Below are 57,671 nucleotides of genomic sequence, written 5' to 3'. Positions count from 1 at the left end.
TGAGGCTGAAGTCTTTATTGAAGGCTTTGAAACTCAAGCCTACGCCAAAGAAAAAAAAATATCTATTCAAATGGCGGCGCGCGATTTGCGCTATAACTGGTTTAGGGAGCTGCAGGAAACCTTGCAGTTCGATTATATTTTTACAGCGCATCATGCCAATGATAACCTGGAAACCGTTCTAATCAATTTTATACGGGGTACGGGACTGGAAGGCTTAACCGGAATTCCAGATGTCAATGAATTCACCATTAGGCCGCTGCTTCCTTTTACCCGCAAGCATATCGAAGATTATGCGCACCTTCAAAAGCTTAAGTGGCGAGAGGACAGCAGCAATGATTCTGTAAAATATTTCAGGAATAAAGTACGGCTGGAGGTAATTCCGAAGTTGCTGGAATTGAATCCGCAGCTGTTGGAAAGCTTCAGTAAAACAAGGAATTATCTTCAGCAAAGTTCAGAGCTTATAGAAGATTATATTTCGGCACTTTTTCCGAAGATCGCGAAGCAGGAAGAATACGGCTATTCGTTTGAGATTTCTAAGCTACAGTCCATTCCTAATACTAAAGCGGTAATGTACTCCCTCTTTAGATCTTTTGAATTTACCGAATGGGAGGACGTTTATGACCTGCTCGAGTCGCAACCGGGAAAAATTGTCTATTCGAAAACTCACCGCCTCATTAGAGATCGGGATAAATTACTGCTTACGCTGCTGTTACCAACAGAGGATAAGGTGTATGAGATCAAAGAAAATGAAGAAGTGGTAATGTTGCCCATGGGAACCTTCCATTTTGAAGCTGTGGAGGATTTTGAAAACAGTGATCCGAGAACAATTTTTCTGGACCGTGATAAGATCAAATACCCTCTTGTTGTAAGGAAATGGCAGGAAGGCGACTATTTTCACCCCTTTGGCATGAAAGGGAAAAAGAAACTGAGCAAGTTTTTTAAAGATGAGAAATTATCTTTGCCGCAAAAAGAGAATTGCTGGCTTTTGTGCTCCAATGACAAAATTGTTTGGGTTATAGGCCACCGTCCCGATGCACGATTTGCGGTTAAAGATGAAACAAAACAAATTTTGCGCTTAAGTTACACACCATGAGATTACCGGTAGTTTTATTATTGTTCTTTTTTGCCATTTTTGGCAGCCACGCCCAAATTTTTGATCCTAATAACCTGGGGCAGGGAATGGAAGATCCCATTGAATGGGATGCAGCAGTTGAGCAGGAAAACGATTCCATCTATAATTTAGTTTTTACTGCCTCTTTGGAAGCGGGCTGGCATCTTTACTCCCAGGAGGAAGTGGATATTGAGATCGCTCCCATTGCTACCGAATTTACCTTTGTAGAAGCACCGGGAAAATATGAGCTTATTGGCACTACCGTTGAGCCAGATGTACCTGCGATGTTTGATGCGGTTTTTGAAGCCGAAATCACCTATTTTGAAGAAGAAGCTGTCTTTAAACAGAAGATAAAAGTATTGGATTCAACAGATCTTCTAATTACTGCGGAAGTTTATTTTTCGGTTTGTGACGATGAGAAATGCCTGCCGCCGGAAACTGAACGTTTCACCTTTAACATTGGAGATAATAAAGTAGAAGAAGGGTTTACCAACCTTGAAGTATCAGATAAAGATCAAAACCTAACCGAAGCTCTTAATATAGACGTAAAAGGAGTAGGAGGGGTCGATATAGAAGAGGAAGGAGGTGATGGCTTTATGACCATTTTCTTCCTCGGTTTTATTGGCGGGTTGATTGCTTTACTTACCCCCTGTGTTTTCCCAATGATCCCGCTTACCGTTTCTTTCTTCACAAAAGGTGCGAGGACTCGTAAGAGAGGATTGGTCAATGCGATCATGTACGGGGTATTTATCTTTTTAATTTACCTTTTGCTTAGTCTGCCATTCCACCTCCTCGATTCACTGGATCCGGAAATCCTGAACAACATCTCCACAAATACCACACTGAATATTATATTCTTTGTGATCTTTATCTTTTTCGCATTCTCATTTTTTGGTTATTACGAAATCACGCTGCCTACCTCCTGGAGTAATAAAATGGATGACAAGGCTTCAAGTTTTGGAGGATTAATAGGAGTTTTCTTTATGGCGCTTACCCTGGCAATTGTCTCCTTCTCCTGTACAGGGCCAATATTAGGATCTCTGTTGGGAAGTTCCCTCACTACAGATGGTGGTGCGACCCAGCTTTCCTTTGGAATGGGTGGATTTGGATTGGCGTTGGCGTTACCCTTCGGGTTGTTTGCCCTTTTCCCTAACTGGCTTAATTCTTTGCCCAAAAGCGGTGGATGGCTTAATTCCATTAAGGTGGTCTTAGGATTTATAGAATTGGCACTGGCATTTAAATTCCTTTCCAATGCCGACCTGGTACAGCATTGGGGGCTTCTAAAGAGAGAAATTTTTATTGGGATCTGGATCATAGTTGGAATAGGTTTATTACTTTATTTATTAGGAGTTATAAGGTTTCCACATGACGGGCCCAAAACCAAACTTGGAAAAGGTAAGTTATTTTTAGGAATCATAACCCTGGCTTTTATTGTATACCTTATTCCGGGGTTGACCAATACGCCTCACGCCAATTTAAAACTACTTAGTGGTTTCCCGCCGCCTTTGTTCTATAGTATCTATGAAAAAGAGACTGAAGGACCTTTAGGGTTAAAAGCTTATAAAGATTTTGATGAAGGGGTGGCCGCGGCAAAAGCTGAAAATAAGCCCATTCTCCTCGATTTTACGGGCTGGGCCTGTGTGAATTGTCGAAAAATGGAAGAGCAGGTATGGAGCGAGCCAGAGGTCTTTGATGTTATGAAGGATGAATTCGTGCTTATCTCCCTGTACGTGGATGACCGAAAAGAGCTGCCCGAAGATCAAAAATTCAATTATCAGAAACCAACAGGTGGGATCAAGCAGATAGAGACCATTGGTGACAAATGGGCTACATTCCAAACCCTTAACTTCAAAAATAACTCTCAGCCTTTTTACGTGTTGCTTGATCATGAAATGAACATGCTCAACCAGCCTGTGGGCTATACGCCAGATTCAGAGGAATTTAAAGAATGGCTGGAAGAGGGCGTAGAGGCATTTAATAAGGAGTAACACGGGAGTGCAGTAGGTTTTTGGCAGGAATTCCTATCTTTAGGGACTTCAAAACAAAGCTTACTCATGAAATTTACCAAATCTTTTTTCCTGCCGGTGCTGTTTTTGCTGGTTAGCAGCCTGGGTTTTGCACAAACCGAAATCGACTTCAAAGTCGAAGACCATTATAATAAAAGGGAAGTGGTCATTCCTATGCGTGATGGCATTAACCTGCACACCACCATTTTTTCCCCTAAAGATACTTCCAGGGAATATCCTATACTAATGACCCGTACTCCTTATAGTTCCAGACCGTATGGGAAAGATCAATTTCGTTCCATTCTGGGGCCGAATGAATATCTAATGAAGCAGGGAAATATTTTTGTCTACCAGGACGTACGCGGCAGGTGGATGAGCGAAGGAGTATATGACAATATGCGGCCCTTCATCCCTAACAAAAAAGGAAAACAGATCGACGAAGCCAGTGATACCTTTGACACGGTAGAGTGGCTTCTGGAAAATGTAGAGAATACCAACGGCCGGGTGGGACTCTGGGGAATCTCTTACCCCGGCTTTTATGCCACTTACTCCTTGCTGGCAAATCATCCTGCAATCAAAGCAGTTTCGCCACAGGCTTCAATTGGGGACTTCTTTTTCGATGATTTTCACCACAACGGCGCATATTTTTTAAGCTACTGGCGAGCTACTGCCTTGTTTGGTTACGAAAAGGCCACACCATCTGATACTGCCTGGTATTCATTTCCGGATCTAAAAACAAAAGATCAATATCAATTCTTCCTCGATGCCGGACCTTTAAAAAATCTCGACAAGTATTACGGAGAGGACAACGTCTTCTGGCAACAATTAAAAGAACATCCTAATTATGATGAATTCTGGCAAAAAAGAGGAATAGTTCAGCATTTAAAAGACATAAAACCTGCGGTGATGGTCGTGGGCGGACTCTTTGATGCTGAAGATCTTTACGGCCCGTTCAACATTTACGAGACTATTGAAGAGACCGGCGATAACTTCAACATGTTGGTGATGGGACCCTGGAGTCACGGCGACTGGGCCCGTAAAAGAGAACGGCAGGCCATTGGGAATGTCTACTTTGGAGACAATATTTCTGAAAACTATCAAAAGGAGGTAGAAACATTATTCTTTAACCACTTTTTGAAGGGGGAAGCCGATGCTTCTGTACCACTTCCCGAAGCTTATATGTTCGATACCGGCTTGCGCGAATGGAAGAGCTATGCAGCCTGGCCTCCAAAAGAGGCAGAGAAGAAAACATACTACCTGGGAGACAAACAGGAACTTAATGAGCAGGTTGCTGACCTATCCACGATGGCGCAAGGAGCCGAAGAATTTATTAGCGATCCAAATAAGCCGGTACCTTATTCTGAAGATATCAAAATGGTTTTTACGCCGCGGAAATATATGACCGACGATCAACGCTTTGCTGCCCGAAGACCTGATGTTCTGGTTTACGAAACCGAAGTGCTGGAGGAGGATCTAACCCTTGCGGGAGAGGTTTTGGCAAAGCTACAGGTAGCTACGACAGGAACAGCTGCAGATTGGGTGGTGAAAGTCATAGATGTATATCCTCCCGATGCAGAGGATTACGAAGAAACCCAGGATTATCTTTCCATGAGCAACTACCACATGATGGTGCGCAGTGAGGTAATAAGAGGAAGGTTTAGAAATAGTTTTTCAGATCCCGAACCCTTTGAACCCAACAAGAAAACAGAAGTAAACCTGCAATTGCAGGATATTCATCACACCTTTAAGAAAGGTCACAAGCTACAGATCCAGGTACAAAGTACATGGTTCCCGTTGATCGACCGGAATCCTCAAACTTATGTCGACAACATCTTCGAAGCCGAAGAAGAGGACTTTAAAGCTGAAAAACATAAGGTTTTTCATGACTCTAAAATCATTTTTACCGTGCTCGAATAAAATCTGAGGTGCCAAAAAAGCTATTTTTGGCACCTCTTTTTTTAAGCAGAAGCTGCTGGAGGATTTCGGCAATTTTCTTACTTTAAATCCCGTTAATTCAGAAATAACTTTTCACTATGAAATTAAAAGTTTTATATACTTCAACTTTCCTGTTCTTCATCTTCAGCCTTGTCGGTTGTAAGGATTCTTCGGAAGAAGGAAAGATAACTTCAGAAGAAATTCAGCAGGAAAGTGCACAGTTAAATGCTTTTTTTGAAGAGGAATTCGAGAAGGACCTTGAAGAATCTCCAATGTTGCAGGCGCGGCTGGGAATTAAAACCAATTATGATTCCTGGGATGACTTTTCACATTTGCGTTATGCAGAGGATCTAAAAAAGGCAAAGAGAAGACTTGAGTTTCTCAAAAATGAAATAAATGCTGATGCATTACAGGGCCAGGATGAACTTAGTTATAAGTTGTGCCGGCAGGACCTTGAAAATGAAATAGAAGACTACGACTTCCGGCTGTACAACTATCCTGTAAACCAAATGTTTGGAGTACACGCAGAGTTGCCTGCCTTTTTGATAAACATGCACAAGATCGATTCGGTTAGTGATGCCAAAGCATATATTGCGCGGTTAAATAAGGTTCCGAAGGTGATGGAAGATGTGATCAAAGGACTTGAACTTAGGGAGATGAATCAAATCATGCCTCCTGCTTTTGTTTTTGCGCATACTGTTGAAGCTTCCCAAAATCTTTTGCAGGGCCGTCCTTTTGAAAAATCGGCCGAGGCAAGTGCCCTTTTAGAAGACTTCAGTACAAAAGTCGAAAAACTGGAAATTCCGAAAGACCAGAAAGATAAATTAATTCTGGAGGCTCAGGAAGCGCTGCTAAACTCTGTGAAGCCCGCTTATGAAAACCTTATTGTAAAACTTAAAGACCAGCAGCAAAGAGCCACAGCCGATCATGGTGCATGGAAATTCCCTAAAGGAAAAGCTTTCTATAATACCGCTTTAAAAAGAACCACCACCACAAACCTCACTGCCGAAGAGATTCACGAAATAGGCCTTAGTGAGGTGGCACGTATTCATAAGGAAATGGAGGAAATCATGAAGGAAGTGGAATTCGAGGGTAGCCTTAAAGACTTTTTCCAGTTTATGCGGGAAGATGAGCAGTTCTACTATGAAAACACTGAGGAGGGACGGGCGCTATATCTTGCTGAAGCGACTTCTCTCATCAACGCGATGAAAGGACGCCTGGATGAATTATTCCTTACAACACCCAAGGCAGATATTGTGGTGAAGGCAGTCGAGCCTTTTAGAGAAAAAAGTGCGGGAAAGGCATTTTATCAACAACCTGCCATGGACGGTTCCCGCCCTGGTACTTACTATGCAAATCTTTACGACATGGAGGCCATGCCCACCTATCAAATGGAGGCATTGGCATATCATGAAGGAATACCTGGGCACCACATGCAGCTGGCTATTGCCCAGGAACTGGATGGCTTACCAATGTTCAGGAAAATTGGAGGTTATGGTGCTTATATAGAAGGTTGGGGCTTGTACAGCGAGCTTGTACCAAAGGAAATTGGCTTGTATGAAGATCCATATTCAGATTTTGGAAGGTTGGCTATGGAATTGTGGAGGTCAATAAGACTGGTTGTAGATACCGGAATTCACTCTAAGAAATGGACCCGCGATGAGGCTATTGATTATTACGTTGAGAATTCTCCCAACGCCGAAAGTGATGCCGTTAAAATGGTGGAACGTCACATCGTTATGCCCGGCCAGGCGACAGCTTATAAAATTGGAATGAACAAGATCCTGGAATTGCGCGAATTTGCTAAAAAAGAGTTGGGGGAAGAGTTTGATCTTAGAGAGTTCCATGATGTGGTTTTGACAAATGGATCTGTACCACTTAATATACTGGAAGAACTGGTTGTTGAATGGGTGGAAATGCAGAAAGCTTGAAAAGTAGAGATAAGGTTGAAGAGTTACAGTTAATCAAACTCAAAAACCGAAAAGGAACCGAACTGGAAATTCTCAATTTTGGCGCTACCATCTTCAGCCTTAAAATAGACGGGATTAATGTTATTGTTGGTCCTTCGAAGCCGAAAGATTATCTCACAGATATCTACCACCGGCGAGGTAAATTTTTTGGTGCTAGCGTGGGACGACATGCAGGTCGAATTTCAAAAAATGAATTTGAATTAAAGGACAAAAAATATTCCCTTTTTGGAAAGGAGGGAGTGCATCTTCATGGGGGGGAATACGGGTTCACCTATAAACTCTGGGAGATTTTAGAGAAAGAAGAAAAAGAAGATCCTTTTGTAGTTCTGCAATATTCCTCACCTGACGGGGAGGAAGGATATCCGGGTAATCTCAAAGTTCAGGTGAAATATATCCTTTCCGAAGAAAATGAGGTCTTGATCGAATACTCAGCAGTAACAGATAAGGATACCATTGTTAATCTTACTAATCATACTTACTTCAATCTTAATGGAGAGGGCGATGTTGACGATCACAAGCTAAAGATCTTTGCTGAAGAATATCTTGAAACCAATGCTCAAAAAATTCCCACAGGAAAGTTCCTGAAAACTGCCGGCACAGAGTTCGACTTTCGGCAACTTGTTGCGGTAGGGGAGGTGCCGTTGGATACGACCTTTAAATTAGATAAGGACAATCCCCGAATTGTTTTAAAAGGAGATAAAACTAAAATCTCTTTGGAGGTAGAGACGAATCAACCCGCTGTTGTGGTTTATGTGCCGGAGGATCTTCCTACCGACTGGGAGTATTCTACAGAAATAGGTTCTGAACGAGCGGCTATTTGTCTGGAGACCCAAAAATTTCCAGATGCTCCACACCAGCGCCATTTCCCGTCTGTTGTTCTAACACCGGGAGAAACCTATTCCAACAGAACCACATGGAAGTTCAAAACCGGTTCATAACTTTAAAGAGGAACCGTAGTTTTATTTTTGACCAAACTATTATATTTAACATAATTTTTAGAAGACCAGCTTCTGGTCCTGGGGGGGAAAGGATAATGATTTTAAACTTCATTTAATTAACACTTTATGGAATTTGCTTTACTCGATAAGATAATTTTTGCTTCCTATGCATTGATGATCATTAGTATTGGTTTATGGGTGTCCCGGGGCAAGGGAAAAACTTCAGAGGATTATTTCCTGGCCAGTAAATCCCTTCCCTGGTGGGCGATAGGAACTTCTCTTATTGCCGCTAACATTTCCGCAGAACAATTTATAGGGATGTCGGGTTCTGGTTTTGCTATTGGGCTGGCAATTGCATCATACGAGTGGATGGCCGCCATCACACTTATCATTGTGGGGAAATATTTCCTTCCGATTTTTATTGAAAAAGGATTATACACCATTCCTGAATTCATTGAGGTAAGGTATGGTACCAATTTGAAAACCATTCTTGCCGTCTTCTGGATCGCACTTTTTATATTCGTGAACCTAACCTCTGTTCTTTACCTGGGGGCCACAGCTCTGGACACCATTGTGGGCTCGGGCGATGGTTCTATCTTCATGTATTCCATAATTGGCCTTGCACTTTTTGCGGCTGCATATTCACTGTACGGCGGGCTTGCAGCCGTAGCCTGGACAGATGTTGTGCAGGTGGTGCTTTTGATCGTGGGTGGTTTGATCACCACTTACATTGGGCTTTCTCATGTAGCCGAAGATGGAGGTATTATTTCGGGAATTGTATCTGTATATGAACAGGTGCCGGAGAAATTTTCGATGATCCTGGAGAAAGGGGAAATTATTACACCCGGTGGAAAAGATGCCTGGTGGGATCTTCCGGGTCTTGCTGTTTTGCTCGGCGGAATGTGGGTGGCAAACCTTTATTACTGGGGCTTTAACCAATATATTATTCAAAGGACACTTGCAGCAAAGAGTCTGCGGGAGTCCCAAAAAGGGATAATCCTTGCAGGATTTTTAAAGCTGCTAATCCCGTTGATCGTGGTTGTTCCCGGTATTATTGCTTATGTAATGAACACAGGTCCCGGGGGGGCTTTTTCTGAAGAGTTCACAGACCCTTCTTTTATTGCCGAAGGTGGCCGTATTATTAACGATAACGCTTTTCCATGGTTGATCAAGGAATTTGTACCAACAGGTTTAAAAGGACTGGTTCTGGCTGCACTTGCAGCAGCGATAGTATCTTCTATTGCCTCTATGCTAAATTCTACTGCTACGATCTTTACCATGGATATCTATAAACCTTACATTCAAAAAGGAGCTTCTGAGAAACGCCTTGTAACCGTTGGAAGAGTTTCTGCTACCCTTGCGCTTATAATTGCAGTGTTCCTCGCTCCACAATTACGAAGCCTGGGACAGGTTTTTCAATACATCCAGGAATATACAGGGGTGGTGAGCCCAGGGATACTCGCGGTATTCATGTTGGGCTTATTCTGGAGAAAGACTACAAACAATGCAGCGATCCTGGGAGTTTTGGCATCTATTCCCATCGCGCTTTACTTTAAAGTGGGACCTAATGGCTGGATAGACAGTCCTTTCTTTGTAGAATTACCATTTATGCACCAAATGTTTATTACCTGGATACTTACCATGGCAATAATGATGGTGATAAGTCTTATTGAAAATAAGGGAGCAAATCATCCAAAGTCGATTATTATATCAAAGAATTTCTTCAAAACCGGCCCTGCGTTTAATATTGGTGCATTTGTGATCATGTTGATCGTAACGGTGCTTTATGCGATCTTCTGGTAGAGGCTGTTCTGCTTCAAAAGGTGCAAAAATCAATAATAATTTTTTTAAAAGACCCTGGATTTTCCCGGGTCTTTTTTATGAATTTTTAAAATAAAAATGCCCGGACTTTAGTAGTTCCGGGCGTTAAATACCTTTCAAATAAGCCGTTTAAAACACCATTTTGAGAGACTAATGTTTGGTGTAATGTACTTCGGGTAAATTCCGTAGAGTTTCTGCAGCCTGTTCGGCTGTGATATCCCGCTGTGGGCCTGCAAATAATTCATAACCCACCATAAACTTCTTTACAGTCTTAGACCTTAGCAGTGGTGGATAGAAAGACATGTGAAAGTGCCATTCCGGGTACTCTTTTCCGTTAGTTGGTTGTTGATGAATTCCTGAAGAATATGGAAAGGAGGTCTGGAAGAGATTGTCATATCGAATGGTAAGTTGCTTCAGGATACCGGCATATGCTTTTTCTTCTTCTGAAGTAAGCTGCCCAATATGCTGCATTTGCCGCCGCGGGATGATCATGGTTTCATAAGGCCAAATGGCCCAGTAGGGCACCAGTGCCACGAAATGTTCATTCTGCAGCACTATCCTTTCCTTAAGCTGAAGTTCCTGTTCAAGATAATCTCCTAACAGGCTTTTTTTGTTCCGGTTCCAGTATGTTTTTTGATGCTCTGTCTTTTTCTGCACCTCTACCGGAATTGAAAGCTGAGACCAGATTTGTCCATGGGGATGTGGATTACTACAACCCATCATGTCTCCCTTGTTCTCAAAGATCATCACGTAATTAATGTCTTTTCTACTGCCCAGATCTGTATATTCCTCTTTCCATTTCTGGATCACCTTTACGATATCACTTGTTTCCATTACAGGTAATGTGAGGGAATGATCTGGTGAAAAACATACCACCCGGCAAATTCCGGTTTCTGAACTTGCCTTAAGCAGTCCTTCTTCCACTTCCTCCTGCGGGCCGTTGGGCAACAAAGCCGAAAAATCGTTTTGAAAAGTGAACGGGTCTTTATAATCCGGATTTTTATCTCCGCTGGCCCTGGTATTGCCGGGACATAAAAAACAATCGGGATCATAGGTAGGCCGCTCTTCTCCGACCACCTTTTCAAGTTTTCCCTGCCATGGTCGCTTTGTGCGGTGGGGAGAAACCAGGATCCATTCTCCCGTTAAAATATTATATCTTCTATGTGGGTGAGTGTTGAAAGCTTCGGTCATAATTCTAGTGTTTTCTAAAGTATGTACCTTGTTCAGGGGAAACAACTATAGCTTCGGGTTTGATATTATATTGTTTTTGATATGCTTCCGAAGCAATTTCAATAAACTCTTCAACGGCGTCCTCTTCAATAAGATTGATGGTACAGCCGCCAAATCCACCGCCCATCATCCTGGCTCCCTTGACCGGCTTGTATTCTGTAGTGAGGTCTACAAGGAAATCAAGTTCTTCACAACTCACTTCATATTTATCTCTAAGTCCTTTATGAGAATTGTACATAAGTAAACCAAATTGATCCAGATCTTCCCGGCTTATTGCTTCTACTGCTTTGAGAACCCTTTCATTTTCTGAAACCACATAATGAGCCCGTTTGTAAAGGATCTCAGGGAGAGAGTTCCTGAATTCTGCCAATCGGGTCAGATTGACATCTCTTAAAGATCTTACTTCGGGATATAATTGGTTAATATGATATACGGCTTCTTCACATTCCTTTCTTCGGGTGTTGTACTCGCTTGAGGCAAGGCTGTGTGATACCATCGTATTCAAGAGCAGGAGCTTGTGATCTTTAAACTTTGCAGGAATATATGTGGCTTCGAGGCTGCGGCAGTCCAGTAAAATAAGGTGGTCTTTCTTACTTAGTACAGAGGCGTACTGGTCCATGATCCCACATTTGGTGCCCACGTAGTTATGCTCAGCGTCCCTGGATAATTCAGCTATAGTTTTCCGGGAAAGATCGAAGCCAAAAAGTTCATTGAGGCCAAAGGCCATCCCGCTTTCCAGTGCAGCCGAAGAACTTATTCCGGAACCAACAGGAAGATCACTTTCAATAATACAGTCGAAACCTTCAGGATATTTTCCGCGCTTCTGAATTTCGTTTATCACTCCCAGGATGTAGTTCTCCCACTGTTCTTCGCTCCTGGCTATCTTCCGCAGGTCAAAGCTAAAGCTTTTTCCATATGTTTTACTGTAAATACTGCAGGAGTAGGGAGTAGAATTAGCGGCAAAATGGAGCTTAATGGTCTTGTCTATTGCTGTGGGCAGGACAAAACCATCATTATAATCTGTATGTTCTCCAATGAGGTTGATCCTACCGGGTGCAGATACAGTGAAGTGTACTTTAAAATTTCTGAAACTTTCGGGTAAGGTATCTTCAGTTCTATTTTTCACGACGGGAAGTTTAGTAACTCAAAGATAATAAATGTAAATTATACATTAATTTTCAAATTCGGAAAAAAATAGTTTTTTTGTAGTAAGTAACACCATCATCAATGTACAAAGAAAAAGAGGATTTGCATGCTGTCCAAAAGGATTACTATAAGGACAACCGCAAAATGTATGTCGCGACAGACTGTATTATTTTCGGATTTGATTCGGGAAATCTTAAGCTGCTGCTTTTCCAGAGAAGGGTAGCTCCCTTGAGTGGTGAATGGTCGCTCATTGGAAGTTTTGTAAATCTTGACGAGGATGTTTCGGCTGCTGCCGAAAGGGTGCTGGAAGAGACCACCGGACTCAAAAATGTATTTATGGAAGAGCTTAAGGTTTATGGAGCTGCCAATCGTGATCCTGGTTACCGGTGCATTTCTGTTGGACAGTATGCATTGATAAGGCTTAATGAATACGATAAAGAACTGGTAAAAGAGCATGGGGCAGCATGGTACGATGTCAATGATTTGCCGCCACTTGTGCTTGATCACGGACAAATGGTGAAAGATGCGCTTGCAAAATTAAAGCAGAAGGCACGGTTTCAACCTTTGGGATTTGAATTACTTCCCGAAAAATTCACCATTCCCCAACTGCAAAGTGTTTACGAAGCTATTTTTCAAAAAGAACTGGACACCCGAAACTTTCGGAAAAAGGTCTTTTCCCATAATGTGCTTGTGAAGTTGGATGAGAAGGATAAAACTTCTTCAAAAAGAGGAGCATTTTTGTATAAGTTTGATCATAAGCGGTACAAAAGGCTTATAGAAAAGGGGAATGATTTCGAAGTTTTCTAAAATTAAAATTTTCTAAAATCTTTTCTTTAATTCAAAAATAAAGGTAATATTTACAGTTATTAAACTGCTGTATGCAACAACAGTTGAAATGGATTATTTTAACTTGTTTTGTCCTTACCTTTTTTGGTTGTGAGTCCCTACCTCGCACGAATGAGGTAAGGATTCAGCAGCTTTCTTACAAACAAATCTTCCATATTTATTACTTTTCTCAAAGTAAGATTTCCGGAAACTTTTTTGATCCTATAGTTTACAATCTCAGCCACTTTCAACTGGGTGGAATGACATTTTTGAAGAACTTCAGCGACACTTATATAGAAACAGGTTTAAATTTAAAAGAACTTTCTTAGAAAAATAGAAGCCGAAAAAAAGCTCCCGTATGATATTTTCCAAAACTTTGAAGTACCTGTTCCTCTGGGGAATTCTTTCGATGTCTTTAAATTCTGTTTTTGCACAGGTTGTAAAAAATGATAAAAAGGGGGATGTTTATGTAGATCAAGGCGGGGTGATGCGCTGGGGCCATAACAAGGAAGAGGTGAAAGGCTTTGGAGTAAATTATTCGGTGCCCTTTGCACATGCTTTTCGCACAGGACAAAAACTTGGTGTTGACCTTAAAGCCGAAATCCGAAAAGATATTTATCATTTTTCACGGCTTGGTTTCGACCTTTACCGTATTCATATTTGGGATACCGAGATAAGCGATGAGGAGGGAAACCTCCTGGAAAATGAACATCTTGATCACTTTGACTACCTTATCAATGAGTTAAAGAGCCGCGGAATCAATTTTGTACTTACGCCTATAGCTTACTGGGGTAACGGCTGGCCTGAACCCGATGAAGACACCCCCGGTTTTTCCAGCAAATATGGGAAAGAGGGAAGCCTCACTAATCCGCTGGCTATCGAGGCGCAGGAAAATTACCTGGCGCAATTCCTGGAGCATGTGAATCCTTACACCGGCATTGCTTATAAAGATGACCCCAATGTAATAGCCTTTGAGGTTAGCAACGAGCCGCACCACCGTGAGAGTCCCGAAAAGGTACAGGAGTTCATTGAACGTATGTTGGCATCTATGAGATCTACCGGGACCAGGAAGCCAATCTTTTACAATGTTACTCACAGCACCCAACTGGCAGAAGTTTATGCCGCTTCGGGTATCGACGGCGGAACTTTTCAATGGTATCCCACGGGACTCGGATTTGGAAAAGAGCTGGAGGGAAATCTGCTTCCTAATGTCAATAACTACCACATTCCTTTTGACCAGGTTTGGACGGAAAATGGCCTGGCAAAGCTGGTGTATGAGTTTGATGCGGCAGATGTGATGAAGTCTTACATGTACCCGGCCATGGCACGAAGTTTTAGGCAGGCGGGAATGCAGATTGGGACTCATTTTGCTTATGATCCAACATACATGGCTTCCGGCAACACAGAGTATGATACCCATTATATGAACCTGGCCTACACTCCGCAAAAAGCTTTGGCTCTAATGATAAGCGGGGAGATCTTTCATAAGCTGCCCATGAATGAAGATTTTGGAGGATATCCCGACAACCTTAACTTCGGAAATTTCAGCATTAGCTATGAAAAAGATCTTGCTGAAATGAATTCAGCTGAAAAATTCCTTTACACGAATTCTACTGAAAGTCAGCCGAAAAATTGGAAAAAGCTGAAGCAGATCGCCGGCTTTGGGGATTCTCCGGTGGTGAAATATGGTGGTAAGGGAGCTTACTTCCTGGATAAACTGGAAGACGGAATCTGGAGACTGGAAGTAATGCCAGATGCTATTTTAGTAGATAATCCTTTTGGAAACAACAGTCTTGAAAAGACCTTGGCCGTGATTAAGCATGGGAAGTGGGAAATGGAAGTAAACCTCCCCGGCCTTGGAAAGGAATTTGAAGTTCGGGGGATCAATGAAAGAAATGATTTTGATGAAACCTCTTTTGGTAGTAGCTTTCAAATCGAACCCGGCACTTACATACTCGCCAAAAAGGGCAAAAACAGAAAGACTTTTTATAAAAATTGGACGGCAGAAAATTTAACTGCTTTTATAGCTCCAGATAATACAGTGGATCAAACTTATCTCGTACATGAACCATTGGCGACACTTTCAGAGGGTAGGAAACATGAAATATCGGCTACTGTAGTGTCCAATGAACCAATAGAGCAGGTGCAGGCATGGTTCAAAAATGGGAATAACTATGAAAGTGTAGATCTTCAGCAGAGAGAGGCTTATACCTATACAGCCACGGTACCGGAAAAGCTGCTTAAAAATGGCTTTTTAGAGTACCGGATAATTGTCACCAATACCAATGGAACCAGAACATTTCCGGGAGGGCAGGAAGGTAATCCCGGTGAGTGGAGTTTTGATCCCGATGAGCCTTATACAATAAGGGTGGTTGATCCTGAAGCGCCGGTATATCTGTTTAATGCCTTAGAAGATTCAGAAAATGTTGTAGCAAAATGGCTGCCAACCCTCAACAGAGTTCCAACAGATCATCCCGGAGAAGCTGAGTATAGAGTGAATGTTGAAAAATTATTTGAAATAGATCCAGAGAACACCAATGCTAAACCCGTTTACGATTACTCTTTTAGATATAACTTCAACAGAAATACTGAGGGTAGGAGCGGGGATCTTGGAAATAAAGAAAAACTGGTTCTAAAAGGACGGGCGCTCAATGAAAAGCCGGTAAAACTACAGGTGGCGCTGGTTATGAATAATGGAAGGTCTTTTGGAAAAGTAATTGAACTTCAACCGGGAATAAAGGAATACGAGATCGATCTTTCTGCTCTTGAACCGGTACATACGGTGACCTTACCAAGACCTTATCCTACCTTCCTTCCCTTATACTTCGAACATAATGTACAGGAATCATTTGATATTGAAGATGCCGAAAGTCTTCAGTTTTCTATAGGGCCAGATCTTTTAGAACAGGAAAGGGAAGAGCAGCACGGGGTGGGGATTATTTCAGTGAGACTGGAGTGAATTTAGTGATCGGTGCTCAATGAGCAGTCATCAGAAATTTGTGCCACGAATTCACGAATGATTTTTCGGAATTTTCTCGATGGTGTCTCCTCCTTCGGAAGGGTTGCCGCAGGACGGGGTAGCGAGTAAGTGAGTGATCAGTGTTTTATTTTCAGTGATCAGAAATTTGTGCTACGAATTCACGAATGATTTTTCGGGATTTTTTCGAAGGTGTCTCCTCCTTCAGAGGGGTGGCTAAAGGTCGGGGTGGGGCAGATGATAATATGTCGCTCCTCCGGGATTATTTATTTCTGTGTAAATTTTCTCAAATATTTAAGGCCGGTCAAATGACCGGCCTTAAATATTTACTACAATTTTTTTACTGCATGATTGAATAAACAGCATATCCTTTGGCTGAGGACTCCAAAGTTGCTATACCATCACTGTTAGTGTTCACGGTATAGTCGGTATTATAGGTATAATCCATTAATTGAGCAGAATTCCAATCTGTATCAACGGTTCTGGTTTTTGTTCCGTTTCTGGACAGATATAGAATAAGTCCGGGATTATCTCCTTCCCCCTTTCTTTTCATTACATATTCATCTTTGTCAGCGTATAGCACTTCATAATCTCCTGTAGCGAGGGTGTTATTAATAAGAATTAATTGTTGAATTTCCTTTTTAAAATTCTCATTCTCATAATCTGAATAAAATATTGTGGGGTACCCGGGATGTGTAAGAATAAAAGCATAAGCCTGTATTTTATTTTCCATGGCTATGAAATTATTCTCGTTTGAATCCTTTTCTGTATCGTGATTTGCTGTAAAAGTAACTGCTTTATCTGGATAGGTTTGCCACACCATTTTTTTGGTTAAATAAGTGAGGTCTTCGTTGCGATCAAATGCTTCTTCCAGCTTATAGAAAGTAGCAAAATCGAAAACTCCGCTGCCGGTTTCCTCAATATAATTTATAAGAGTAGAGGCATTTCCATCCCATAGTTCTGCGACAGCAAATCCTCCCACTTCATCAAGCCATGCTTTTACTACCCAGGGCTCAAATCCCAGAACATAATCAAACCTCCAGCCATCAAAACCTACTTCATTCTTGTAGTAGTTAGCTACAGAATAATCTGCATCCCACAACCAGTTTTGAACGTATTCCTGATTATGATCAAGATTCGTCTCTTCATAAAACAGGCTTCCAGGGTCATAAGGACTTGTACTGTTGGGATAAAAGTTTTCGTAATCACGGTTGAAAAGTCCTGAAGCATTTCCATGCTCTTCGTTAAAAAGAGTGTAGGTATCGTATTCGCGATATGGGTTGTACTCTAAACCTCCACCTGAGTTGTGGTTGAGAACAATATCGGCAATCACTTCTAAACCATTGGAGTGTGCAGCTGCAATAAGCGCATCAAGTTCTGCCCTTGAACCAAAACGGGTTTCCACAGTCCCATGTTGGTCATATTCTCCAAGATCAAAATAATCGGATGGATCGTAGCCCATTGAATAACCACCTGACTGACCTTTGGAAGCCGGTGGTAGCCAGATCCTATTGACTCCTGCTTCTGCCCAATCGTCTACTTTTTCTGAAATAAGATCCCACCAGGCGTGCCTTGGCTCCACATCCCAATAGAAGGCCTGCATCATGACGCCTGTACCATTGTCATAATCTTCGAGGTTCATTGGCTGTGCCCCGACAGGTGACGGATCTACCGTTCCATTGCCCGGATCTGTTTCCACATTATCATCATCTGTGGAACATGCCCCCAGCATAAAAATGGAAAATAGGAAAGGATATAAAAATTTAGATTTTTTCATAGTTAAAATTTTAAGAAGGATATAAAAAAGGCTGCCGTTAAGCAGCCTTTTTGAAAAATTAAATAGGATTTATTCCTCAACCTGCGGATTAAAAATATAGCGCCCTGTAAGGTCGTTAAACCATACATTATAAATCCCGGCTTTAGTAACAATAATATCGTCACCAGTAGCCTGTCCACTAGGGAAGTTTTCACCTCCACCCCAGTTGACACCCCAGTCCTGGTTGGCTCTGAATTTTATTCCATCTTCTAAAAGTTCAACGTCTTTGGCATACCATAAGTGAGGGTCAAAGTCAGATTTTGTCAAGAGGACATCTGGTGCTGGATTATCATCATTTGGCCAGCCTACAGTAGTTCCTGCTCCCACAAGCCCAATCATATTGTAAGTAGCCTGGGTACTTGCATCATAAGTCTCGAATGAATAGGTCATCTCATCAATGTTAATGGTCAGGCTGTAATAAGCATCTGCATCAACAGGGAATGCCGATGGGTCTCCTCCTAGAATTTCACTGCTGCTTAATTCGCCATTGTCAAGCCCCCATTGTGGCTGCCATTGTCCTAAAGTTTCTAAAAGTTTAAAACCTTCTACACCGTCGCCACCGGCAAATCTTCCTGTGAAGTAGAAAATATTTTCATTCTCTGCATCTCTGAATAAGGGCGTATTATTATTGTCAGGATTCCAACCAGCAGCAGTAGCATCACCAACTAAATAAAAATTAGTCAAAGCAGCTTCAGAAGGAAGTAAAGCAGAAAAGGAAACTACATCTGAGGTATGGGCCATATCTTGAGCTGTACCAGGAGATGCCACTACCTTAAAATAAAAAGTAATAGGTTCATCTTTATTAATTTCTATTTCTTTTTCTTCCTCTTCATCATTTACAATTTTAATTAATTGCTGAGCCGTTACGTCCAGATTATTCTTAGGAGTCCTTCCCAAAACTGCCATAGATTCAAAGTCCTCACTTAGGGACGCTTGTAGTTCGTAAGTGAGATTTGTTGGAACATCTACATCTATTTCATTCCAAACAAAACGTTCTATAACATCTTCGGGCTCTATCACGGTAAGGTCATAGGTAGAGGAAAAAGTATTTGTAAATTGAATACCTTCTGCATCAGGATTAGCGATGAATACTACATCATCATCACTTGTACAGGCATTAAAGCCAATTAAAGCAACAAAGGCTAATAGTAATATTGATAATTTTTTCATTGTTTTCATTTTATAATAAGATTAGTATCCTGGATTTTGTGTTAAGTTGGTATTTACTCCTAAGTCTGAAGCTGGAATAGGATAGATGTTTCTAAAAGCAGCAGTGGTTGTTCCCTGGGGAACATCACCTTTCCATGCCCATACTCCATTTTCTGTGAACCTGTTAAAACGTATTAGGTCTGTTCTTCGGTGTGCTTCCCAATATAATTCCCTTCCTCTTTCATTAATAAGGAAATTATTGGTTATTTCACTTGCAGTAACAAGCCCGTTACCTTCTCCATAAGCTCTTTCTCTTAGCTCATTAACGTAAGCCAATGCCTGTGTCATGTTAGTATTGGTTCTAAAAGCAGCTTCGGCATACATTAGGTAGACATCTCCTAATCTAAAGAGAGGGAAATCTGTATCTACGTGTTCCCCTGTGGCATCACTTCCCTGGTTCCCATCGACATCTACATTCTTGAATTTACCTACAGCGTAACCATCTGTAAAGGCACTAATAGTGGTGACTTCAAGATTTTGTCCCTCGGTGTAGAACATTTCCCTTTCATCTGGAGAATCTGCTCCATCAGGGAAAAGACCTACAAATTCGGGAGTTGTTCTTAATCCTGCCCATCCCGAATTCACTCCAAATTCAGCTGGATCCATATCACCACCAATTGAGGCATGGATAACAAAGGTTAAACCTCCATAAGAGTTGGTGTTGATCCCGTCAAACCTAATAGGGAAAATGATCTCATTTTGAGCCCCGTTTACATCGTTGTCTGCAAGGAAAAGTTTCTGGTAGTCATCAACCAGCACATAACCTGCGTCAATTACCTTTTGAGTATAAGTTAGAACATCTGAATATCTTGCAGTACCGGTGTACACTTCAGCATTTAAATAAAGCTTTGCTAACAGGGTCCAAACAGCAGCTTGATCTGCACGTCCATATTCGTTTTGTCCTGCAGCTACAATCTTATCTTCAATATCCAAAAGTTCGCTCTCAATGTAATTGAAAAGTTCTGCTCTTTGAATCTGCTCAGGAAGGAAAGCTCCAACAGGACTTTCTTCGGTAATGAAAGGAGGATTTCCATAAAGGTCCATGGCGTGATAGTAGCTTAAAGCTCTTAAGAACCTTGCCTCTGCGCGGAATTTCTGAATTTCAGAAATTTGATCTTCGGGAATTCCATTTGCACTTAAACTCTCATCACTGGACTGGCGTATGTATTCGTTGGCCTGTGCGATTTGATACAAAAGCCTGGAATACATTGTACGAATAAATTCGTTTCCTGAAGTCCAGTTTTGTCCGTGAAGGTCGGCGATGGTTCCATCGTTCCAGCCTATTATGGCTTCATCTGTAGGTAATTCCTGTAACATCCAGTAAAGGCGCAGGTACTGCGAGAAACCTTCATCTAAACCTAAAAGGTCTGGTTTCCCGGCAGGGCCTTCCTGGCCACTCACTGCAAGTCCTGCATACAATTTAGCTAAGAACTGCTTGTAAGCAGCCGGATCCTGAAGCAATTGGCCGGGCACCTGCCGGTTATCTTCTGGTTGTAGATCTAATTCGCTCTCACATGACCCAAGAATTGTAAGGCCGAGGAAAATGAGAAAGAATGATTTTATTTTGTTATTCATGTTCATAGTTTTTTATTCTCTAAAATGTTAGATTAAGACCTACAGTATAAGTTCGGGGTCTTGGGTAGAAATTGTTATCAATTCCTCCCGAAATCTCAGGGTCAAGACCGTCGTAGTCTGTAATGGTCAAAACATTGCTGGCGGTTAATGAAGCCCTAAAATCGACTTTTTCTCCGGCAATTAAATATCCAATAGAAACATTATCCAGTTTTACGAAATCTGCGCTCTGCACGTAATAATCTGAGAAGAACTGACTTTCATCAAAATCTGTTGCAAGAACGTTTGCGTTGAAGTTTGAATAATAGGGCTGCGGAGTAACAGTTCCTGCTCCTCTAAATCCTGTCGCAGACTGCATGTTGTTGTACATGTATCCTCCAAAGCTTCCTCTCCAGGTAAAGCTGAAGTCGAAATCCTTATAGTTGAAGTTACTGCTTAAGCCCATAAAGAAGTCTGGTGAACCTTTTTTGTATGGTTGACGGTCAATTTCTGTAATGGTATTATCTCCGTTAACATCCACATACGCCCCTTCAATTGGATTGCCGTTTGGATCATATACCTGGCGGTAAACAAAGAAAGTGGTTGGATCAATATCTTTTTTCCAGATCTGGATCATATTACCAACTCCTCCACTAATTTCTCCCTGAGGAATAAAGAAGTTTGGATCTTCTCCCAATGATAATTTGGTGATTTCAAGATCCTGGAAGGTGATATTATAATTAAGGCTCCAGGTCATCTTATCTGTGCGAAGCACATCACTGTTCAATCCAATTTCAAGACCTTTACTTACTGTTTCTCCCACGTTTGTTATCAACCTGTCCGAAAGGTTAGCTCCGGCAGGAACCGGTACTTCAGCAAGAAGGTTCTCGGTTGTTCTGTGATAGGCATCTACGCTACCTGTTAAGCGATCACTAAAAAATCCGAAATCAATACCTACGTTGTAAGTCTGTAATTCTTCCCATTGAAGATCCTTGTCATATTCTTCAGGACGAAGAGTTTGATAAAAGCGGTTTCCAAACTGGTAGCTGGCTCCTCTTTCACTGGGAGTATAGATCCCAATGTATCCATAGTTGCTTCCAATCTCCTGGTTACCTGTTACTCCATATCCAGCTCTTAACTTAAGTTCAGTCAAAAACCCGGAGTCCTTAAGGAAATCTTCATTATTGATCTTCCAACCTACAGAAACAGCAGGGAAGGAGCTCCAGCGGTTGTCTTCACTAAACCTGGAAGAACCATCTATCCTGTAACTACCTGAAACAAGGAATTTGTCGTCGATATCAAAACTTGCTCTTGCAAAATAAGATTCAAGAGCGTTTCTATCTATAGTGATTGGATTCAAAACCCAACCTCCTTCTACTGCAGCATCGGTATACCTCTGCTGACTTGAGATGAAAAACTCCTGATAAGAATGTCCTGCAGTAAGATCAACAGCAGTGCTTATCGATTCGATATAGGGTTTATAGTTGAAATAGAAATCCAATAGCTGGTTACGGTTCATTCCCCAGTAAATTTCTTCATCTGCTATGCTTTGAAGAACAACTGCAGATGAGGTAGGGCGAAGGTTAAATCCGTCATTTTCTGAATAATCAATTCCTGCGTTTAAGTTAAAACGAAGATCCTCTACAAATGGAATTCTGTAATCTATGTTGAAATTGGTGATTAAACGTTTAGTTTCTCCTTCGTCGTTATATTGCTCTAAAAGAGCGAGTGGATTACGGGTTGCTTGTTGCAGTGCAACACCATTAGCATTGGTCCATTCGTAATAACCACCATAGCGGCTGTTTTCATCATATACCGGCTTAGTAGGATCGAAATTTACAGCGGCACCAATTGCTCCTTCGTCTGCAAAGTCATTGCGGTCAATACTTCCTTTAGCAGTTAAAGTAAGTTTTAGGTCATTGTCCAGAAGATCATAGTTAAAGGCTGTGTTTAAAGCATTCCTTTGATAAAGATCTGTCTTTAAAACCCCGGTTTGAGAGGTGTGGTTATAATTAAGTCTGTAATAGAAATTATCCAGACCCTGGGACACAGTAAAGTTGTGGATAGCCCCTACTGAAGTCTGATAGATCTCATCCTGCCAATCTGTATTCGCATCTCCCAGAAGGCTTACATCGGTACCAGGAGTGGTTTCAATAAGATTTCTAAACTGGTCGGCGTCAAGGACATCAACCGTCTCTATGATCTCTCCTACAGAAGCTTTGATATCGTACTCAAATTTTAGATCTGAATTCTTTTTACCTTTTTTAGTAGTAATAAGGATCACCCCGTTAGAAGCCCTTGAACCGTAGATCGCAGTTGCCGAAGCATCTTTAAGTACAACGAAATCCTGGATCTCATTAGGGTTAATGGCATTCAACTGATTTCTCACTCCCTGTACACCCCTTTGATCTAAGGGAATTCCGTCAACAACAATAAGTGGAGAGTTGTTGGCAGAAAGAGAGGAACCACCACGAATCCTTATCTCAGTTCCACCACCCGGTGCTCCACTACTGGATGTAATGCGCACCCCGGCAGATTTTCCCTGGATCAATTGTTCAGGTGAAACAATAGAACCCTGGTTAAAATCTTCGGTGGAAATTTGTTGAACGGCACCGGTAGCATCCTGCCTTCTGGTGGAGCCATATCCAATTAGAACTACTTCTTCAAGAATGGCTGTATCGGGGGCTAGTTGTACATTAATAGTTTCCTGGCCCGTATAGGGAATTTCCTGGGGAGCAAATCCAACATATGATATGACAATCACATCATCAAGATTAACTCCTTCCAGGGTGTATTCCCCATCGAAATTTGTAGTGGTACCTGTCGTAGTACCTCTAATTACTATGTTAGCACCTGGAATAGGCATCCCGGTATCCCTTTCGGTAATTATACCGCTAACAGTAGATTGAGCAAAAAAGCTCATTGGCATCAATAACATGAGCAATGTGCTTTTAATAAATGTTCTCATAAAATTTGCTTTGTTAGGTTTTACTTATTTTAACCTTATATTTCTACTTTCCCGGAATAAAAGTAGGCATTCTAAAAAGATAAAGGAGTATTAAATAAAGCAGGGAGGGCCCCGAAAACGTTTTCGTGTTGAAAACTTTATCATAATCTTTATTTAACAGTAATTTATAATAGATTTACCATTTTTAATCCGTCTTGAATTTTGATCCTTTAATAATGAAACCAAAACTAACTTTAAAACAAATTGCAAGGGAATTAGATGTGTCTGTCTCCACAGTTTCAAAAGCCTTACGCGACAGTCCTGAAATAAGTGATGAAACCAGGCAAAAAATTCAGGCCTTTGCCAAGCTGTATAATTACAAACCCAATAATATTGCTTTAAGTCTTAAGAACAGGAGAACAAGAACAATAGGTTTGGTACTTCCCGAGATCGTTCATGACTTTTTTGCTACTGTTATTACAGGGGTGGAGGAAGTAGCAAATAAACGGGGATATAACGTTCTCATTTGTTTATCAAACAATTCCTTTGACAGGGAGGTAATGAACTTGGAAATGCTGGCTAATGGAAGCACCGATGGATTCATCCTTTCTATAGCCAAGGAAACTCAGCAAAAAGGGGATTACCATCACCTGCAGGAGGTGATAAGTCAGGGGATGCCTGTAGTTATGGTGGACAGGGTGGTTAATGAAATCATATGTGACAAGGTTATTATCGATGATAGCGACGGTGCCCGGGATGCAGTACAACATCTTATTGATAATGGCTGCCGCAGGATAGCAATTATTACCACTGTAGACTATATTAGTGTAGGAAAATTGAGAACAGAAGGATATTTAAGAGCCTTAAGAGGTAATGATATTGAATTAGATGAAGATCTTATCCTAAAAATAGAAGATGTAGACAACAGCCATGAAGCTATCTCTCAATTCCTTGGAGCAAGGAAGATCGACGGGGTTTTTGCAGTGAATGAACAGTTTGCTACAAGTGCAGTAAAAGCTTTGTTGAACAAAAGTTTATCTGTACCCGAAGATGTGCTTGTTTTTAGTTTTTCTGACGGGGAACTTTCCCGAAGGTTCATTCCCAGCTTAAGTACCGTGAACCAGCACGGGGCCGATATGGGAGCTAAGGCTGCCGAATTACTCATAGACCGAATCGAAAAGACAGTTACAGATGAGGAGTACCAGACAGCTATCGTGAAAACAAGTTTGGTGGAGCGGGAATCTACGCAGAAGAGAAAAAAAGCTACAGTGTAAATTTATTTCCTATCTTTGACAGGATTTTTATCAAAACTTATATTTCTACTTTCCCTTTAAAAGTTTTGATAAGTCTTAAAAGCTTATCGTAATCAAAAAATACGATAATGCAAAAACGCACTTTGAGTTTTTGGGAGATCTGGAATATGAGTTTCGGATTTCTAGGCATACAGTTTGGTTTTGCTCTGCAAAACGCCAATACTTCCCGAATTTTTGAAACCCTTGGAGCAGATGTGGATCAAATTCCTATTCTGTGGATCGCTGCGCCTGTTACCGGGCTGGTGGTACAGCCAATTATAGGATATTTTAGTGACCGTACCTGGACAAGACTGGGACGTCGTAGGCCATATTTCCTGGCGGGAGCCATTCTTTCTTCAATTGCTTTATTCATAATGCCCGATTCGCCCACTCTGTGGATCGCAGCCGGTACCTTATGGATAATGGATGCTTCCATAAATATTTCTATGGAACCCTTCCGCGCATTTGTTGGCGATAATTTACCTGCTAAACAAAGAACCCTTGGCTTTGCTATGCAGAGCTTCTTTATTGGAATTGGAGCTGTAGTAGGATCTCTTTTGCCTTACGTTTTCTCCAGCTGGATGGGAATAAGTAATACTGCTCCCGAAGGCGTAATTCCAGATTCCGTTAAGTGGTCGTTCTATGTAGGGGGTATTGTTTTCCTTTTTGCTGTTATATGGACAGTAGTGAAATCAAAGGAATATTCCCCAGAAGAATTGGCAGCCTTTGAAATGGCCGATAAAAAAATTGCCCCTGTAGAGGAAACTGCCGAACAACGACAATCAAATATTAAAAAGCAGTTGTATTATGGACTGGGAATGTTTGTTCTCGGGGTTGCAGTAAGTTGGTACATATTCATGAATGACCTCACCAAGGAGTTGTATATCCTGTTTGTGGGGTTAATTGTGATAGGTGCTCTCTTTATGATCACATCAATGCTTAGAAAGCAAAAAATAAGGAATGGATTTACTGTGATCGTTACCGACATGCTCAACATGCCCGACACAATGAAGCAGCTGGCATGGGTGCAGTTCTTTTCCTGGTTCGCACTTTTTTCCCTCTGGATATATACAACTGCTGCCGTAACAGGACATGTCTTTGGAGCATCAGACCCTACTTCGGAAATATATAACGATGCAGCCGATTGGGTGCCGGTCATGTTTACAGTTTACAACGGTGTTGCTGCTGCAGTGGCTTTTCTTTTGCCTGTATTGGCCAAACGTACCAGCAATAAATTTACTCACCTTCTTGCCCTCACTATTGGGGGAATTAGTCTTATTTCCATCTTCTTTCTATCAAGTAAAGCAGGACTTCTGTTATCCATGGTGGGAGTGGGAGTCGCATGGGCAAGTATTCTTTCACTGCCTTATGCAATGTTGTCAGGTTCTTTGCCATCGGCAAAAATGGGATATTACATGGGAGTCTTCAATTTCTTCATCGTGATCCCGCAAATAGTAGCCGCAACAATTTTAGGTTATATAGTAAAGGAATTTTTTTCAAATCAACCGGTATATGCACTTATAGTAGGAGGCTTTTCCATGATTCTGGCAGGGCTATTGACGTTGAGAGTGCGCACAAATAAGAGATTAGATATACATGAATAATACAAAAGGAATAATATTCGACCTGGATGGAGTAATAGTCGACACAGCCAAATTTCATTATCTGGCGTGGAGAAAAATGGCCAACGACCTTGGATTTGATATTACACTGGAACAAAATGAACAATTAAAAGGGGTGAGCCGGGTGCATTCCCTGCAGCAAATACTGGGCTGGGGGAATAAAACAGTGACCGAAGAAGAATTTGAGCAGCTCATGAGCTCCAAAAATGAAGATTATCTGGCAAAAATTGCCCATATGGATGAGGGAGACCTTCTCCCCGGAGTGAAAAAAGTACTCGATTATTTAACAGAAAAAAATATTCCTTTTGCCCTGGGTTCTGCCAGCAAAAATGCAAGACCTATTTTAAAAGGGCTCAAAATTGAGCACAGGTTCGAGGGTATAGTCGATGGTAATGATGTGACCAAGGCTAAACCCAATCCTGAGGTCTTTTTAATTGCTGCTGAAACGCTTGGAATGGCTCCGGAAGACTGCATAGTTATGGAAGATTCTGTAGCTGGGGTTGAAGCTGCAAATTTGGCGGGAATGATAAGCATAGGAATAGGAGATAAAGAGATCTTGAAAGAAGCAGATCATAACTTCTCAGATTTCACAGAAGTAGACATAGAATTTATAGAGAAAATCGTTAGAAAATAAACAAATGAATCAGGATTATATAAAACCGAATAACTGGTCAATTCTGGAAGAAGGATTTGATGCAGAGAGAGTAGAAGCTTCCGAAAGCCTTTTTAGCCTCGGAAATGGAGCGATGGGACAACGGGCAAATTTTGAAGAGTATTATTCCGGTGATACTTTCCAGGGAAGCTATATAGCGGGAGTTTACTACCCCGATAAAACAAAAGTGGGCTGGTGGAAGAATGGTTATCCGGAATATTTTGCAAAAGTCCTTAATGCCCCAAACTGGATTGGGATCAATGTATTCATTAATGGAGAAGCTCTGGACCTGGCTACCTGTAAGGAAATCAAGGATTTTAGAAGAGAACTCAATATGAAAGAAGGCTGGTATGAACGCAGTTTTACTGCTGTTATGCCAAATGAACTGGTGGTTGCAGTGAAGGTAACAAGGTTTCTTTCCTTAAAAAGAAATGAGCTGGGTGTGATCAACTATGAAGTTGAAGTGAAAAATGGAGATGCAACTGTCATTTTTGAGCCTTATCTGGATAGTGGAATTACTAATGAAGATGCCAACTGGGAAGAGAAATTCTGGGAAACCCTGGAAGTGAAGACAGATGGGGAACGAGGCTTCATTACAGCTAAAACCCTTAAAACAGAGTTTCATGCAACCTCTTTTATGCAGTCAAGACTGTTTAAAAATGGAAGAGGTCAAAGTGTTGAGCCTACAGAAGTTAATTTTGATGAGAAAATTATCTTCAGGTACTCCACAGATGTCAAAAAAGGAGAAAAAGTGGCTCTTCATAAGTTTGGGGGTTATGTTACAGACATGAATCACAAGCGCCCGGATCTTTTAAATGCGGCCAGTACTGTTCTTGACACCTCAGTTTCAGCCGGATTTGAAAAACTTCTTCAGGAGCAAAAAGAAGCCTGGGCATCTGTGTGGGAAATGGCCGATATTTCCATTGAAGGTGATGTTAAAGCACAGCAGGGGATCAGGTTTAATATTTTTCAGCTAAACCAGACTTACCTTGGGGAAGATGCTCGTTTAAATATAGGTCCAAAAGGCTTTACAGGAGAAAAATATGGCGGTAGTACCTATTGGGATACTGAAGCCTACTGTATTCCTTTTTATATGGCTACCAAAGATCAACATGTGGCAAGGAACCTTCTTACCTATAGATATAACCACCTGGATAAGGCGATTGAAAATGCCAAAAAACTTGGTTTTTCCAATGGAGCAGCCCTGTACCCAATGGTAACTATGAATGGCGAGGAGAGCCATAATGAATGGGAGATCACTTTTGAAGAAATCCACCGCAACGGGGCAATGGTTGTTGCTATTAAAAGATACGTTGACTATACCGGCGACTTTAGTTATATCCCTGAAAAAGGGCTGGAAGTAATGATCGCTATTGCACGTTTTTGGCAACAGCGAGCTAACTACAGCACAAAGAAGGATAAGTTCGTTATCCTGGGAGTAACCGGCCCAAATGAGTATGAGAACAATGTGAACAATAACTGGTATACCAATTATATTGCTAAATGGTGTATAGATTATTGTATGGCCTCTTTGGAAAAAGTGGAAAAAGAATATACTTCAGATCATAAGCGGATACTGGATAAGACAGGACTGAGTGATACTGAAATTGGAGGGTGGAAAGAAATTTCTGAAAAGATGTATTTTCCTTATTCCGAAGAATATAAGGTGTTCATGCAGCAGGATAGTTTCCTGGATAAGGAGATCATTCCGGTTTCCGAATTATCTGCTTCCCAACGTCCCATCAATCAGAAGTGGAGCTGGGACCGTATTTTGCGTTCGTGTTATATCAAACAGGCAGATGTGTTGCAGGGATTCTATTTCTTTGAAGATCATTTCTCGAAAGAAGACCTGGAAAAACATTTCGATTTCTATGAACCATTGACTGTGCATGAATCTTCGCTTTCTCCATGCGTTCACAGCATACAGGCAGCGGCTTTGGGCCGAATGGAGCAGGCTTACAAATTTTACCTGAGAACATCAAGACTGGATCTCGATGATTACAATAACGAGGTGAAAGAAGGATGTCATATTACCAGTATGGCAGGAACCTGGATGAGCATTGTAGAAGGATTTGGCGGGATGCGCGTGGTAGATGGAAAGCTATCTTTCAATCCAAGAATACCCGATGGATGGGAAAGCTACTCCTTCAAGCTCAATTTCAGGAACCAGATTCTAAAAATAAATGTGGCGCCGCAAAAAACCAGTTTCACCCTGGAAGGCAATGAAACCCTGGAAATCCTTGTAAAAGGAAATCCTGTTAAGGTAGAGCCAAGTGTGCCGGTAACTGTTTAAAATATTAAATATGAAGAAGCTTATTTTTCCATTTTTGTTCCTCATAAGTCTTTCCTTAACCGCACAAATAGAAAAGGTTGAGCCTCCTTTTTGGTGGAGCGACATGAACCTTTCTGAAGTGCAGTTAATGTTCTACGGAAAAAATATTGCTGAATATACTGTTTCAGCACCTAAGGAAATGGTGATTAGCAATGTGAATAAGACCGAAAATCCAAATTACGTGTTTGTTACCGTGCAAACTGAAGATCTTCCTGCCGGAAGCTATGACATACGATTCTCCAAAAAAGGGAAAAAAGGTTTCTCTTACAGTTATGAACTCAAAGAGCGTGATCCGGGATCGGCGCTTCGGGAAGGGTTTGATGCTTCAGATGCCATTTACCTTATAATGCCCGACAGGTTTGCAAATGCAGATCCCTCAAATGATTCGCATCCCGAACTTCAGGAAAAAGCAGACCGCAGTAAACCGGGAGGCCGTCACGGTGGGGATATTGAAGGGATAATTGAAAACCTCGATTATCTTGAAGATCTTGGAGTAACTGCCATTTGGACCACCCCATTACTTGAGGATGACGATCCTGCCTATTCCTATCATACTTACGCCCAAAGCGATGTGTATAAAGTTGATCCCCGTTATGGGACCAATGAAGATTACCGTCGCCTGGCTTCAGAAATGGAGAAGCGGGACATGGATCTTATCATGGATTACGTGACCAATCACTGGGGCGCAGAGCACTGGATGATCAAAGATCTGCCAACTTATGATTGGGTTCACCAGTTTCCCGGCTATAAGAATTCCAACTATCGTATGACAACTCAATTCGACCCTCACAGGTCTGGAATTGATACAGAATTAAATGAAGACGGTTGGTTTACTTCGACCATGCCCGATCTTAATCAAAGCAATCCATTGGTGTTGAACTATTTGACTCAGAATGCTATTTGGTGGATCGAATATGCAGGTTTGGATGGCTTTAGAGTAGACACCTACTCCTATAATGATAAGGACGGGATCTCGAAGTGGACAAAAGCAGTGATGGATGAGTATCCTAATTTCAATATTGTAGGTGAGGTATGGATGCATGACCAGGCACAGATTTCTTACTGGCAAAAAGATTCTCCCGTAGGAGCTATCCAGAGTTTTAATTCGCACTTACCTTCGGTAATGGATTTTACGCTGCACGATGTCATTATGAGCATGTTCAATGAAGACGATATGGGTTGGGACCGCGGGATGGTTAGGGCATACGATAATTTTGCCAATGATTTTCTTTATAAGGACATCTACAACCTGCTGGTCTTTGCAGGAAATCATGATACCAATCGTATCAATGAACAATATGATGGAGACGTTGATAAATATAAACTCGCTATGACGCTGGTTTTAACCACCCGTGGAATTCCGCAGTTGTATTATGGAGATGAAATTGGAATGCGTGGAGACAAACCTGCAAAAGGTGATGGCGACATTCGCAGAGACTTCCCGGGCGGATGGGAAGGAGATGCTCAAAATGCCTTTAACGAAGCCGGAAGGACTCAGCAGCAGAATGAATACCATTCTTTCACTAAAAAACTATTGAATTACCGCAAAAACAACGAAGTATTGCATACCGGTAAGTTGTTGCAATACATTCCCGAGAACAATGTCTATGTCTATTTTAGATATGATACAGACGACAGGGTAATGGTGGTTATCAACAACAATCCTGAAGATCAAACCCTCAATCTTGAACGTTTTGCTGAAGGTCTGGAAGAAGCGACCTCAGGGAAAGATGTTATTTCAGGTGAGCAGGTTTCTTTAGGTGATAGGCTGGAAGTTTCAGGAAAATCATCTATGGTACTTGAATTAAACTAATGGCTATGAACCCGCTTCGGAAAGACTTGCCAAAAATGGCATTTTTGACAGGTTGTCTTTTGTTGTCTTTCTCTTTGTATTCTCAAAATACAAATCGAAACTATTTAGGGCATGAAAAGACAGCCGCGGGTGTAGAGATCACCACCAGTGATGGGAAGTACCTTTTCAGGTATTTTACTCCGGAAATTATTGAGACCGCTTTTGTTCCCTCGGGGCAGGATTATATAGAGGAATCTCACGCAGTGGTGTTGAAACCGCAAACCGTTAATTTTACTGTTTCTGAAGGAGAAGAAAAAGTCTTTATCGATTCTGAAGGGTTGGATATAGAGGTCTCAAAAATGCCATTTCAGGTCACTTATTTTTTTGATGGAGAAAAGGTGATTTCAGAAAATACAGGTTATTCAAAGGGAGAGGAGCATGAGAAATTGAACTTCAATCTCACCGAATCTGAAGTTCTTATGGGCGGTGGTGCACGAGCTCTGGGGATGAACAGGAGGGGAAACAGGCTTCAGCTTTATAATAAAGCCCATTACGGCTATGAAACCAAAAGCGAACTTCTCAATTTTACGTTACCCATAGTCCTGTCTTCAGAAAAATATTTACTCCATTTCGATAATGCGCCTATTGGATATCTTGACCTGGATAGCAATTTTAGCAATATTCTTACCTATGAAACTATAGGTGGGCGAAAAACCTATCAACTTGTGGTAGGAGACACCTGGGAAAATATCGTTGGGAATTATACACTTTTGACAGGACGACAGCCGTTACCACCGCGCTGGGCTTTTGGAAATTTCTCCAGCCGTTTTGGTTATCACTCCCGGAAAGAGGTAGAGGAAACCATAGAAAAGTTTAGAGAAGAAGAAATTCCCGTAGACGCTGTAATTATTGACCTTTTTTGGTTTGGCCATGAGATAAAAGGTACAATGGGAAATCTCGCGTTTGTCACAGACTCTTTTCCGCAGCCAAAGGAAATGATGCAGGATCTTGCAGAGGACGGGGTAAAAACTATCCTGGTCACAGAACCTTTTGTTCTTACCACCTCCAACAGGTGGGAAGAAGCCGTGCGGGAAGATGTGCTGGCGAAAGATTCTCTTGGTAATCCTTTTACCTACGACTTTTACTTTGGAAATACTAGTTTAATCGACATTTTTGACCCGCAGGCGCAGGATTGGTTCTGGAATATTTATGAGGAGCTGACAGAAATGGGGGTTGGCGGCTGGTGGGGTGATTTGGGAGAACCCGAGGTGCATCCTGAAAGCCTTATCCACAGGACCGGAACAGCCAATGAGGTTCATAACATTTATGGCCATTACTGGGCGAAGTTGATCCATGAAGGTTACCAACAATCATTTTCTGATCAAAGACCATTTATCCTTATGCGTGCCGGGGCTGCTGGTTCTCAAAGGTTCGGATTGATGCCATGGTCCGGGGATGTGAATAGGAGCTGGGGCGGATTAAAACCACAACCGGAGATTTCTCTGCAAATGGGACTTCAGGGGTTGGCTTATATGCACTCAGATCTGGGTGGCTTTGCCGGTGATAATCTTAATGATGAGTTATACGTAAGATGGCTGCAGTACGGAGTATTCCAACCAATTTTTCGCCCGCATGCCCAGGAAGCAGTACCGTCTGAACCTGTTTTTAGGGAGCCAAAAACAAAAGCCCTTTCAAAAAAGGCAATCGAGCTACGCTATCAACTCGTGCCATATAACTACACTTTAGCTTTTAGAAACACTACCGAAGGTTTACCTCTAATGCGACCTCTTTTCTTTGAGGAGCCTGAAAATTTCAGACTTTATTCGGTCGCAGGGACTTATTTATGGGGTGAAAACTTTCTTATTTCGCCGGTGCTTCAGGAAAATATAGATCAACAGGAGGTATATTTTCCGAAGGAATCGAACTGGTTTGATTTTTATACCGGAGAGAAATTTTCAGGAGGTACAACAGCGACAATTCAGTTGAAAGAAGAATATATACCAACCTTTGTGCGGGGCGGAGCTTTTATACCTATGGCAAAGCCAATGCAAACCACGCAAAGTTTTTCTGCAGAAGATGTGGAGTTACATTACTTTTTTGACACGGATGCCGGGGAGACTGAAGATATTCTGTATCACGATGATGGAAAAACATCCGGGTCTTATGAAAATGGAGAATATGAGATTCTTTATTTCAAGAGCCGCACCACAGAGAAGAAACTCTCGATCGATATTCTGAAAAAACTGGGAAGTGCGCGGGAAGCTTCAGAATTTAAAGAAGTAGACCTGGTGATCCACAACCTGGACAAGAGACCCGGGGAAATTCAGATAAACAGTAAAAAGATCAAATTCGAATATGATCAAAAAGAGCACAAACTTTTAATCCCTGTTAGTTTAAACAACGACAAAACAAGTCTTACCATTATTAACTAAATTTATTTCATATGAAGAAAATATCGATTTTATTACTCGGTTTACTAACACTGGCCTCATGTAAAAATGAGCCCGAGGAAACTGTAGCCGTAGTTGAGGAAGAGCAAACAATTGAGCCGGTAACCAACGAAGCCATGGAATCGGCGGTTATTTATGAAGCCAATATAAGGCAGTATTCTCCCGAAGGAACGTTTGATGCCTTCACCAAAGATATTCCGCAGTTAAAAGACCTGGGAGTAAAAGTGATATGGCTAATGCCAATATATCCAATTTCTGAAGTTCGTAGAAAGGCTACTAATGATCTAAGTATTGAGGATATCGAAGATCCTGAAGAAAGGAAGAAATACCTTGGCAGTTATTATGCTATTGCAGATTATACTGCGGTAAATCCTGAATTTGGCACCAAGGAAGATCTTGATGAACTGGTTGAAACTGCTCATGAAAACGGCATGTATGTGATCCTTGACTGGGTTGCCAACCACACCGGCTGGGACCACCCATGGCTGGAAGAAAACCCCGATTTTTATACTCAGAATGAACAAGGGGAGCCTGTAGATCCACTAAACCCGGCTACCGGAGAATCATGGGGATGGACAGATGTTGCCGACCTTAATTATGACAATAAAGAGCTGTGGGAAGCAATGACCGCCGAAATGAAGTACTGGATCGAAGAGCACGATATCGACGGCTTTAGAGCTGATGTTGCCGGAGAAGTGCCTACAGAATTCTGGGACCAGGCAGTGCCACAACTTCAGGAAACCAAACCTGTGTTTATGCTGGCAGAGTCTGAAGATAAAGATCTTTTCCACAACGCCTTTGACATGGGATATAACTGGGAAGGCCATCATTTAAAGAACCAGATCGCGCAGGGAAAAGCCACTGTGGAGGCCTGGGATGAGTACATGAAAAAGATCGATACCACTTACCAGGAGGATGATTATCTTATGAACTTTGTAACAAATCACGATGAGAATTCATGGAATGGAACAGTTCGCGAGAGAATGGGAGATGCCGCCGAAGCTATGGTAGCTCTTACATACAGCATTCCCGGGATGCCATTAATCTATAGCGGGCAGGAGTATGACATGGATAAAAGACTCAGGTTCTTTGAAAAAGACACCATTTCTAAAACTAAAGGCGTGATGTGGCCACTTTTGGAAAAACTGGGTCAGCTTAAAAACCAGAATAAAGCATTGCATGGAGGCAAGGAAGCAGCAGCTTATAACAGGCTGCAAACTTCAATGGATAAGCAAATCCTTGCTTTTGAAAGATCAAAGGGAGGGGAAAAGTTGATCTACATCGCCAATCTTTCAGAAAAACCAGCCGATTTTACCCTTGAGTTGGAAAATGAAATGCAACCTTATCTTGGAAAAAAAGATTTTAAAAAGCAGAAAAATGACCAATATCATTTCGGCCCTTGGGAATATGTAATATTAGCAGATAATTAATAAATTGCCCAAAAAAATATAAAAAAGCCTCAAAAATGGGGCTTTTTTCTTTTTTATTAACCGAAAACGTTTGAGAAATTTAATTGATTAGGTTATCTTATGGAATTGAAATAGCTTTACACTGATGTTAGAGAAAATAAAAAAAATCGGGGTATTAACTTCTGGAGGAGACGCTCCCGGAATGAATGCAGCAATTCGAGCTGTGACCCGAAGTTGTGCTTTTTACAATATAGAATGTATAGGAATTTACAGAGGATATCAAGGTCTTATTGAAGGGGATTTTGAGTTACTTACTGCCCGCTCTGTAAGAAATATAATTAACAAAGGTGGGACATTTCTTAAATCTGCCCGCTCCCAGGAATTCCGAACAGTAGAAGGTCGTGCAAAGGCCTATAAAAATCTAAAGGATGCCGAGATTGATGCTCTTGTGGTAATAGGTGGTGACGGTACTTTTACCGGAGCTATTCACCTGGAGAAGGAACACGGTATGCCGGTAGTTGGGATTCCCGGCACCATTGATAATGATATCAACGGGACCGATTATACTATAGGATATGATACCGCTTTGAATACAGTGGTTGATGCCATTGATAAAATAAGGGACACTGCCAGTTCTCATGACCGTCTTTTCCTTGTGGAAGTAATGGGTCGGGATGCCGGTGATATTGCTTTAAATGCCGGAATTGGAGCCGGAGCCGAGGAGATTCTCATTCCCGAAGAGGATATGGGGATAGAAAGGATGCTGGATTCTCTTACCAAAAGCCGAAAATCGGGTAAAACCTCCAGTATCATTGTAGTAGCCGAAGGTGAAAAAAGTGGTAAGAACATTTTCGAACTTGCCGACTTTATTGGAGAGAACCTTACAGATTATGATATTAGAGTGTCGGTACTGGGGCACATCCAACGGGGTGGAGCACCAAGCTGCTATGACAGGGTTCTTGCCAGTAAACTTGGAGTAGGGGCTGTAGAGGCTTTACTGCGGGGAGAAACCGGGGTTATGGTAGGGATTACACACAAATTAGTGACATCGGTGGATTTTGAAGTTGCTATAAAAGGCTCTAAGCCATTAGATAAAGAATTGAGACGGGTGTTGAACATCACCACCATATAATTTAAATTAAATTTCAAATATTATGAGTACTAAAATAGGAATAAACGGATTTGGTCGAATTGGAAGGATCGCCTTCAGAATTGCCAGTGAAAGAAATGATGTTGAGGTTGTAGCAATTAACGACTTGCTTGACGTTGACCATTTAGCATATCTTTTAAAATATGACTCGGTTCACGGAAGGTTCAACGGAACTGTTGAGATCGAAGGAGGAAACCTTGTTGTGAATGGAAAAACTGTTCGTATTACTGCCGAAAGGAATCCTGAAGATCTTAAGTGGGATGAGGTAGGAGCCGAGATCGTGATGGATTGTACCGGTATTTTCACAACAAAAGATACTGCGGCAAAACACCTTACTGCAGGTGCCAAAAAAGTGGTTATCTCTGCGCCATCTAAAGATGCGCCAATGTTCGTGATGGGAGTGAACCATCAGGATATTACGGCAGATGATAAAGTGGTTTCTAATGCTTCATGTACCACTAACTGTCTTGCGCCACTAGCTAAGATCGTTGATGATGAATTTGGACTTGTAGAAGGTCTTATGACTACTATTCATGCAACTACTGCTACTCAAATGACAGTAGATGGTCCTTCTAAGAAAGACTGGAGAGGTGGTAGAAGTGCACTTCTAAATATTATCCCTTCTTCTACAGGAGCAGCCAAAGCGGTTGGAAAAGTAATTCCAAAACTGGATGGAAAACTTACAGGTATGGCATTTAGAGTTCCTACTGCCGATGTTTCTGTAGTTGACCTTACAGTAAGAACAGAGAAAGCTGCTTCTTACGAAGAGATCAAAGCAGCCTTCAAAAAAGCTTCAGAAGGAGCCTATAAAGGAATCCTTTCCTATACCGAAGAGCAGGTAGTATCTCAGGATTTTGTATCCAATGCCTACGTTTGTAACTTCGATGCAGGAGCAGGTATCGCTCTTAATGATAACTTCTTTAAGTTAGTGGCATGGTACGATAATGAGTATGGATATTCAGCTAAATTAGTAGACTTGTCTGCTCACGTAGCTTCACTTAAATAATTAATAAAAAAGCCCTGCCTTTGGTCAGGGCTTTTTGATACTTCCTATTATGATTTTAATAGCAGACGGAGGCTCCACTAAATGTGACTGGATCTTACTTGATTCGGAAGGTGAGCAAATAATGAAAACACGCACCAAAGGACTTAATCCTGCAGTGTTCAAGACAGAAGTACTTCAGGAAAGACTGGAGGAAAACCTTGACCTTAAACAGGTAAAAGAAAAGGTAGAAAGAGTCCATTTTTATGGTGCAGGATGCGGAACGGCAAAACCCACGGCCTTATTAAAGGCCATTCTAAGCACTTATTTTTCGGGTGCCAGTGACGTTAGAGTACAGGAAGATATGGTCGCAGCTGTTTATGCAGTTACAGATAAGCCTGGAATTGTATGTATTCTTGGAACAGGTTCCAACAGTTGTTATTACGATGGGAAAACCGTAAGAACAGCAGTAGATTCTCTGGGATATATCTTGATGGATGAAGCCAGTGGAAATTACTTCGGGAAAAGGCTTATACGCGATTACTATTACAAGAAAATGCCAAAAAAACTGGCTGATATTTTTGAAAAAGAGTACGATATATCATCAGATTCTATTAAGGAGAATATCTACAAAAAAGATAGCCCTAACACTTATCTTGCTCATTTTGCGGAATTCATCTTTAAAAATGAGAGAAATGGATATTTCTATCAACTTATCGCTGAAGGAATGCAGAACTTTATTGAGCACAGGGTACTTTGCTTTAAAGAAGCCCAGAATGTGCCTATTCACTTTGTAGGTTCCATAGCTTATTTTTCCCAGGACATAATTAAGGATTCTTTGCAGCCATACCGGCTTGAACCTGGTAACTTCGTGCAACGTCCTATTGACGGGATCATTGATTACTACAGGAAACACTTCATAGGAAAATAGTTTTTTCTTTCACAACTTTTAGAGAACGGCTGCCTAGATGGGCAGCCGTTTTCATTTATATACGTTTCAAAAATGGCATTTTGGAGAGGTTTTCATTTTGAATAAATCATAAATATTTGTTTAAAAAACAGGGCTCCCGCCTTAACCCGAAATTTTTACTACATTTAGTCAAAGATTTTTTTAATGCTGGTTAAAGTTTACGGAAGTGCAGTTTTTGGTGTAGAAGCCACCACCATCACGGTGGAAGTAAACGTAGACACCGGCATAGGATATCATCTCGTTGGGCTTCCGGACATTGCTGTGAAGGAAAGCAGCTTCAGGATTGCTGCCGCACTCAAAAATGTTGGTTACAATCTCCCCGGAAAGAAAATTACAGTAAATATGGCACCGGCCGATCTTCGGAAGGAAGGTTCAGCATATGACCTCACTTTTGCCATGGGAATTCTCATGGCTTCAGGCCAAATTAAGGCCACCAACATTGGCGACTATATCATCATGGGCGAACTTTCCCTTGACGGAAGTCTGCAGCCTATAAAAGGGGCTTTACCTATAGCAATAAAAGCTAAGGAAGAAGGATTTAAAGGTTTTATACTTCCGAAGCAGAACGTAAAAGAAGCCGCAATTGTTAGTGGACTGGAGGTGTACGGAATTGAAAATATAGATGAAATAATCCGCTTTTTTGACCGGGGGGAGCAGCTGGAAAGAACTGTGATCGATACCCGGAAGGAGTTTTATCAGGAGCTGGAAAATCCTGAACACGACTTTGCCGATGTTAAAGGTCAGGAGTCTATTAAACGCTGCATGGAAATCGCTGCCGCAGGTGGACATAATATTATTTTAATTGGTCCACCCGGGGCAGGAAAAACTATGCTGGCAAAACGATTACCGAGTATTTTGCCTCCCATGACCTTAAATGAAGCTTTGGAAACCACAAAAATTCATAGCGTAGTAGGGCGGGTAAAAGAAAGTGTGGGCTTAATGGCACACAGGCCTTTTAGGAGTCCCCATCATACTATTAGCGACGTTGCGCTGGTTGGCGGCGGAGCTTATCCACAGCCGGGAGAAATTTCGCTATCCCACAACGGAGTCCTGTTTTTAGATGAACTTCCCGAATTTAAGAGGAGTGTACTGGAAGTAATGCGACAACCTTTAGAGGACAGGGAGGTAACAATTTCAAGAGCCAAATTCACGGTGACTTATCCTTCAAGTTTTATGCTGGTCGCCAGTATGAATCCCAGCCCCAGCGGATACTTTAATGATCCGGGTTCGCCGGTAACGTCCTCTCCTTCAGAAATGCACAGGTACATGAGCAAAATAAGCGGGCCTTTGCTGGATAGAATAGATATTCATATCGAAGTGACTCCGGTTCCATTTGAAAAGCTAAGTGAGGACAGGCGGGGGGAAAGTAGCCTTGACATAAGAAAAAGAGTGACAGCCGCAAGGCAAAAGCAAACCGACAGGTTTGAGGATAATGAAAAAGTACATTATAACGCGCAAATGAGCGTGAAGCAAATCAGAGCACATTGCAGCCTTGACCCAGATTCAATGAACCTGCTAAAGGTTGCGATGGAACGGCTAAATTTATCGGCCAGGGCTTACGATCGCATTCTTAAGGTCGCACGCACAATTGCAGATTTAGAAGATTCAGAAAAAATTAAAGGAGCTCATATAAGTGAAGCCATTCAATACCGTAGTCTGGACAGGGAAGGATGGCTGGGATAAAATTACCTATGAAAAGAACGATATTATTATTGTGGATTGCCGCATTTGCGGCCGTAAGTTGTAAAGGAAATGATGAATCACAAATGGCAGAGGAACCACAACAGGACTCTACTCTTGTGGATGAAGCTGTAGCCATGCTCGAACCCTCAAAAGCCATAGCGCTAACTGTAGACGAAGCCAATAAGCTGGCGCAGCTACCATTGGATTGCATTAATGTGGAATATCCAAATAAACTCAACCAGACCCTTTCTGGGGCGGATGATATTGGGGAACCCCAGGAACTGCATCCTGCTTTTTACGGCTGTTTTGACTGGCACTCATCGGTACACGCCCACTGGACGCTGGTAAGTCTTCTGAAGAGATTTCCGGAGATGAAGAGGGCAGAGGAGATACGGGAGAAGCTGAAATCTTCTTTGACAGCCGAAAACATTAGGGAAGAAGTAAAATACTTCAGCCGCAAGGAGGAGAGTACTTTTGAACGCACTTATGGCTGGGCGTGGGTATTAAAACTGTCTGAAGAACTTGGAAGATGGGAAGATCCCATGGCCAAAGAACTTCACCAAAACCTGCAACCGCTTACCGATCTTATGGTTCAGAAATTTAAAGAATTCCTTCCAAAGCTTAACTATCCCATTAGAGTAGGGGAACATACAAATACTGCTTTTGCACTGGCTCTGGCCCATGATTATGCAGTCTCGGCTGAGAAGGAGGAGTTGCGGATGTTGATCGAGAAAAGAGCTAAAGATTACTATTTAAATGATGACGATTGCCCTATTGAATGGGAGCCAAGCGGATTCGATTTTCTCTCTCCCTGCCTGGCCGAGGTTGATATCATGCGGCGTGTGCTTCCCAAAAAGACCTTTGACCTGTGGATGAAAGATTTTCTTCCGCAGTTGCGCAACAAAGATTTTGATATGGAACCTGCTGAGGTTACCGACAGGACCGATGGGAAACTGGTTCACCTGGATGGCCTTAACTTTAGCCGTGCCTGGGTTCTTTATGGTCTGTCCCAACAATATCCCGAAAATTACGGGCACCTGCGAGCTTTGGCGAATGATCACGTGATGTATTCGTTCCCCAATTTGGTAGGCGACAGCTATGAAGGAGGACACTGGTTGGGAACCTTTGCATTATATGCTATACAGGAAAGTAATAAGGAAATTTGATACAATGGTTTAAAAACCTGGGGCCGGGAGTGCTGGTCTCGGCAGCTTTTATTGGTCCCGGTACTGTAACTGTTTGCACCCTTGCCGGGGTGGAATTTGGTTTCTCCCTGTTGTGGGCATTACTGCTTTCAATTGTTGCCTGTTTAATATTACAGGAAATGGCGGCCCGGGTTGGTCTCGTCACCCAAAAGGGTTTAAGTGAAGTCATAAGAGAGGAAATAGGGAATCCATTTTTCCGAAGCCTGTCGATCCTGCTCATCTTTGCCGCTATTGTGATTGGAAACGCCGCTTACGAGGCCGGAAACATTTCTGGAGCTGTACTAGGGGTCTCTGCAGTTATTCCTGTGCAGGTTCTGGATTTGGGAATATTTTCAATCAATATATGGAGCCTTACTATTGGACTTATAGCTTTCTCATTGCTGGCCATTGGCAATTATAAAGTTCTGGAGAAAGTATTTATTGGACTGGTGGCAATTATGAGCATTTCCTTTTTGGTCACCGCTGTCATTACAAAACCAAATCTTTCTGAAGTTTTGCAGGGTTTATTCATTCCCCGAAACGGAGGTGCAGGAATTCTCACGGTAATGGCACTCATAGGAACAACTGTGGTCCCTTATAATCTTTTTTTGCACGCGTCGCTGGTAAGTGAAAAGTGGAAAGATAAAACCAGCCTAAAAACAGCTCAAAAAGAGCTTTTTTGGAGCATTAGTCTCGGCGGACTAGTTTCTCTCGCGATCGTTATTACAGCGGCAGCTTCGGGAGTTGTCAACGTTAACACTGCTGTCGATCTTGCTGCAGGCCTCGAACCTGTCTTTGGAAGCTACGCCACATGGTTCATAGCCTTAGGCCTTTTTGCTGCAGGAATAACCTCTTCCATTACTGCTCCTTTAGCTGCGGCTTACGTGGTAAGCGGTTGCATGGGATGGAAAAAAAGTTTAACTTCTAGAAGGTTCAAAATGGTTTGGGCAGGGATCCTTTTATTGGGAATGGTCTTTTCTTCATTGGGTTTTCAGCCGGTTGAGATCATCAAATTTGCACAGGTAGCCAACGGGATATTACTTCCGGTGATTGCATTCTTTTTACTTTGGGTGGTAAACAGGCGTGAATTAATGGGCAGCGCTAGAAATTCACTTAAGCTAAATATTTTGGGCTTCGCAATAATTGCCGTTACCATTTTCCTCGGGGCACGGTCCATTATTACTGTTCTTGAAAGTTTTTACTCATGAAAAAAATACATATCAATTGCGATCTGGGAGAAGGAGGGGAGTATGATAAAAAGCTCATGCCGCTCATTTCTGCCTGTAATATTGCCTGTGGCGGTCATGCGGGCACTTTGGAAACCATGCATCACACTGTGGATCTTGCTATGGAGCATCGCGTAGAAATAGGAGCGCACCCTTCTTATCCCGATAAAGAGAACTTCGGAAGGAAATCAATTCCCATGGAAAAGGACGAGCTAAAACGATCCCTGGTGGCCCAGATTATGAGCCTCAAGCAAATCACAGAGGCCGAAGGAGCATTGCTTACTCATGTGAAACCGCATGGAGCACTTTACAATGATGCTTTCGACAATGCTGAAGTAGCCGAGGTTATTTTAGAATCAATTCTTGAATTTGGGAATGAACTCGTACTTTATGCAGCCGAAGGTTCTGTGATAAGCCAACTGGTGAATGGCAGGTTAAAGGTGAGATTTGAAGCCTTCGCCGACAGGAATTATAATCCAGATGGTAGCCTGGTAAACCGACAGGAACCGGGTGCTCTTATCACCGAAAAAGAGCAGGTTTTGGAGCACTTGCTTTCCATGGTTTACAATGGAAAAATCACCTCTCAAAAAGGGCAAAAAATCGATACTTCTGCCTCTACTTTTTGTCTTCACAGTGACACCCCAAATTCGGTCGAAATTCTCGAATATTTACACCGGGAATTATCTTTTCGAAATCTTGAAATTTACAAAGCCTAATGCAGGAATATCCGAAAATAAAAAGGCTGGGGGAGCGGGCAATTCTCCTGGAATTCGAACCGGAAATTTCTTCAGAAATATTAAAAAAGGTCCTCAGAGTAAAAAAATTTATTCAGGAAAAATCACTTAAACAAGATATTGAAGTAACAAACACATTTAATTCATTATTAGTTAGTTACTCGCCATCCATAGAGGATGCCTATGGTGAAATTTTTAGGCTTTTTGAAGAGTTTTCGGGAGCGAAGATAAGCTTTAAATATGAAAGAAGATTATTTCACATTCCTGTGTGTTATGATGAAAGTTTTGCTTTCGATCTTGAAGAAATTTCCCGGGCAAAAAAGTTTTCAAAAGAGGAAATTATTGGCCTGCATTCCTCGGTAGATTATCTTGTCTATTTCACCGGTTTTTTACCCGGATTTTTATACCTGGGAGGCCTGCCCGAAACTCTTCATTTTTCCCGTAAAATTCACCCCCGGCAAAGTGTCCCAAAAGGGGCTGTTGGCATAGGGGAAAAACAAACAGGAATTTATCCTCAATCCAGTCCGGGGGATGGAATATTATCGGGAATTCTCCTGTTCCTCTTTTTGATCCAACTGCAAATCCACCCTGCGAAATTCGATCGGGGGATATGATTCGGTTTTATCCTGTGAGTGTAGAGGAGCATGAGAAGATAAAGGAAGAAGTGGAAAGAGGTAAGTTCAGTTTTAAAATAGAAGAAAATGGCTGAAGCAGAAATCATACAGCCGGGGCTCTTTAGCAGCATTCAGGACCTGGGTAGATTAGGTCTTAGGAAGTTTGGAGTACCTGTAAGTGGCGCCATGGATCAACAGGCAGCAGGTATGGCCAATCTTATGCTTGGGAATGAACCTGATGCTGCAGTGTTGGAAATCACTTTACAGGGGCCAAAAATGAAGTTTACGGGGCCAACTCAAATAGCTATTACAGGAGCAGATCTATCTCCTGATCTTGACGGAGTAAAGCTGGAGAATAATAAAGTTTATAATGTACAAACTGGACAGGTGCTTTCTTTTGGAAGAAGAATTTACGGGTACAGGGCTTACCTGGCTGTGAAAAACGGATTTCAAACAGAAATGCTGCTCAAAAGCAGAAGCTGGAGTCCCGGCATCACTCCGCATAACCGACTGGAAAGAGGTATGAAATTACCCTTTTTGGAGAGTGAGGAGAGGAGTAGTGAAAAGAACGCTGCAGTAAAGCCGGATGCCTATATAACTTCAGCGGTTATTGAAGCTTTTCGGGGACCGGAATATGAATTATTGTCAACTTCAGAAAAAGAAACTCTCGAAAAAGGCCATTTTTCAGCAGCAAAGGAGAGCAATCGCATGGGGATTCAATTTCAGGAGAAATTGGAAAACTCCCTGCAGCCTATTTTAACAGGTCCTGTGCTTCCGGGAACGGTGCAATTAACGCCTTCAGGAATATTGATCGTATTGATGAGAGATGGGCAAACTACGGGCGGTTATCCAAGGATCCTTCAGTTAAGCGAAGCTGGGATTAATACACTGGCACAAAAGTTACCGGGAGAAAAACTTCAGCTAAAGTTGATTAAATACAAGTAGATCAAATAAATAAGAAGGTGTCATTTTACCTGTCACTTAAATTACCCTACAATCTTTAAGCTGCCTGGGAATGACACCTTCCTGTAAGTGGAAATTGTTGTGTAAACATAATTAAAACCGCGCTGACAAAAGCCTGAGCATTAAATATTTACTGTTTTTGGATTAAGATTTATATCATTAGCGTTAATAGCTTAACCAATTGAAAACTAAATGATTTCTGCCTGCTATAGAATATTTTAAAAGCAGCAGGGAAAGGAATATCTTTGTAAAAAAAAAGAAGTGATAGATTCTGCAAAAATTGAATTAAGAAACCTGAGTGTTAAGGATTACAAGGAATTAAAGATCTCTATGATAGAGAGCTATGATGCCATGCCTAACGAATACTGGAGCGAGAAGGAGATCAAAAATCTTATTAAGAAATTTCCCGATGGGCAGTTCTGTATTATTATCGACGAGAAGATAGCCGGTTGTGCCCTTTCAATTATTGTAGATTACGACAAATTTGATGACAATCACACCTACGAGCAGATCACTGGAGGAGAGAACTTTTCTACCCACACTAAAAGTGGGGACGTTCTATATGGAATAGATGTCTTTATACATCCCGAATTCCGCGGTATGAGGCTTGGACGCCGGCTCTACGAGGCACGTAAGGAACTTTGTGAACAATTGAATCTTAAAGCTATCATCTTTGGAGGTCGTATTCCTAACTACGCCGAGTTTGCCGAAGAGCTTACTCCCAAGCAATATATTGAAAAAGTAAAGGTAAAGGAGATTCACGACCCGGTGCTTTCTTTTCAGCTTTCCAATGATTTTCACGTAAAAAAGGTAATAAAGGGCTACTTGCCGGGAGATTACGAGAGCAAGGAGTTTGCTACCCTTATGGAGTGGAATAATATTTACTACACAAAACCCGATAAGCTAATCAATACTGCTAAAACGGTAGTGCGCCTCGGCCTGGTGCAATGGCAAATGAGATTGTTCAAGGATTTTGACGCTCTGGTGTCACAAATAGAATTCTTTGTGGATGCAGTAAGTGATTATCAAAGTGACTTTATCCTATTTCCCGAGCTGTTCAATGCTCCTCTAATGGCCGAATATAACCATCTAAATGAAGCTGAAGCCATTCGCTCCCTGGCCTCCTATACAGATAAACTTCTTGAAACCTTTGTCGACTTTGCCATTACTTATAACATCAATATTATTACCGGCAGTATGCCGCAGATCATTGGCGAGCATATGTATAATGTTGGTTATTTATGCCGTCGCGACGGGAGTTATGAGCGTTATGAAAAACTGCATATCACCCCGGCCGAAGGTTCTGCCTGGGGAATGAAAGGCGGAAGCATGGTGAAGACGATGGATACTGACTGCGGAAAGATTGGTGTCCTCATTTGTTACGACGTTGAATTTCCGGAATTGGGCCGTTTATTGGCAGAGCAGGGGATGAACATTTTATTCGTTCCTTTCATGACCGATACCCAGAACGGCTATTCCCGAGTTCGACTATGCGCGATGAGCCGGGCCATTGAGAATGAATGTTATGTTGCGATTGCCGGTTCTGTAGGTAATTTGCCGAAGGTGAACAACATGGATATCCAGTATGCACAGAGCGCGGTGTTTACGCCATCGGACTTCTCATTCCCTGTGAACGGGATCAAAGCTGAAGCGACTCCAAACACAGAAAGTACCTTACTTGTGGATGTTGATCTTGACCTGCTTAAGGAGTTACATAACTTTGGAAGTGTACGAAACCTGAAGGATCGCCGAAAGGACTTATATTCTTTAAAGCTGAAGAAATAATTAAATTCTCTTCATTACCTTTTTTATAAGAGGCAGTTTCCCTGCGTAAGGAGCATAACGCAACGGGATGTCAATCCAAGTCCCACGTTTGCTAATGCTCTTTTTGTGGGTGAAAGTGTCAAAGGAGAATTTGCCGTGGTAGCCGCCATAACCGCTGCTGCCAACTCCGCCGAACGGCAGATTTTTATTTGCAATATGCACCACCACGTCATTGGAAGCACCGCCTCCAAAACGGTATTTTTTGAGAATTTCTTCTGAATAGTCTTTATCTTCGGCAAATACGTAAAGTGCTAGAGGATCGGGATAATGGTTAATGATCTTTTCAATTTCTGTTTCATCTGAAAATGTCAAAATTGGCAGGATTGGTCCGAAGATCTCGTCCTGCATTACTTCAGAATCTAAAGAAGGCTCATTTAAGAGCGTTGGAGCCATGTAATTGTCCTCCGGGGATGTCTCACCGCCTGTGATGAACGTTTGGCCCTCGAGCATGGCCTGAAGCCGCTCAAAATTCTTTTTATTGATGATCCTGGCATAATCGGGAGACTTTTTTATGTCTTCTCCAAAAGCTGCTTTGATTTCTTTTTTTACAACCTCTGTGAATTCAGTTTTTTTCTTTTTATCGATGAGAATATAGTCTGGAGAGATGCAGGTTTGTCCGGCGTTGATGAATTTCCCCCAAACAATTCTTTTGGCTGCCAGTTCAATCTTAGCCGATTTGTGAATGATACAGGGGTTTTTTCCGCCAAGCTCGAGGGTTGCCGGAGTGAGATTTGGAGCGATGGCCTTTGCAACGATCCTTCCCACGGGAACGCTTCCGGTGAAGAAAACATAATCCCATTTTTGCTGCAGGAGTTCCTCTGAGGTTTCAACACCTCCCAGGACAACTGTGGCCTGTTCCTCAGGGAAAACTTCAGCAAAGATCTCTTTTGTGAGTTGAGAAGTGGCAGGAGCATATTCGCTCGGCTTGATCACTACAGTATTACCTGCTGCCAATGCTCCAATAGCCGGAGAAACACTCAGCTGAAAGGGATAATTCCACGGTGCCAGTACCAGTACATTTCCATAAGGCTGGGAATAAATATAATCTGTCGAAGGAAAATTCAGGAAGGTGCTTTTTACCTTCTTTGGCTTTGCCCACTTTCCTAATTTCTTGATGGTGAATTTTAGCTCGCTCAAGATGAGAGCAGTTTCTGTAGCGTAAGTTTCAAATTCAGGTTTTCTAAAGTCGGCAAAAAGTGCAGCAGCAATTTCTTTTTCCTTACTCTCAATAAGTTCTTTAAGAGCTTTTAGCTTATCTATTCTTTCTGAAACATCAAGAGTATGACCTGCCTCAAAAAAGGCTTTTTGAGAGGATAATAATTTTGGGATATCAACTTCTGCTGCGGTTTTAATTTCTTCGGCCATTAATTTTCCTTTTAAATTACAACATTTTGACGAAAGCTGAAATTTTGGAATTATTTTACGAAGCTAATAGGCAAACCAAAGCTGGTAGCTTGAGGGGCTCCAAAAAAGCGTGCAGGTTCCCATCTGGGCATATTTGAAAGCACCTGGACAGCTACGGCATTGTACCAGCGCGGGGCACCGTCTATTACCTGAACTTCTTCTATGATCCCTTCTTCGTTTATAGTAAAGATCACTGCCACTTTTACTGTTGTGCCTCGTTTCTGTTTCTCGGGAATTGGAAGATTATTTTTTAAATAGGTCTGTAATTCTGCATTTCCCCCGGGAAAGGAAGCGGGGATCCAGTAAGGGAAATGTTCTATTTCCTCACCTTTTTCATTCCAAACAGTTCCCTTTTTAAACTTGTCTTTTTTAAAGAAGTCATGGCGTCTTTTTGTTCCATCTTTCCACCTGGCAATCAATTCCCCATGTCTTTCCCCGTTTTTATATTCTATTTCATAAAAAGGTTCTCCTGTTTTATACCAGAATTTATGTCGGCCTTCGTTGACTGCTTTTCCATCTTTAAATGAGAGATACTGTATGGCGGAAATACTGTCATTCATCCTGAAAGTTTTTCTGATAATATCGGCATCTCCCGCTTCAATTTTTTCTTCAATTTTGTAGTAGGAGGCGAGAGAAGGATCTGTTACATTTTCATAATTCTGGTCCATATAAATTTTCTCCTGTGCCGTAAGGAGGTGGACCGAAAAAAGTAAAGCTAGCGTAAAAAGCTTGTTCATTGGAAAAGTATGCAAATAGAGTTGGTTAATCAATTATAAAATTTTATGTACAGGCATCCCAAATTGGATCCTGAGGCGGAGGTGCAATAATCTCAAGTCTTTCCTTTTTTACCGGATGTTCAAAAATGAGTTTTCTCGCGTGCAGGTGAATGCTCCCGTCTTTGTTGCTGCGGTCAAAACCGTATTTGAGATCTCCTTTAATTGGGCAGCCAATAGCAGACAACTGACTTCTGATCTGGTGATGTCTTCCCGTATGCAGGTCGATCTCCAGGAGGAAATAATTGTTGAGGCTCTTTAGCAGGCGATACTCTAAAATGGCTTTTTTAGAATCGGGTACTTCCTTGATGTGGGCGTAAGATTTATTCTGTTTTGGATTCCGCTTCATGTAATGCACCAGTGTGTCCTCCTGTTTTGGCGGCGGATTTTTTACAATTGCCCAATAAGTCTTCTTTGCGTCCTTTTCTTTAAAGAGTTTGTTGAGGCGGGGAAGGGCTTTGGAAGTTTTGGAGAAAAGAACGATTCCGCTGGTGGGGCGGTCGAGTCGGTGTACAACTCCGAGATAAACATTACCCGGTTTGTCGTACTTGATCTTGATGTACTCTTTTACCACTTCGCTTAGCGGCACATCGCCGGTCTTATCTCCCTGTACTATATCCCCCGGACGTTTATTTACAATGACCAAATGATTGTCTTCGTGAAGTACCTGAAGGTTTTGCGGAGTGGAAATTATTTTGTGTTCCAAAAAAGCAATTTTAAATAGTCTTTACAATTTCCTTTTTAAAAGGATTTCTTTCCGGTTCCAGATCCAGGGAAGCTAATAGGTCATGGAAAGCAGGCAAGTCTTTCCTGCCTACTAATTTAGTGCTGATCTTCAACTTTTCATGAGGTGTCAAAAATATGATTTCATCAGCAAATTTTTTGATCCGTGTAACTTGAGAAAGATCTATTTTCTTTTGCTGAAAAATTAAATTTCGAAAAAGAATATTCCCCTCGATCTTTAAGTATGAATACTTCAGTTTATAGAAGAATTGAAAAAGATATAAAAGCCCGATCGCCGTGAAACCGTACCTTATAAAACCATTGGATCCATAAAAAAAACCGGATAACCCAAGCACTAAGTATAAGATCCCAAAAATGAGATCTGCCCAGAGGTATTTTTTTCTGTATTTAGTTATCATTTTTCAGAAGTGATAGAGTGTTCTGGAAGGGATCAACCACAGCGCAAATAAAGTTATAAAAATTTTAAAGGCAAATAAGGTCCGGTATACAATTCCGAAGTTGAGCCAGTTGAATAGGAGATACGAGAGGGTAAGTAATACAGCTTTTCCTATTCCCATACCTCTTAAGAATTGACCGGAGACCAACCGGTAAACGGGTTTTCCTGAGATTCAAGTTGAAGGGCACCTAAGACCCGGTATAAATCACTGATCGATTCTTTATCAATGATTGAGGTGTTGATGCTGAGATTTTTTTGGGGAGTTACTAATTTTATCCTTCCGGGTAATGATTGAATATTTGTGATATTGTCAATTTTAATGACTCTCTTTATAAAGAAATATTTTGTCAGCATTCCATTTTCAATACTCAGATATCCAAATTTGCGCTCAAGAAAGAAACTACTAACCATTAATATTCCCAGAATTAGTTGAATATAATGCACAAAGTCTGCTGTTCCTTCATAGGCTTTTAAGGCACCAAAAATGACAAAAGGAGTACCTAAAAAAAGATTAAAATTGGATCGATTTTTTGTATACCTGATTTTCATGGAAAAAATCTAACTTCTAAATTCTAAAATCTGTCTTCTAATATTGTTCTTCGTCTGATGGGAAGTTCCTGCTCTTTACATCATCACGATATTGTTCAAATGCTTTTGTCATTTCTGAATATAAGTCAAGATACCTTCTCAAAAACCTTGGGTTAAATTCGTGGGTCATACCAATCATATCATGAACAACCAGCACCTGGCCGTCGACTCCGTTTCCGGCACCAATTCCAATGACAGGAATCGTAAGGCTTTCTGCAACTTCTTTAGCCAGTTTGGCAGGTACTTTTTCCAGCACAAGAGCAAAACAACCGGCTTTTTCCAGCATTAGAGCATCATTTTTCAATTTTTCGGCTTCGGCTTCTTCTTTTGCGCGAACTGTGTAAGTCCCGAATTTATAAATGGACTGTGGGGTTAATCCAAGGTGACCCATTACCGGGATACCGGCGTTGAGGATACGTTTAACTGAATCTTTAATTTCTTTTCCACCTTCCAGTTTTACTGCATGTCCACCGCTTTCTTTCATGATCCTGATCGCCGATCGCAATGCTTCTTTTGGATCGCTTTGGTAACTTCCGAAGGGAAGATCTACAACCACCAAAGCGCGCTCAACAGCTCTAACAACACTCGCCGCATGATAGATCATTTGATCCAGGGTAATTGGCAAAGTTGTTTCATGTCCCGCCATTACATTACTGGCCGAATCTCCAACCAAAATGACGTCTATGCCTGCACCGTCAACGATCTTAGCCATAGAAAAATCATAGGAAGTAAGCATAGAGATCTTTTCTCCCTGAGACTTCATTTCGACCAGTGATTTGGTGGTGATTCGTTTGAACTGTTTTTTAGCGACTGACATACGGTTGGTTTTAAATTCAGGTAAAAGTACTAAATTACCCTAAAACTCAGCACATGAAGAAACGTGTATCCACAGCCATTTTTCTGCTATTAGCAACAGTTGTTGTTGCTCAGGATCCTATAGAAGAAGATAAAGTTCAAAGAGTTGTGGAAACCTTTTTTGAAGGATTCCATGCACGTGATTCTACTATAATGAAATCGGTTTTTCATGAGAACCCTGTTATTCAGACTATTGGAAGATCGAAGACCGGGGAAACAGTCCTGGTAAGGGAAGAGTTGCAGAAGGTGTTAAAAGGAATAGTGGGTATTCCTTTAAAAACCGATTTTAAAGAAGTCCTGCATGATTATGTCATTAAAATCGATGGAAACATGGCCAATGTATGGACGCCCTATTCTTTTTATATGGATGAAACTTTTAGCCATTGCGGAGTAAACAGTTTTCAGTTGCTGAAGGTGGAGGAAGAATGGAAGATCATTTATCTAATTGACACCAGGAGGAAAGAAGGTTGTGAGGAGAAAAAGGTGAAGTGATTGCGGGTTTCGGGTTGCGGGTTGCCTGTTCCAAAGTTCTACGTTCCGGGTTTCAGGTTAAAAAATTTGGACTTAATTCCGCTGCGCGGGTGTAGCGTCTGACCACCCCGTCAGACTATCGTCTGCCACCCCTCCTTGAAAAAAGGAGGGGAGCTGTTGGGTACATTTCGCTTTGCGAAACCTCCACAAGTGGAGGAGTTTCTTTCAAACTGTTTCGCTTGGCGTTCACAACTGCCTGTCGGCAGGGATTGATAGTTGCTAGCCGACTCTTATTTTTACATTTTAAGGACTACTCTAAAACGGGCTTTATTGTTGATCATTTGATCATAAGCTTCGTTAACTTTATCTAATGGATATTCCTCTATCATTGGCACTGTACCTGTAAGGGCGCTGAAATTCAAAGTGTCTTCCGAATCTTTTGCAGTACCGCTGGGCCAGCCGGAAAGGCCTTTACGTCCCATGAGTAACTGCATAGGAGAGACCTGGACCGGTTCTCCTGTTGCTGCAACCATGAGTACTCTTCCATCTATTGTCAAACCACCTATTACCGCCGTGATGGCCTCGCTGACAGGCGCAGTGGCTAAAATTAATCTGGCACCTCCTAATTTTTGCAGGGCTTCGGCAGGATCTTCATTGGCGGTATTAATGAAATGTTTGGCTCCCAGTTCTTTGGCTAATCTTTTTTTACTATCGCTGTGAGAAATTGCAACTGTTCTCATCCCCATTTTTACCGCATATTGAACAGCAAGATGCCCCAGACCTCCAATTCCCTGGACTGCTACCAGGTCACCGGGTTTTATTCCTGAATTTCGAAGGGCATTAAAAACAGTGATTCCCGCGCAGAGCAAAGGAGCGGCTTCTTCAGAAGAAAGTTCTTCAGGAACAGCTGCAATGGCTTCCTGAGGTGCAGTCATATATTCGGCATATCCTCCATCATATGAAATTCCGCTTACTTTGGCATTTTCGCAATTGATGAAATCACCACGCCTGCAGGGATTACATTCAAAGCAATGACCTCCATGCCAACCGACTCCTACCCGCTGACCTTCTTTCCACATATTTACCTGTTCTCCCACCTTTTCCACAATACCTACTACTTCGTGTCCCGGAACTCTGGGGTATTCGATACCAGGGAAGGTACCATCTTTTACAAAAGCATCACTGTGACAAATGCCACAAGCCTCTACTTTTATGAGTACTTCTTTTGCTTTTGGAGTTGGTTTTTCAAGATCAACAATTACAAAATCTCCACCTTTCTCCTGGACTTGTGCTGCTTTCATATACTTCTTATGGTTTTGGTTGTTGAAGTTATTGATAAATAGCACGGTAGACCTATAAAGGAGAGTTAAAAGCAGGTAGGAAAGGGAGTACCATTAAGGTGAATACCAGATTTCAAATTCCAAATCCCAAATTCCAATTTCTATAAAAAAAAAGCTAAAGTGTGGTTGGTTGCAACTTGTAGATAGCGGGTCCCAAAGGTCAAAATTTTCAAATAGAAAAGTTTGGACAATTTCCGCTGCGCGGGTCTAGCGCCTGACCACCCCGTCAGGCTCTCGCCTGCCACCCCTCCTTAAAAAAAGGAGGGGAGCTGTTCGAGACATTTCGCTTCGCGGAAAACCTCCTCGAGAGGAGGGAGTTTAGGTTGAAAATTCCGCTTCGCGTCCACTCTCTTCGAGAGGAGTCCAATGTCATTTTCCGCTTCGCGTTCAACCTGCCTTTGGCAGGAAATTTCATTTAAAGATGAAATGTGCAGCCGTTAGGGGAAGTCGTTTACGACTTCCAAGTGTTCCTCTCCTTTTTTTAAGGAGGGGTGCCCGCAGGGTGGGGTGGTTCTAGCAGTCACTCAAACTCACTCTAACCGCCAGTCCGCCTTCTGAGGTTTCTTTGTATTTTGAGTTCATGTCTTTTGCTGTTTCCCACATTGTTTCGATTACCTTATCAAGTGGAACTTTAGCGTGAATAGAATCGGCGTCCATTGCCATTTCGGCGGCGTTTATTGCCTTGATGGCACCCATGGAGTTTCTTTCGATGCAAGGAATTTGTACGAGACCGGCGATGGGATCGCAGGTGAGGCCGAGGTGGTGCTCCATGGCTATTTCGGCTGCCATCATAACCTGTTCTGGAGTACCGCCCATCACTTCGGTTAAAGCTCCGGCGGCCATGGAGGAAGAAACTCCGATCTCTGCCTGGCAACCACCCATAGCGGCCGAAATAGTAGCTCCTTTTTTGAACAAGCTGCCAATTTCACCTGCTACTAAAAGGAACTGCTTAATCTTTTCAAATCTGGCATCGTGATTTTCTATTGTAAGGTAGTACATGAGAACTGCGGGGATAACTCCGGCGCTTCCATTTGTGGGGGCTGTTACGACACGACCTAAAGAAGCATTCACTTCATTCACACCTAAAGCAAAGCAGCTTACCCATTTTAAAATCGAGCGGAACTTTACTTCAGTTTTACGAATGGCTTCGATCCATTCTTCGGGTGAATCGTAATTAAGATCTCCAATAAGCTTCTTGTGAGAATCTGGAGCCCTTCGGCGTACGTTCAAACCACCGGGTAGAGTTCCTTCGGTATGACAACCTAAATACATTGATTCAAGCATCACGTCCCACACAGCCTTTAACCCGGCATCTATTTCAGCTTCAGTTCGCAGTGACTTTTCGTTCTCGTAGACTATTTCAGAAATCTTTTTATTCTCCTGTTTACAAAAAGCGGCCAGGTCTGTTCCTTTTACAATGGGAAAAGGAAAGTGTTTAAATTTCTGAAGTTGTTTTTTGGCGTTCTTACGTTCTTCCTTAACTACAAATCCGCCGCCAATAGAGTAAAAGGTGGAGGATGTTGTTTTGCCGGAAGAAAGCAGCGCAGTAAATTTCATTCCGTTGGGATGGAAAGGCAGGAATTTTTTATTGAAGACGATATCGTTTTCGAGATCGAAGTCAATGCTGCGCTCCCCGTTAAGGTTAAGCCGGCCAAAGGTTTTAATATTATTGATCTCGGGATCAATGTTTTCAACTGGGACAGTAACAGGATCGTATCCTAACAGGCCTAATACCGAAGCCAGGTCTGTAGCGTGTCCTTTTCCGGTAAGGGAAAGAGAACCGTACAGATTGATGGTCACCTTTTCGACCAGATCAAATCTTCCAGCTTCTTTCAATTCCACTATCCATCTTTCGCCGGCCCTCCATGGGCCCAGGGTGTGGGAGCTGGAAGGACCAACTCCTATTTTAAGCATGTCAAAAACGCTGATACTTTCCATTCTCAAACTTTAGCCGGCAAAGGTAATAATCCCTTCAGGAAAAATAGAATAAATCTCATTGACAAAAAAGGTAGGGAAATTCATAGTTTAGGTGTCAAAAATGACATCCTGTCATATAATTTCTGCTGGCATAAAGATTGACTTTAAGAGGTTGTTGAAAAAATTCAGAAATAATAAATAACAACCTATAGAATTATGAGTAAAATAATTGGAATCGACTTAGGTACTACCAACTCTTGTGTTGCCGTAATGGAAGGTAACGAGCCAACGGTAATTCCTAATGCCGAAGGAAAAAGAACTACTCCTTCTGTTATCGCTTTTGTTGAAGGAGGCGAAATAAAAGTAGGGGATCCTGCAAAACGTCAGGCTGTAACAAACCCAACAAAAACTATTTCCTCTATCAAGAGGTTTATGGGGAACAAATATTCCGAAGTTTCTAAAGAAGCAGGAAGAGTTCCTTATAAAGTAGTAAAAGGGGACAACGATACTCCACGTGTGGAGATCGACGGAAGAAAATATACTCCGCAGGAACTTTCTGCGATGGTGCTTCAAAAAATGAAGAAAACTGCCGAAGATTATCTTGGACAGGATGTGACCGAAGCGGTAATTACCGTACCTGCATACTTTAATGACTCTCAGCGTCAGGCTACAAAAGAAGCCGGTGAGATCGCAGGTCTTAAAGTGAGAAGGATCATTAACGAACCAACTGCAGCTGCATTGGCTTATGGACTTGATAAAAAATCTCAGGACCAGAAGATCGCAGTTTATGACCTTGGTGGTGGTACATTTGATATCTCTATCCTTGAATTAGGGGATGGAGTATTTGAAGTACTTTCTACAAATGGTGATACGCACCTTGGTGGTGACGACTTTGATGAGGTGATCATCGACTGGCTTGCAGATACATTTCAGAAAGCCGAAGATATCGACCTTAGAAAAGACCCAATGGCACTTCAGCGTTTGAAAGAAGCTGCTGAAAAAGCTAAAATTGAGCTTTCCTCTTCTTCTCAAACAGAGATTAACCTGCCATATGTTACCGCTACTTCAAGTGGACCAAAGCACTTGGTTGAGACTTTGACGAGATCAAAATTTGAACAATTAGCCGATACTTTGGTGAAGCGTTCTATGGATCCTGTGCAAAAAGCACTTAGCGATGCCGGACTTTCAAAAAGTGATATTGACGAGGTGATCCTTGTTGGTGGATCTACCCGTATCCCTAAGATCCAGGAAGAAGTTGAGAAGTTCTTCGGAAAGAAACCATCAAAAGGAGTGAATCCTGATGAAGTTGTGGCAATTGGTGCTGCGATCCAGGGTGGTGTACTTACAGGAGATGTAAAAGATGTATTGCTTCTTGACGTAACTCCGCTATCTCTTGGTATTGAAACTATGGGTGGTGTGATGACCAAGTTAATTGAGTCTAACACAACCATTCCAACCAAGAAATCCCAGGTATTCTCTACCGCGGCCGATAATCAGCCATCTGTTGAGATCCACGTATTACAGGGAGAGCGTCCAATGGCAGCCGACAATAAGACAATTGGTAGATTCCACCTTGATGGGATTCCACCGGCGCCAAGAGGAACACCTCAAATTGAAGTAACTTTTGACATTGATGCCAACGGTATCATCAAAGTAAGCGCTACAGATAAAGCTACTGGTAAATCTCAGGATATTAGAATCGAGGCTTCTTCTGGTCTTACTGAAGAAGAGATCCAAAAGATGAAGCAGGAAGCTGAAGCGAATGCTGAAACTGATAAACAAGCCAAAGAAAAAGTAGATAAGCTTAACGAAGCTGATGCCATGATCTTCCAGACTGAAAAGCAGCTGAAAGAATTTGGAGATAAACTTTCTGACGATAAGAAGAAGCCGATCGAAGACGCTTTGGAAGAATTGAAGAAAGCTTACGAGACAAAAGAAGTAGATACAATTCAGCCTGCATTAGATAAGATCAATGAGGCATGGAAAGTAGCTTCTGAAGAAATGTACAAAGCACAAGCCGAGCAAGGTGGACAGCCAGGTGGGCCACAAGGTGGACCTGGAGCTCAAAACGGTCAACAGGCCGGAGGGCAACAAGCCGGAGGTGACTCCAAGCAAGGTGACGATGTAGAAGACGTTGACTTCGAAGAAGTGAAGTAACCCCTCCTAACCTCCCCTTATCAAGGGGAGGAACTTTGAGAGAATATAAAGCGCTGCCGATTGGCAGCGCTTTTTTTGTTTCTCAAGTTTTTCCTCCCGTCAAGCTGTCCAGACGCTTCGGGAGTTTCAGCTTCTGTTTGATCCTGAAATGATTTCAAGATGACGCTTCATCTTGTTATTAAAAATATTCCTCGGATTATTCCCCTCCTGCGGAGGAGTGGCCGAAGGTCGGGGTGGGGAAGGGAGAACTTGGAACGGATTGCAAATCCGCGCCAACTTTTACTTCTAAAATTATTGCTTGGTACACACAGACCTCTCGACTCTCTGCCTGCCAGCAGGCAGGCGCTCGAGGAGACATAGCCGTATTCTATATAGATTTGTCAGGCTGAACTTGTTTCAGCTTCTAATAGATTTTAAGGATGTTCAGGATTCATTAATCAAAACTCTATCTCTGATATCTCATAAAATTACTTTGAAAAATGTAACTTAAAAGTTACATTTGTGAAGATGGAAAGAATAAGGAAGGTAATAAGTTATAAAAATTATTTTCAGGATTTTTTAGTTGGACAGCCCAAAAAGGTTCAGGATAAAATCTTTAAAATAATAGAAGTAATTGAAACTTTTG

General features: G+C 41.9%; 40 protein-coding genes and 1 pseudogene (2 of these 41 running past the window's edge). 28 read left to right on the top strand and 13 right to left on the bottom strand.

Annotated elements, in window-relative coordinates:
- From tilS to LA313_RS02980, 6 genes are all read left to right on the top strand, one after another.
- Positions 1 to 1,093, top strand: partial view of a tRNA lysidine(34) synthetase TilS gene (gene tilS / locus LA313_RS03005; RefSeq protein ID WP_228913133.1) — the 3' portion only. Its footprint begins 218 nt before the window's first position; 1,093 of the gene's 1,311 nt are visible here — the last part of the coding sequence; the start codon falls outside the window, past its left edge; it ends in the stop codon at positions 1,091 to 1,093.
- Entirely contained in the window at positions 1,090 to 3,099 is a 2,010-nt protein-coding gene (locus LA313_RS03000) for a protein-disulfide reductase DsbD family protein (RefSeq protein WP_228913132.1), read from the top strand. Before tilS ends, LA313_RS03000 begins: the two co-directional genes overlap by 4 nt.
- Positions 3,100 to 3,165: 66 nt before the next feature.
- Entirely contained in the window at positions 3,166 to 5,034 is a 1,869-nt protein-coding gene (locus tag LA313_RS02995; RefSeq protein WP_228913131.1) for a CocE/NonD family hydrolase, read from the top strand.
- Between the two features lie 116 nt (positions 5,035 to 5,150).
- On the top strand, positions 5,151 to 6,983 hold the full coding sequence (locus LA313_RS02990) for a DUF885 domain-containing protein (RefSeq protein ID WP_228913130.1): 1,833 nt from the start codon (positions 5,151 to 5,153) through the stop codon (positions 6,981 to 6,983).
- Positions 6,980 to 7,960: an aldose epimerase family protein gene (locus LA313_RS02985; protein ID WP_228913129.1), complete on the top strand. Its 981-nt coding sequence runs from the start codon at positions 6,980 to 6,982 to the stop codon at positions 7,958 to 7,960. The genes LA313_RS02990 and LA313_RS02985 overlap by 4 nt, the downstream gene beginning before the upstream one ends.
- A 126-nt stretch (positions 7,961 to 8,086) precedes the next feature.
- Complete coding sequence (locus LA313_RS02980; protein WP_228913128.1) at positions 8,087 to 9,763, top strand: sodium/sugar symporter; 1,677 nt, start codon at positions 8,087 to 8,089, stop codon at positions 9,761 to 9,763.
- Between the two features lie 168 nt (positions 9,764 to 9,931).
- On the opposite strand, the gene LA313_RS02975 is transcribed toward LA313_RS02980, so the two are convergent.
- Together LA313_RS02975 and galK are read right to left on the bottom strand one after the other, a co-directional pair.
- A complete protein-coding gene (locus LA313_RS02975) occupies positions 9,932 to 10,972 on the bottom strand; it encodes a UDP-glucose--hexose-1-phosphate uridylyltransferase (protein WP_228913127.1) in 1,041 nt (346 codons plus the stop codon).
- 4 nt (positions 10,973 to 10,976) lie between these two features.
- Positions 10,977 to 12,137: a galactokinase gene (gene galK, locus LA313_RS02970; protein WP_228913126.1), complete on the bottom strand. Its 1,161-nt coding sequence runs from the start codon at positions 12,135 to 12,137 to the stop codon at positions 10,977 to 10,979.
- 101 nt (positions 12,138 to 12,238) lie between these two features.
- Between galK and LA313_RS02965 the strand changes: the two genes are divergently transcribed.
- A complete protein-coding gene (locus LA313_RS02965; RefSeq protein ID WP_228913125.1) occupies positions 12,239 to 12,964 on the top strand; it encodes an NUDIX hydrolase in 726 nt (241 codons plus the stop codon).
- A 376-nt stretch (positions 12,965 to 13,340) separates the two neighbouring features.
- Positions 13,341 to 15,941, top strand: a complete 2,601-nt coding sequence (locus LA313_RS02960; RefSeq protein WP_228913124.1) for a glycoside hydrolase 5 family protein — start codon at positions 13,341 to 13,343, stop codon at positions 15,939 to 15,941.
- A gap of 358 nt (positions 15,942 to 16,299) precedes the next feature.
- Here the strand turns inward: LA313_RS02960 and LA313_RS02955 are convergent, their stop codons facing one another.
- The 4 genes from LA313_RS02955 to LA313_RS02940 all read right to left on the bottom strand — a co-directional run bounded on the left by LA313_RS02955 (position 16,300) and on the right by LA313_RS02940 (position 23,503).
- Positions 16,300 to 17,736, bottom strand: a complete 1,437-nt coding sequence (locus tag LA313_RS02955; RefSeq protein ID WP_228913123.1) for an alpha-amylase — start codon at positions 17,734 to 17,736, stop codon at positions 16,300 to 16,302.
- A 69-nt stretch (positions 17,737 to 17,805) separates the two neighbouring features.
- The gene (locus LA313_RS02950; protein WP_228913122.1) at positions 17,806 to 18,945 is read right to left on the bottom strand and encodes a SusF/SusE family outer membrane protein; all 1,140 of its coding nucleotides are present in this window, start codon (positions 18,943 to 18,945) and stop codon (positions 17,806 to 17,808) included.
- A gap of 21 nt (positions 18,946 to 18,966) precedes the next feature.
- Positions 18,967 to 20,559, bottom strand: a complete 1,593-nt coding sequence (locus LA313_RS02945; protein WP_228913121.1) for a RagB/SusD family nutrient uptake outer membrane protein — start codon at positions 20,557 to 20,559, stop codon at positions 18,967 to 18,969.
- 19 nt (positions 20,560 to 20,578) lie between these two features.
- Complete coding sequence (locus tag LA313_RS02940) at positions 20,579 to 23,503, bottom strand: SusC/RagA family TonB-linked outer membrane protein (RefSeq protein WP_228913120.1); 2,925 nt, start codon at positions 23,501 to 23,503, stop codon at positions 20,579 to 20,581.
- 215 nt (positions 23,504 to 23,718) lie between these two features.
- On the opposite strand from LA313_RS02940, the gene LA313_RS02935 reads away from it, so the two are divergent.
- The 17 genes and pseudogenes from LA313_RS02935 (at position 23,719) to LA313_RS02855 (ending at position 46,322) form a co-directional block, all read left to right on the top strand.
- Entirely contained in the window at positions 23,719 to 24,756 is a 1,038-nt protein-coding gene (locus LA313_RS02935; protein WP_228913119.1) for a LacI family DNA-binding transcriptional regulator, read from the top strand.
- A gap of 107 nt (positions 24,757 to 24,863) precedes the next feature.
- Positions 24,864 to 26,378, top strand: a complete 1,515-nt coding sequence (locus LA313_RS02930; protein ID WP_228913118.1) for an MFS transporter — start codon at positions 24,864 to 24,866, stop codon at positions 26,376 to 26,378.
- The gene (pgmB, locus tag LA313_RS02925; RefSeq protein ID WP_228913117.1) at positions 26,371 to 27,030 is read left to right on the top strand and encodes a beta-phosphoglucomutase; all 660 of its coding nucleotides are present in this window, start codon (positions 26,371 to 26,373) and stop codon (positions 27,028 to 27,030) included. The genes LA313_RS02930 and pgmB overlap by 8 nt, the downstream gene beginning before the upstream one ends.
- A 4-nt stretch (positions 27,031 to 27,034) precedes the next feature.
- On the top strand, positions 27,035 to 29,341 hold the full coding sequence (locus LA313_RS02920) for a glycoside hydrolase family 65 protein (protein ID WP_228913116.1): 2,307 nt from the start codon (positions 27,035 to 27,037) through the stop codon (positions 29,339 to 29,341).
- 10 nt (positions 29,342 to 29,351) lie between these two features.
- Positions 29,352 to 31,193: a glycoside hydrolase family 13 protein gene (locus tag LA313_RS02915; protein WP_228913115.1), complete on the top strand. Its 1,842-nt coding sequence runs from the start codon at positions 29,352 to 29,354 to the stop codon at positions 31,191 to 31,193.
- 35 nt (positions 31,194 to 31,228) lie between these two features.
- Positions 31,229 to 33,604: a glycoside hydrolase family 31 protein gene (locus LA313_RS02910; protein WP_228913114.1), complete on the top strand. Its 2,376-nt coding sequence runs from the start codon at positions 31,229 to 31,231 to the stop codon at positions 33,602 to 33,604.
- A gap of 11 nt (positions 33,605 to 33,615) precedes the next feature.
- Complete coding sequence (locus LA313_RS02905; RefSeq protein ID WP_228913113.1) at positions 33,616 to 35,052, top strand: alpha-amylase family glycosyl hydrolase; 1,437 nt, start codon at positions 33,616 to 33,618, stop codon at positions 35,050 to 35,052.
- Positions 35,053 to 35,176: 124 nt separating this feature from the next.
- The gene (gene pfkA, locus LA313_RS02900; protein ID WP_228913112.1) at positions 35,177 to 36,163 is read left to right on the top strand and encodes a 6-phosphofructokinase; all 987 of its coding nucleotides are present in this window, start codon (positions 35,177 to 35,179) and stop codon (positions 36,161 to 36,163) included.
- Positions 36,164 to 36,185: 22 nt separating this feature from the next.
- Entirely contained in the window at positions 36,186 to 37,187 is a 1,002-nt protein-coding gene (gene gap / locus LA313_RS02895; RefSeq protein ID WP_228913111.1) for a type I glyceraldehyde-3-phosphate dehydrogenase, read from the top strand.
- Between the two features lie 49 nt (positions 37,188 to 37,236).
- Positions 37,237 to 38,094, top strand: coding sequence for a BadF/BadG/BcrA/BcrD ATPase family protein (locus LA313_RS02890; RefSeq protein ID WP_228913110.1), 858 nt, complete (start codon positions 37,237 to 37,239; stop codon positions 38,092 to 38,094).
- A 183-nt stretch (positions 38,095 to 38,277) separates the two neighbouring features.
- Entirely contained in the window at positions 38,278 to 39,816 is a 1,539-nt protein-coding gene (locus LA313_RS02885) for a YifB family Mg chelatase-like AAA ATPase (protein WP_228913109.1), read from the top strand.
- 8 nt (positions 39,817 to 39,824) lie between these two features.
- Positions 39,825 to 40,982 (top strand): DUF2891 domain-containing protein, encoded by a 1,158-nt coding sequence (locus LA313_RS02880; RefSeq protein ID WP_228913108.1) that lies wholly within the window; start codon positions 39,825 to 39,827, stop codon positions 40,980 to 40,982.
- Complete coding sequence (locus tag LA313_RS02875) at positions 40,979 to 42,208, top strand: Nramp family divalent metal transporter (RefSeq protein WP_228913107.1); 1,230 nt, start codon at positions 40,979 to 40,981, stop codon at positions 42,206 to 42,208. The genes LA313_RS02880 and LA313_RS02875 overlap by 4 nt, the downstream gene beginning before the upstream one ends.
- Positions 42,205 to 42,942, top strand: coding sequence for a 5-oxoprolinase subunit PxpA (gene pxpA, locus LA313_RS02870; RefSeq protein ID WP_228913106.1), 738 nt, complete (start codon positions 42,205 to 42,207; stop codon positions 42,940 to 42,942). The genes LA313_RS02875 and pxpA overlap by 4 nt, the downstream gene beginning before the upstream one ends.
- A pseudogene (gene pxpB / locus LA313_RS02865) lies at positions 42,942 to 43,492 on the top strand (5-oxoprolinase subunit PxpB); the annotation flags it as partial. The gene pxpA and the pseudogene pxpB, both read left to right, overlap by 1 nt.
- A 169-nt stretch (positions 43,493 to 43,661) precedes the next feature.
- The gene (locus tag LA313_RS02860) at positions 43,662 to 44,519 is read left to right on the top strand and encodes a 5-oxoprolinase subunit C family protein (protein ID WP_228913104.1); all 858 of its coding nucleotides are present in this window, start codon (positions 43,662 to 43,664) and stop codon (positions 44,517 to 44,519) included.
- 279 nt (positions 44,520 to 44,798) lie between these two features.
- On the top strand, positions 44,799 to 46,322 hold the full coding sequence (locus LA313_RS02855; protein ID WP_228913103.1) for a bifunctional GNAT family N-acetyltransferase/carbon-nitrogen hydrolase family protein: 1,524 nt from the start codon (positions 44,799 to 44,801) through the stop codon (positions 46,320 to 46,322).
- Here LA313_RS02855 and LA313_RS02850 read toward each other — a convergent pair whose 3' ends face one another.
- The 5 genes from LA313_RS02850 to panB all read right to left on the bottom strand — a co-directional run bounded on the left by LA313_RS02850 (position 46,323) and on the right by panB (position 51,123).
- Entirely contained in the window at positions 46,323 to 47,726 is a 1,404-nt protein-coding gene (locus tag LA313_RS02850) for an aldehyde dehydrogenase (RefSeq protein ID WP_228913102.1), read from the bottom strand. It lies immediately after the preceding gene.
- A 50-nt stretch (positions 47,727 to 47,776) separates the two neighbouring features.
- On the bottom strand, positions 47,777 to 48,502 hold the full coding sequence (locus tag LA313_RS02845; protein ID WP_228913101.1) for an energy transducer TonB: 726 nt from the start codon (positions 48,500 to 48,502) through the stop codon (positions 47,777 to 47,779).
- A gap of 43 nt (positions 48,503 to 48,545) precedes the next feature.
- Positions 48,546 to 49,244: an RluA family pseudouridine synthase gene (locus LA313_RS02840; RefSeq protein ID WP_228913100.1), complete on the bottom strand. Its 699-nt coding sequence runs from the start codon at positions 49,242 to 49,244 to the stop codon at positions 48,546 to 48,548.
- A 600-nt stretch (positions 49,245 to 49,844) separates the two neighbouring features.
- Positions 49,845 to 50,267 carry a hypothetical protein gene (locus LA313_RS02835; RefSeq protein ID WP_228913099.1) on the bottom strand — a complete coding sequence of 141 codons (423 nt, stop codon included), beginning with the start codon at positions 50,265 to 50,267 and terminating at the stop codon, positions 49,845 to 49,847.
- A 37-nt stretch (positions 50,268 to 50,304) separates the two neighbouring features.
- Positions 50,305 to 51,123, bottom strand: coding sequence for a 3-methyl-2-oxobutanoate hydroxymethyltransferase (gene panB, locus LA313_RS02830; RefSeq protein WP_228913098.1), 819 nt, complete (start codon positions 51,121 to 51,123; stop codon positions 50,305 to 50,307).
- 53 nt (positions 51,124 to 51,176) lie between these two features.
- On the opposite strand from panB, the gene LA313_RS02825 reads away from it, so the two are divergent.
- Positions 51,177 to 51,653: a nuclear transport factor 2 family protein gene (locus LA313_RS02825; RefSeq protein WP_228913097.1), complete on the top strand. Its 477-nt coding sequence runs from the start codon at positions 51,177 to 51,179 to the stop codon at positions 51,651 to 51,653.
- A gap of 275 nt (positions 51,654 to 51,928) precedes the next feature.
- Here the strand turns inward: LA313_RS02825 and LA313_RS02820 are convergent, their stop codons facing one another.
- Entirely contained in the window at positions 51,929 to 52,933 is a 1,005-nt protein-coding gene (locus tag LA313_RS02820; protein ID WP_228913096.1) for an alcohol dehydrogenase, read from the bottom strand.
- A gap of 552 nt (positions 52,934 to 53,485) precedes the next feature.
- Positions 53,486 to 54,910 (bottom strand): L-serine ammonia-lyase, encoded by a 1,425-nt coding sequence (locus tag LA313_RS02815; protein WP_228913095.1) that lies wholly within the window; start codon positions 54,908 to 54,910, stop codon positions 53,486 to 53,488.
- A gap of 195 nt (positions 54,911 to 55,105) precedes the next feature.
- On the opposite strand from LA313_RS02815, the gene dnaK reads away from it, so the two are divergent.
- Complete coding sequence (gene dnaK / locus LA313_RS02810; RefSeq protein WP_228913094.1) at positions 55,106 to 57,046, top strand: molecular chaperone DnaK; 1,941 nt, start codon at positions 55,106 to 55,108, stop codon at positions 57,044 to 57,046.
- A 507-nt stretch (positions 57,047 to 57,553) separates the two neighbouring features.
- Positions 57,554 to 57,671 carry the 5' portion of a type II toxin-antitoxin system RelE/ParE family toxin gene (locus tag LA313_RS02805; RefSeq protein ID WP_228913577.1) on the top strand. Its footprint extends 230 nt past the window's final position, so the window shows 118 of its 348 coding nt (coding positions 1–118); its start codon is at positions 57,554 to 57,556; its stop codon lies off the right edge, out of view.

Origin of the sequence: Salinimicrobium sediminilitoris (assembly GCF_020866905.1) — a bacterium.
GTDB classification, from domain to species: domain Bacteria; phylum Bacteroidota; class Bacteroidia; order Flavobacteriales; family Flavobacteriaceae; genus Salinimicrobium; species Salinimicrobium sediminilitoris.
This window is presented reverse-complemented; position numbering and strand designations above follow the sequence as displayed.

Coding starts and splice junctions, on each gene's coding strand:
- pxpA (WP_228913106.1), top strand. CDS start 42,205: ATGAAAAAAATACATATCAATTGCGATCTGGGAGAAGGAGGGGAGTAT.
- LA313_RS02990 (WP_228913130.1), top strand. CDS start 5,151: ATGAAATTAAAAGTTTTATATACTTCAACTTTCCTGTTCTTCATCTTC.
- LA313_RS02825 (WP_228913097.1), top strand. CDS start 51,177: ATGAAGAAACGTGTATCCACAGCCATTTTTCTGCTATTAGCAACAGTT.
- LA313_RS02885 (WP_228913109.1), top strand. CDS start 38,278: ATGCTGGTTAAAGTTTACGGAAGTGCAGTTTTTGGTGTAGAAGCCACC.
- LA313_RS02820 (WP_228913096.1), bottom strand. CDS start 52,933: ATGAAAGCAGCACAAGTCCAGGAGAAAGGTGGAGATTTTGTAATTGTT.
- LA313_RS02940 (WP_228913120.1), bottom strand. CDS start 23,503: ATGAGAACATTTATTAAAAGCACATTGCTCATGTTATTGATGCCAATG.
- LA313_RS02955 (WP_228913123.1), bottom strand. CDS start 17,736: ATGAAAAAATCTAAATTTTTATATCCTTTCCTATTTTCCATTTTTATG.
- LA313_RS02815 (WP_228913095.1), bottom strand. CDS start 54,910: ATGGAAAGTATCAGCGTTTTTGACATGCTTAAAATAGGAGTTGGTCCT.
- gap (WP_228913111.1), top strand. CDS start 36,186: ATGAGTACTAAAATAGGAATAAACGGATTTGGTCGAATTGGAAGGATC.
- LA313_RS02920 (WP_228913116.1), top strand. CDS start 27,035: ATGAATCAGGATTATATAAAACCGAATAACTGGTCAATTCTGGAAGAA.
- LA313_RS02850 (WP_228913102.1), bottom strand. CDS start 47,726: ATGGCCGAAGAAATTAAAACCGCAGCAGAAGTTGATATCCCAAAATTA.
- LA313_RS02980 (WP_228913128.1), top strand. CDS start 8,087: ATGGAATTTGCTTTACTCGATAAGATAATTTTTGCTTCCTATGCATTG.
- LA313_RS02965 (WP_228913125.1), top strand. CDS start 12,239: ATGTACAAAGAAAAAGAGGATTTGCATGCTGTCCAAAAGGATTACTAT.
- LA313_RS02950 (WP_228913122.1), bottom strand. CDS start 18,945: ATGAAAAAATTATCAATATTACTATTAGCCTTTGTTGCTTTAATTGGC.
- pfkA (WP_228913112.1), top strand. CDS start 35,177: ATGTTAGAGAAAATAAAAAAAATCGGGGTATTAACTTCTGGAGGAGAC.
- LA313_RS02945 (WP_228913121.1), bottom strand. CDS start 20,559: ATGAATAACAAAATAAAATCATTCTTTCTCATTTTCCTCGGCCTTACA.
- panB (WP_228913098.1), bottom strand. CDS start 51,123: ATGTCAGTCGCTAAAAAACAGTTCAAACGAATCACCACCAAATCACTG.
- LA313_RS02845 (WP_228913101.1), bottom strand. CDS start 48,502: ATGAACAAGCTTTTTACGCTAGCTTTACTTTTTTCGGTCCACCTCCTT.
- LA313_RS02930 (WP_228913118.1), top strand. CDS start 24,864: ATGCAAAAACGCACTTTGAGTTTTTGGGAGATCTGGAATATGAGTTTC.
- LA313_RS02995 (WP_228913131.1), top strand. CDS start 3,166: ATGAAATTTACCAAATCTTTTTTCCTGCCGGTGCTGTTTTTGCTGGTT.
- LA313_RS02935 (WP_228913119.1), top strand. CDS start 23,719: ATGAAACCAAAACTAACTTTAAAACAAATTGCAAGGGAATTAGATGTG.
- LA313_RS02880 (WP_228913108.1), top strand. CDS start 39,825: ATGAAAAGAACGATATTATTATTGTGGATTGCCGCATTTGCGGCCGTA.
- LA313_RS02910 (WP_228913114.1), top strand. CDS start 31,229: ATGGCATTTTTGACAGGTTGTCTTTTGTTGTCTTTCTCTTTGTATTCT.
- LA313_RS02890 (WP_228913110.1), top strand. CDS start 37,237: ATGATTTTAATAGCAGACGGAGGCTCCACTAAATGTGACTGGATCTTA.
- dnaK (WP_228913094.1), top strand. CDS start 55,106: ATGAGTAAAATAATTGGAATCGACTTAGGTACTACCAACTCTTGTGTT.
- LA313_RS02905 (WP_228913113.1), top strand. CDS start 33,616: ATGAAGAAAATATCGATTTTATTACTCGGTTTACTAACACTGGCCTCA.
- LA313_RS02975 (WP_228913127.1), bottom strand. CDS start 10,972: ATGACCGAAGCTTTCAACACTCACCCACATAGAAGATATAATATTTTA.
- LA313_RS02915 (WP_228913115.1), top strand. CDS start 29,352: ATGAAGAAGCTTATTTTTCCATTTTTGTTCCTCATAAGTCTTTCCTTA.
- LA313_RS02860 (WP_228913104.1), top strand. CDS start 43,662: ATGGCTGAAGCAGAAATCATACAGCCGGGGCTCTTTAGCAGCATTCAG.
- LA313_RS02835 (WP_228913099.1), bottom strand. CDS start 50,267: ATGAAAATCAGGTATACAAAAAATCGATCCAATTTTAATCTTTTTTTA.
- LA313_RS02960 (WP_228913124.1), top strand. CDS start 13,341: ATGATATTTTCCAAAACTTTGAAGTACCTGTTCCTCTGGGGAATTCTT.
- pgmB (WP_228913117.1), top strand. CDS start 26,371: ATGAATAATACAAAAGGAATAATATTCGACCTGGATGGAGTAATAGTC.
- LA313_RS03000 (WP_228913132.1), top strand. CDS start 1,090: ATGAGATTACCGGTAGTTTTATTATTGTTCTTTTTTGCCATTTTTGGC.